The organism is Kitasatospora sp. NPDC058243, from assembly GCF_042882025.1.
In the GTDB taxonomy this organism is placed as follows: Bacteria; Actinomycetota; Actinomycetes; order Streptomycetales; family Streptomycetaceae; genus Kitasatospora.
The window spans coordinates 75,836-120,752 of the sequence record NZ_JBHVWW010000019.1 but is presented as its reverse complement, the minus strand read 5'-3'; the positions used below and the strand labels follow the sequence as shown (position 1 = coordinate 120,752).

Genomic DNA, 44,917 nt, shown 5'->3' with positions numbered 1-44,917 from the left:
GGCCAGGCTGGTGAGCACCGCCGGGTCGTACGGGACGGTCCGGGCGAGGTTTCCGCGCAGCGCCTTGGCGGCCCAGTCCGGGTTGGCGAGCAGGGTGCGGCCGACGGCGACGAGGTCGAACTCGTCGCGCTTGAGGCGGGCCAGCAGTTCGTCGATGCCGGTCACGCCGGCCTGGCTGGTGTAGCCCTGGGCGAACTCGCCCTCGCCGTACTGCTGGTCCAGGCCGACCGAGCCGACCGTCACGGCGGCCTTGCCGGTGAGCTTGCGCGCCCAGCCGGCCAGGTTGAGGTCGCTGCCGTCGAACTCGGGCTGCCAGTAGCGCCGGGTGGAGCCGTGGAATGCGTCGACCCCGGCGTCGGCCAGCGGGGTCAGCAGCTGCTCCAGCTCGGCCGGGCTCTGCGCGATGCGGGCCCCGTAGTTGCCGACCTTCCACTGGGAGAACCGGAAGAAGACCGGGAAGCCCGGGCTGACGACCGCGCGGACGGCCTGCACGATCTCGGCGCCGAAGCGGGCGCGGGAGGCCGGGTCGCCGCCGTAGCGGTCGGTGCGCCGGTTGGTGCCGCTCCACAGGAAGTCGTCGATCAGGTAGCCGTGCGCGCCGTGCAGTTCGATGCCGTCGAACCCGAGCCGCTCGGCGGTCGCCGCGGCCTCGGCGAAGGCGGCGACGGTGTCGTCGACGTCCCGCTGGGTCATGGCCCGCCCGGCCGGGGCGCCGTCCAGGCCGATCCCGGACGGGCCTTCGGCGGGCGGCTCCGTCCCGGTGCGCACGACCCCGGTGTGCCACAGCTGCGGGATGATCCGGCCGCCGGCCTCGTGCACCCGCTGCACCACGCGGGCCCAGCCGGCCAGCGCCTGTTCGCCGTGGAAGTGGGGCACGTGGTCGTACGCGCGGGCGGCGGCGCGGTCGACGTAGGTGCCCTCGGTGATGATCAGTCCGACCTGGTGGGCGGCCCGGCGGGCGTAGTACTCGGCCACCTCCTCGCCCGGCACGCCGCCGGGGGACTGCATCCTGGTCATCGGGGCCATCACGATGCGGTTGGGGACCGTCAGATCACCCACGACGAACGGCTCGTCCAAGCTGGACATGCTTTTCTCCCGAGTTCTCGGCACTCATGGTGTGAACATTCCGTGTGCGCCCTCTCCGTTGCTCCGGCGAATCGCCGCCGGGTCGCGCGGAAAATGCTGTGGCCGGATGCACATGGGTAACGCACGATTATCGACCCTGTTGATCGCGGCGTCCAGCGGGTGCCGTCATCCGTCCTGCATTGCCTCAGGCGATGCAGGGCATCGACACAATCATGTTGACCGTGTCCGGGAGATCACGGATAGTGGTGCAGGTGGTTCCGCGTCGCCTTCTGGGTCGCAACTGGAGAATTGATTCCCTTGCCGACCAGTGTCGCGGAAAGGAATTTCCCAGGAACGAAAGGTGGCGGAACCCAGGGTGAGCGAGAGTCGCCTTACCGCGCAGATTTCCCACGACTTGGACGGCAAACGGGCCGTGGTCACCGGCGGCAGCCGGGGCATCGGCGCCGCGATCGTGCAGCACCTGCTGGACGCCGGCGCCACCGTCGTCACCTCCGCCCGCAACCCCACCGAACACACCCCGTCCGCGGCCAAGTTCATCCAGGCCGACCTCAGCTCGCCGGCCGGGGTGCGGGCGTTCGCCGACGCCGCGCTGGACTCCCTCGGCGGGGTCGACATCGTGGTCAACAACGCGGGCGGCTGCCGGGCCTTCCAGACCGCGCTGGAAATCGAGAACGACTGGCAGTACACGGTCGACATCAATTTCCTGGCCGCCGTCCGGCTCAATGCCGCACTCGTGCCGGCCATGCGCGCGGCCGACGGCGGGGTCATCGTGCACCTCTCCTCCATCGCGACCATTTCCTCCTACCCGATGATCCTGCACTACGCCGCCGCGAAATCCGCGCTGGAGGTGTACAGCAAGGGTCTCGCGGTCGAGTTGGCGCCGGACGGAATCCGGGTCGTCGCGATCTCCCCGGGAAACGTGATGACTCCTGGGGCGGATGAGGCGCGCGAGAAGATCGTCGACTATCTCGGCATGGAATCGGAGGGGGACTGGGCCGACGAGGTCCCGCTCGGGCGGATCGGCCAGACCGAGGACATCGCCGAGGCCGTCGGCTTCCTGGTCTCCCGGCGCGCCTCGTGGATCACCGGCAGCAACCTCGTCATCGACGGCGGCAAGAGCGCGTCCCTGTGACCGCCCGCCAGGACTGGAAGGACTGACACGATGACCGCGACAGAAGAAGGGCCGCGGGCCTATCCGTTCGGTCCGGCCGAACAGCTCGACGTGGACCCGAAGCTGGCCGAGGCCTGCGGCGAGCAGCCGGTGCTGCGGGTGAGCCTGCCCTACGGCGGCGACGCCTGGCTGGTCAGCCGCCACGCCGACGTCAGGACGGTGCTGGCCGACCCCCGGTTCAGCCGGGCCGCCGCCGCCGGCGAGGACGTGCCCCGCATCGTCTCGGCCGGCCTGCCCCGCACCTCGATGCTGAGCATGGACCCGCCGGAGCACAGCCGGCTGCGGCGCAGGGTCGCCAACCCCTTCACCGTGCGCCGGGTCGAGGCGATGCGCCCGCGCGCCCAGCAGATCGTCGACGAACTGCTCGACACCATGATCGCCACGGGCTCGCCCGCCGACCTGACCCAGATGCTGACCTGGCCGCTGCCGATCACGATGATCTGTGAACTGCTCGGCGTGCCCGTCGAGGACCGTGACCGGTTCAACGCCTGGGTGGACGGCCTGCTGATGCTCTCCGACCCGGCCCGCTCCGCACGGGACCGCGGGCACCTCAACGATTACCTCGGCGGCCTGGTCGCCGAGCGCCGCGTCGAGCCCACCAGCGACCTGCTCGGCGAACTGGTCGCCGTGGAGGACGAGGAGAACCGGCTCACCGAGGAGGAGTTGGTCAGCCTCGGGGTCAGCCTGCTGTCCGCCGGCCAGGAGGCCACCGCCAACCAGATCGGCAACTTCGTCTACACGCTGCTGACCAGGCCCGACCTCTGGCACGAGCTCGTCGCCGATCCCGGCCTGATCCCCGACGCGGTCGAGGAGCTCTCCCGGATCATCCCGATCAGCGCCACCGCCGGCTTCACCCGGATCGCCACCGAGGACGTGGAACTGGGCGGGCAGACCGTCCGCGCCGGCGACGCGGTGGTCACCGAGTTCTCCCTGGCCAACCGGGATCCGGAGGTGTTCGACCGCCCCGAGGAGATCGACTTCCACCGGGGGATCGTCCCGCACGTCACCTTCGGGCACGGCATCCACCACTGCCTCGGCGCGGCGCTGGCCAGGATGGAACTGCGCGTCGTCCTGGAATCCCTGGTGCGCCGACTGCCCGGTCTGCACCTCGCCGTGCCGGCCGACCAGGTCACCTGGCGGACGGAACGCCTCATCCGCGGAGCGGACGCGCTGCCGGTCGCCTGGTGAGACGCCCGCCGGCCGGAACGACCGCCCGGGCCCGACGGGCCGGCGGTCGCTCCGGCCGGCCCGCCCCAGGTCACACGTCGACATCAGCCGGCCGCCGGACATCAACCGGATGCCGGACACCAGCCGGACGCTACGGGAGGGCTCAGCATGGCCGAACCACTGGAGGCGATCACCGCGGCCGTGCGTGATCCGGACAAGGGACTCGCCGAGGCCATGGCGGCCATCATGGAGGGCTACGGCGACCGGCCCGCCCTCGGCGAACGCGCCCGGGAGCCCGTGACCGGGCGCCTGCTGCCCCGCTTCGAGACCGTCAGCTACCGCGAACTGTGGGCCCGGGTACGCGCCGTCGCCACCGAGTGGCACCACCACCCGGACCACCCGCTGAGCGCCGGCGACCGGCTCTGCATCCTGGGCTTCACCAGCACCGACTACGCCACGCTCGACCTCGCGTGTCTCCACTCGGGCGTGGTGGTCGTGCCGTTGCAGTCCAGCGCGCCGCTGTCCCAGCTGGCGCCGATCGTCGCGGAGACCGAACCGCGCGCCCTCGCGGCGAGCATGGAGCGGCTGGACACCGCCGTCGAAGCCGTCCTCGGGGCGCCCTCGATCCGGCGCCTGATCGTGTTCGACTACCGCCCCGACGTCGCCGAGCAGCGCGACGCCCTCGCATCCGCCCGGCGGCGCCTGGCCGGGGCCGGCCGCCCGGTGGCCGTCGACCCGCTGGCCGCCGTGATCGACGCCGGAGCCGGCCTGCCGCCCGCGCCCCTGTTCGTCGCCGCCCCGGGTGAAGACCCGTTGGCGCTGCTCATCTACACCTCCGGCAGCACCGGGACCCCGAAGGGGGCGGTGTACCCCCAGCGGCTGGTCCGCACCGCGTGGAACGGCTTCAGCTACGGCGCGGAGGACGCACCCCCGGTCAGCGTCCACTACATGCCGCAGAGCCACCTCGCCGGCCACTGGGCGCTGATGGGCTCGCTCTCCCGGGGCGGCGTCGGCCACTTCACCGCCAGGAGCGACCTGTCCACCCTGCTCGACGACATCGCCCTGGTCCGCCCCACCGAGCTGACCATGGTCCCGCGCATCTGCGACCTGCTCTTCCAGCGGTACCGCAGCGAACTGGACCGGCGCTCCGGCGAACCCGGCGACGTCGACACGGCGGTCAAGACCGACCTGCGGGAGAACGTCCTGGGCGGGCGCGTCACCAAGGCCTTCTGCGGCACCGCCCCGCTCTCCGCCGAAGTGGCCGCCTTCGTCGAGTCCTGCCTGGGCTTCCACCTGTACACCGGCTACGGCTCCACCGAGGCCGGCGGGGTGCTGCTCGACTCGGTGGTGCAGCGCCCGCCGGTCATCGACTACAAGCTGGTCGACGTCCCGGAACTCGGCTACTTCCGGACCGACTCGCCGCACCCGCGCGGGGAACTGCTGCTCAAGACCGCCACCGCCATCCCCGGCTACTACAAGCGGCCCGAACTCACCGCCGAGATCTTCGACGCGGACGGCTACTACCGGACCGGCGACATCATGGCCGAGACCGGGCCTGACCGGCTGGTCTACGTCGGTCGCACCAAGGACGTCCTGAAGCTCTCCCAGGGCGAGTTCGTGGCCGTCTCCCGCCTGGAGACCGCCTTCGTCGCCAGCCCGCTGATCCGGCAGGTCTTCGTGTACGGCAACAGCGAGCGCGCCTACCCGCTCGCCGTGGTGGTCCCCGCCCCGGACGCGCTGGCCAGGGCCGGCGGGGACACCGAGTCGCTCAAACCGCTGCTCATCGAGTCGCTCCAGCGGATCGCCAAGGAGGCCGAGCTCAACTCCTACGAGATCCCGCGCGACATCCTGATCGAGACCGAACCCTTCAGCGCCGCGAACGGCCTGCTCGCCGACAGCCACAAACCGCTGCGCCCCCGGCTCCGGGAGCGCTACGGCGAGGCCCTGGAACGGCTCTACGCCGAACTCGCCGACGGGCAGGAGCGCCGGCTGCGCGAGCTGCGCCGGGCCGGGCCCGACCAGCCGGTGCTGGAGACGGTCGGCCGGGCCGCCCAGGCGCTGCTGGGCTGCGCGGGCGCCGAGTTGAGCGCCGACGCGCACTTCACCGACCTGGGCGGGGACTCGCTGTCCGCGCTGTCCTTCGCCGCCCTCATGACGGAGATCTTCCGGGTCGAGGTCCCGGTCGGGGTGGTGATCAGCCCGGCCAACGACCTGGCACGGGTGGCGGATTACATCGAGGAGCGGCGCCGCTCCGGCGCCGCGCGGCCCACCGCCGCCTCCGTCCACGGCGAGCACGCCGCCGAGGCCCGGGCCGGCGACCTCACCCTGGACAGGTTCCTCGACGCGGCGACGCTCGCCGCCGCCCCGACGCTGCCCCGCCCCGACGGCGCCGTCCGCACCGTCCTGCTCACCGGGGCCACCGGCTACCTCGGCCGCTTCCTGTGCCTGGAGTGGCTGGAACGCCTGGCGCCCGCGGGCGGCCGGCTGGTCTGCGTGGTCCGCGGCGCCGACGCCGCCGTCGCGGCTAAGCGGCTGGAGGCCGCCTTCGACAGCGGTGACGCCGAACTGCTCCGGCGGTACCGGGAGTTGGCCGACGGGACGCTGGAGGTGCTGGCGGGCGACATCGGCGAGCAGCGGCTCGGCCTGGCCGAGGACACCTGGCAGCGGCTGGCCGACACCGTGGACCTGATCGTCCACCCGGCCGCCCTGGTCAACCACGTGCTGCCCTACGACCAGCTGTTCGGGCCCAACGTCGTCGGTACGGCCGAACTGATCCGGCTGGCGCTCACCGCCCGGCTCAAGCCCGTCACCTACGTGTCCACCGTCGCCGTGGTGGCCGGCGCCGCGGCCGCGGCCCTCGACGAGGACGGCGACATCCGCGTCACCAGCCCGGTGCGGCACCTCGCCCGGGGCTCCGGCGGCGGATCCGCGCCCGGATCCGACGGGTACGCGCACGGCTACGCGACCAGCAAATGGGCCGGCGAGGTGCTGCTCCGCGAGGCCCACGACCTGTGCGGACTGCCGGTCGTCACCCTGCGGTCGGACATGATCCTCGCGCACGGCAGGTACCGGGGGCAGCTGAACGTGCCCGACGTGTTCACCCGCCTGCTGCTCAGCCTGCTCGCCACCGGCATCGCCCCGGGCTCCTTCTACCGGGGCGGTGGGCGCGCCCACTACGACGGCCTGCCGGTCGACTTCACCGCCGAGGCCGTCACCGCGCTGGGCGCGCGGGCCACCGAGGGCTACCGGACCTTCAACGCGCTGAACCCGCACGACGACGGCGTCTGCCTGGACACCTTCGTCGACTGGCTCATCGAGGCCGGCCACCCGATCCGGCGGGTCGACGACTACGACGACTGGCTTGCCCGGATCACCACCGCGCTGCGCGCCCTGCCGGAGAAGCAGCGCCAGCACTCGCTGCTGCCCCTGCTGCGCGCCTTCGCGCGGCCCGGGGAGGGCGTCCCCGGGTCGGCGATCCCCGCCGCCGGGTTCCGGGCCGCCGTGCGGGCCGCCAAGGTCGGCGCCGACCAGGACATCCCGCACCTGTCGGCGGCCCTCGTCCGCAAGTACGTCACCGACCTGCGCCACCTCGGCCTGCTTCCCCACTGACCGCAGCACCGCACCACCATCCCCGCATTCGACCCGACGGACACAGGAGTTCGGCATGGCACAGAGCATCGGCGAGACGGTCATCTCGGGTCTGCGGCTGCTGGAGGCGAACGACTTCGCCGGCTTCCGGGCGCTGTGCACCGAGAAGGCCACGGTGTGGCAGAACGACGGCAAGGACGAGCAGGCGATCGACGAGCGGCTCGTGCACTTCAAGGCCTTCGCCGCCGGCGTCGAGTCGCTGCGGTTCGAGGTCCTCCGCCAGTTCGAGAAGCCGGACGAGGTGCTCCAGCAGCACGTCATCCACCTGCTGTCGGCCGACGGGATCGTCCAGGAGGTCCCGACCGTCGTGTACTTCCGGTTCGAGGGCGGCCTGATCGACCGGATCGAGGAGTGCCTCTACACCGTGCCGAAGGGCAGCACGGCCTGACGGACCGACCGCCCGCGCGGACCGGGCGCGCGGGCCCGGCGAGCAGCCGCCAGCCGCCGGGGCGGCCCCCGCTCAGCCGTCGGCACGCCCGGCGGTGAGCAGGACGGGGAGCGACCGGTGGCCGTTGGAGATCAGCGACGCGACCGGGCTCAGCTCGGCGCCCGGGGCGAGCGTGAGGTCCGGGAAGCGCTCGAAGAGCTTGCGCAGCGCCGTCCCGGCCTCCATCCGGGCCAGCGGCGCGCCCAGGCAGAAGTGCGGGCCGTGTCCGAAGGCGAGGTGGTCCTTCACGGGCCGGGTGACGTCGAAGACGTCGCCGGTGGTGCCGTACCGGCAGGGGTGGCGCCCGGCGGCCGCGTACGAGGGGAGGATGACCTCTCCCCGGCGGATCGTCACCTCGTCCGACAGCCGGATGTCCTCGACGGCGAAGCGCAGCGGCAGGTGCGCCAGCGGGGCGTCGCGGCGCAGTGCCTCCTCCACGACGTCGCTCCACCGCGCCCGACCCGCCCGGACCGTGGCGAGCTGCTCGGGGTGGGTGAGCAGCAGCGCGATGCCGTTGTCGATCAGGTTCACCGTCGTCTCGTAGCCGGCCGAGACCACCAGCAACAGGGTGTCGCGGAGCTCCTCCTCGGTCAGCGCGGCGCCGTCGCCCTCGGTGTCGCGGGCGGCGATCAGCAGGGACGTCATGTCGTCGCCCGGGTGCCGGCGCTTCGCGGCGATCAGCCCTTCGAGCATGGCGAAGAACGCCGCCGCGTTGGCCTCGGACTCCTCGGGCGTGAGGGTGGTGGAGAAGACCCGGTCGACGATGTGCCGGAACCCCTCCTGGAGGTCGTCCGGCAGGCCCAGGAGCCGGCTGATCACCTGGATCGGCAGCGGGTAGGCCAGCCGCTCGCGGAGGTCGACCGGCACGCCGGGCGGCGTCGCGGCCAGGTCGTCGAGCAGCGCGTCGGTCAGCTGCTCGATGCGCTCGGCGAGGGCGCCGATCTGACGGGCCGTGAAGGCGGAGCCGACGAGCCGGCGCAGCCGGCGGTGGTCGGCGCCGTGCGCGTTGAACATGTTCCGGACGGTGATCCACAGGGCCAGCGGCCAGGTGGGGACGACCTCGGCGAAGTCCGGCCAGTGCTGGTGGCCGTCCTTGGAGACCCGGGGGTCCTTGAGGAGCTCTTCGAGCAGGACGGGGTCGGCCACGGCCCAGGCCTCGACGCCGAGGATGTCGACGGGTGTCGCCGGGCCGCGGGCGCACAGTTCGGCGGTCTCGGCGTCACGGTCGCGGCCGGTGGGGTCCAGGACGAGGCGGGGGCGGTCCAGCGGGCGGTCCATGGGGCTCCTTCGCTCGGGTCGGGGCGGGCGGGAGGCGCCGGAACAGCGCACCGGATCGAGGATGCGGCCGCAACCCCGCCGCAGTCGAGAGGGCGTCCCGGCCCAGGGTGGCGGACGTACGGCAGCAGCGGTGCCCGACCGTCAGGCGGGCGCTGCGGCGCGGGAGTCCCGGAGGCTGCGGCGGGCGGCGGCGGTGACGAGCAGGACCCAGAGCAGGCTGAGGCCGCCCAGGGCGTAGACGCCGCCGTGCAGGAAGGCGAGGTCCAGGTCCGTGCCGGCCGGCGGGGCCCAGCCGTCGGGGTCGACGAGGACGGTGGTGGTGGTGCCGGCGGAGGAGGACCCGGAGCAGCCCGAGCCCTGGAACTCGGGGTGCGGCAGCGGCTTCCCGTCCGCGCGGCGGATCGCGCAGGACCAGCTGATCCGGCCGCTGCGGTCCTTCGAGCTGTGGGCCTCGGTGACGACGACCTCGGTCCGCTCCCCGCGGTGCGCGAGCACCTCCGCCCGGATGGTGGTGGGTGGCAGGGCCAGCAGCAGGATCCCCAGCAGGACGCCGGGCCAGAGCACCCAGCCGGCGGCCCGGACCACCATCAGCCCGCCCAGCGAGGCGATGAGCACCAGCACGGCGAGGACCGTGAACAGGGCGGAGTAGTCCGGGTCCACGGCGAGCGCCATCAGGCCGACGAGCAGCAGCGGGGCGAGCACCGCGACCAGGACGGCCGCCCGGCGGATGGTGCGGGGCGCGAGCGGCTTGTCCTTCCGGGGCTTCCGCTTGGCGCTCTTCGGCCGCTGGGCGGCGGCGGCCGCCGCGCTCAGTGGTCTCTTCTGCTTCTTCCTGCCCTGTGCCATGTGGCCCCCGTTCGGTGCTGCGTCGGACTGCTCGCGACAGTCTGACCTGCGGCGCGGGGGCGCGGAAGACCGGGGGCCGCAAGCCGTCACGGCCGGCCGGGTCAGGCCGGTCAGACCCGCCCGAGTCCGGCCTGCTCCAGGTCGAGGTCGCGCTGGAGGCGGCGCAGGGTGGTGTCGCTGATGAGGTGTTCCTCGTAGAGGCGGTGCAGCCGGGCGTTCTGCACGGTGATGACCTCGCGCCGGAGTTGACGGTAGGCGGCGTCGGCGGTGGTGCCGTCGGGGGTCTCGGGGGTGCGGTCGAGGCGGGCGGCGAGGCCGCGCCGGACCCGGTCGATCGCGGTGTCGGGCATGACCTCCAGGGCGGCGAGGTGGTCGACGTGGTCGAGGGCGGCGCGGTTGAGGGCGGCGCGGGCGTCGTCCTCCTCGCGGGCGGTGTGCTCGGGCTCCAGGGCGAGCCCGGAGCGGTGGACCACGGCGGCGAGGGTCAGGCCCTGCACGACCAGGGTGAGGACGACCACCGCCGTGGTCAGCACCAGGACGAGCGGGCGCCCGGGGATCCGGTTGCCGTCCGCGGTGAGCAGCGGGATGGACAGGGCCGCCGCCAGCGGCATGACGCCCCGGGTGCCGGCCCAGGTGACGACCCCGGCGACCCGCCAGGACAGCCGGCCGCGGGAGGGCTTGACCCCGCGGGTCAGCGGCAGCGTCCACAGCACGCGGACGGCGATCAGCACGGCCGCCAGCGCGAGCGCCTGGAGCGGCCACCAGCCGGTGCCGGCCGGCAGGTCCCGGACCAGGGCGGGCAGTTGCAGGCCGACGATGCCGAAAACGACGCTCTCCAGTAGGAACACCACCACCGCGGAGACGGCGTGCAGTTGGAGCCGGATGCGGGCGTCGGTGAGGCGGTGGCCGGAGCGGCCGAGCAGGACGCCGGCGACCACGACCGAGGTCACCCCGGAGGTGTGCGCGGACTCCGCGAGCACGTACGCCGCGTACGGGGTGACCAGGGCTATCACCGTCTCCAGGACGGGGTCGGCGGTGCGGCGCCGGATCAGCCACACCAGGCCGGCCACGGCGGCGCCGACCAGGCTGCCGCCCCCGCCGAGCAGCAGGAGCTCGCCGCCCGCCGCCGGCAGGTCCACCGTGCCGCCCACGGCCACGGCGACGCCGACGGCGACCTTGAACAGCACCAGCGAGGTGGCGTCGTTGAACAGGCTCTCGGCCTGCACCAGCACCTGGACGCGCCCCGGCAGCGCCAGCCGGCGGCCGAGCGCGGTGACGGCCACCGGGTCGGTGCTGGACAGGACGGCCCCCAGCACGAACGCCATCGCGGGCGGGAGCCCGGCGACGGCGACGGCGACGAAGCCCACGGCGGCGGCGGAGGCGAAGACCAGGCCGAAGGAGAGGATCGTCACCGGGCGCCACACCGTGCGCAGATCACGCAGCGACAGTTCCTCGGCGGAGGAGTAGAGCAGGGGCGGGAGCACCACCAGGGCGATGGCCTGCGGCGGTACGTGCAGCGCGGGCACGCCCGGGACCATCGCGACCGCGAGGCCGACCAGGACCAGCAGGGAGGGCGCGGGCACCCGCAACCGCTGGGCGAAGGTGGCCACGCTCGTGGCCAGAACCACCAGAACCAGAACGATCCCCACGGCGCGCATCTGCGGAAACGACCCATCACGACGATCGGGGTCGCCGCCGCCCGAGCGCTGCAGTCGTCCCCCGAGCCGACCAGACTTCCCGGCACACCGCCAGTCATCTTATCGGGTCGTTTGCGCGGGACGGCAGGGTGCCCGGCCGGTCGTGCCTCAGCGGCGCCCGAGCAGCCTCGCCAGGAAGCCGCCGCCCTTGCCCTTCGTCCGGTCGCAGGCGCAGCGGCCGGACTTGGGCACCCCGGCGAGCACCTGCTCGACGTGCATGCCGCACCCCGCGTAGCTTGCCTTGCCACACGTCCGGCAGGTGGTTCGTCGACACATCGCGCTACTCCTCACGTCGCACCCCCGGATGGGGCGGCCAGTTCTTTCAGGATACCCCACCCGGTATTTTTGGACGTGTGCCCCGGGGCCGGCGGATCGGCGCCCCGGACCCGCCGTGCCCGGCCGGGGCTGTCCGGCCTGGCACGACAGGCGTTCCTCGTGGTGTGCCGTGCGGTCAGACGGCCTGTAGGTAGAACAGGTCCGGTCGGCTGTCCTGGACGATCTGGTAGCCCAGGCCGTCGCTGTGGTTCTGGGCGGCGACCCACTTGCCGGAGTTCACGTTCTGGAGGGCGAAGCGGTTGCTGCCCGGAACCTTCGCCATCCAGAACGCCTGGTTCTCGGGGACGACGTCGCCGCAGCCGACCGTGATGATCCAGTTGCCGTCGTCCTTTCCCCAGCGGTCGACGACCATGCACCAACCGCGCCAGCTGTCGCGGAAGTACACCAGCTCGCGGCCGTCGGAGGCGTGCTTGCGGCAGACCTGCCACTTCTGGTTCGACTCGTCGCCCCAGAAGTACTGGATGACCGAGCCGTGGTTCCCGGAGGAGAGGGCGACGGTCAGCGGCCGGTCGGCCCCGGCGGTGTTGATGCGGTAGAGGCCGGGGTCGCAGGGGTACTCGCTCTCCGGGTCCGCGGCGAGTGCGGTGGCCGACGTGGGGGCGGCCAGGGCGGCGGGGGAGGCGGTGAACAGCAGGGCGCCGACGGCGGCCGCCGTGCCGAGGACGTTCAGCGGGCGTCGGGCCCGGGAGCGTCGAGGGTGCGGTTCGGGCATGGTGGACTCGCTTTCGCAGCAAATGGGTTGGGTCGTTTCCGCGATCCTGGGCATCAGCAGACGAGTCGCGCCCGGGCGGCCGCGCGCAGGGTGCCGGCCGGCTCCGGGTAGGCGCAGGAGACGGTGCCCTGCTCCGGGACGTCGAAGGTGGTGAAGGTGCCGGGGCCGTTCGGGCTGGCGTTGATCCAGTAGCCGGTGTTCCCGCTGCGGGCGCAGATGTAGCGGACCCACTCGCCGGTGACCTTTCGGGTGCCGCGGTAGAGGCCGTAGTAGCCGGGGCTGTTGAAGTTCACGGTGTCGGTGACGGTGGTGGTGCGGGTGGTCGATTTGGTGTTGGCCACGGAGAAGCCGACCTTGACGCTCACCTTGGCGAAGATCGCCTTGAATTCGGCGCTCACCTCGGTGCTGGTGTTGATCGTGGTGCTCACCGAGTCGACCTCGCTGAGGGTCTTGGTGTAACTGCCGGTGGTGCCGGGGGTGATCGCGACCGCGAGGAAGTCGGTGACGGTCGGTTCGACCCGGGCGGAGGCGATGTCCTCCCACAGGTAGTCGCGGGCGGGGTCACAGGTGGCGGTCGGCGGTGTGGTGTCGGCGTGTGCGGGCGCGGCGCCGAGGCCGAGCCCGGTCACCGCGACCAGCGCGGCGACTCCTGAGGTGAAGGCGGTGCGCCGGGTGCGCGAGCTCATGAGGGTGCTCCTCCGCTGGAAATGGGTGCACTGCGAGCCGTCATGTGCATGACGTGAATCCCCCGTGGGGAAATCTTCACGTTCGCGGCGGGGTCGCGGCCATCCCAGATTCCTGGGGGCGTACGGCGGGGCGCGCGCCTGGGGCGCGGGGCCCCGGGTCAGCAGCGCCCCCCGCCGAGCATGATCCGCGCGATCAGCTCCTGCCGGCTGCCCACCCCGGTCTTGGTGAACACCGACTTCAGGTGGTCCTGCACCGTGTACGGCGTCATCGCGAGCAGCCGGGCCACGTCCCGGGTGTCGCTGCCGCGCACCAGCAGCAGCGCCACCTCCTGCTCGCGGGCGGTCAGCCCGTACGCGGCCAGGTAGAGCGGCATCACCTCGGCCGGCGAGGCGGGCGTGGCCACCACCGTCACCTCGTCGGCCGCCGCGTCACCGCGCAGCGCCGATCCGTGCAGCAGGTACCAGCGCTCGTCCCGGGTGCGGACCCGCACCGGTGTCTGCGGCGCGGCCAGCCCGTGCGCCGCCCGGCGGGCGTGCTCGGCGGCCATCGCCACGGAGGTCGGGACGCTGAGCGAGGTGGGGGTGGGGTCGGCCAGCCGGTCGAGCAGGTCCTCGGCCGGGCCGGACATCGCCCGCAGCCGGTTGCGCCGGTCGAGCAGCAGGACCGCGGGCCCCGCGCCCTCCTGGTCCGGCGCGCCGGCCGGAACGTGGCACGCCCGCAGCGCGTTGCCCAGGTGGCGGGCGGCGGCGCCGGCGAGCTCGCGCTGGCGCCCCAGGTAGGGGCCGCGGTCCGGGGCCCGCATGAACGCCGCGCACCCCCACATCCCGCCCGCCGCGTCGAACACCGCCCGCAGCTCGTCCCCGAACCCGGCCGGCGCCACCTGCTCCCGGAACCGCACGCTCTCCTGCGGGCGCCCCTTGGTCGCCCGGCTCAGCGTCTCCGCCTGAACCCCGCTGCGCCGGATCTTCGGAAAGGTCGCCAGGTCGTCCTCCCAGACCTCCAGCCTGACGGCGTGCTCGTACGCCGTCAGGCTGAGGTCCTCGCTCTGCACCGAGTTCACCAGCCCGGTCGCCGGATCCGCCGTGTGCCAGCACACCGCGTCGAACTCCAGGACCGGGCGCAGCAGTTCGTCCGCCCGCCGGAACACCTCCGGCGCCGTCAACCCCTCCCCGGCGAGCTCCCGCATCCCCTCGATCGCCGACCGCGCCGCCACCCCACGAGCCCCACGTAATCCCATGGCGGGAAGCTAACACGCTGTTCGTACCCCCACCCACGCGCCGATCGGCGGGGGGCGCCTCCTCCTTGGGGTGGTCCGACGGCCCCCGGCGTCATCCTGACGTACCGTCATGTCGGTCGGGGGCGGCGTGCGCCGGGGGCTCAGCCGGGCAGCGAGTCCATGAAGGAGCTGACCGAGAAGACGGCCTTGCCGGGGCCGGCCGGGCCGTAGCCGGGCGGGGAGGAGAGGCCGAACTCCTCCAGGGTGGCGCGGTAGGCCTGGAGCAGGCGGATGTGGTACTCCAGCGGGGCGCCCTGGGGGTTGGCCTTGCCGAGCGGAGTGGTGGGTTCGGGGCACCAGGTGGTGAAGCGGGGCACCACGCCGTGGGACATGAAGAAGCGCAGGCCCTCCCGGGTGGAGGCGATGGCCTCGTCGACGGTGGTGAAGCCGAAGGGCTGCGCCATCTCGACCCCGGCGACGAAGTTGGGGATCACGTTCTCCGGGCCGAACACCTCGGTGGAGTCGAGGATGCGCCGGTGCCACTCGTCGCGGCCGACGTAGCGCTCCTTGCCGGGGCAGTACAGCCCGAACAGGCGCTTGTCCCAGACCTCGAAGTTGGGGTGGTAGATCCGCACGCCGTAGTCGTGGAAGCGCTGGACGTCCTCGCGCGGCAGGGCCTGCGCGACGACCTTGCCGATCCAGCGCCCGGGGAAGCGCTCCTCGATGGCCTTGGCGTACTGGCCGTAGAAGTCGGCCTCGTCCCGGCCGCCGACCTGCGAGGTGATGGCGCCGCCGGTGAGGGTGTACGCCTGGGAGGCGCGGGCGGTGTCGTGGCGGTCGATGAGCTCCAGCGCCTCCAGCACCTCCTCGACCGGCTTGACCCCGGTGTAGGGGCGGCCGGCGGCCTTGTGCTGGCGCCAGTTGTGGTTGATGTCGCAGTACTGGCACTCCTCCTTGGCGCCGAAGTACTGGCAGACCCGGAAGACCGTCAGGTAGATCAGGTAGCCCCACTGGATGGTCGGGGCGACCTCCATCACCGACTTCCCGTTGGCCAGGGCGTGCCGGTAGTAGTCCGGCATCGGGGGCAGGCCCACGTCGGCGATCCGCGCGCCGTCGAGGTACAGGCCGAGCGTGCCGTCCTCCCCGGCGCCGACCCGGTACGGCGAGTCCGGGTTGACGCGCACCGACACCACGGTGCGGCGCAGCCCGTACGGGCCGCCGGTGAGCACGACCTCCTCCGGCGGGCGGTTGAGCGCGGCCGCGCCGAGTTCGGGCAGGGTGCGGTGGTCGAAGGAGAAGATGAAGTACGACTTCGGCTTGACCTCGCCGCTCCCGTCGGCGCCGGTGCTGCCGCTGAGGGCGGACTCGTCGAAGGCCATGCCGCCGCGCAGCAGGTCCTCCTTGATCACGGCCTCCCGGGGCACGTCGGGGAAGCGCTCCATGAGGTCCTCGACCAGTGCGGTGCGGCTGCGGCCCTGGGTCTCCATGTGCTGGTACGTCCTTCCTGGCCCCGTTCCGTCACGGGGTCGTGGCCATTCTTCTCCCCCTTACACCGGCGGGCGCGGCGGACCGATGCATGAGGAGGCGGCGTTTCAAACGCCATACGGGCCCACGTTCACCTGATCGGGTGTAGAAGATCGTCCGGAACGTTTCCGAACCGGCCCCCGCGCCTACGGTTGTGAACCGAGCGAGACGGGGGCGCGTTCGAAGACCGCCCGCGCCGTCGGCCAGGTGACAAGCCGTCATGTCTTGCGATCCTTCATCAGAGTCAGAGGAGGCTCCATGCCCCTGTGCACCAGAGCGGGGACACCCTTCGAGCGCACTGCCGCCGCGGCGGTGGGGTCATGAGCTCCTCGGCGATCGAGCGGATCCTGCGCGGGCCGAGCGGCCTGGGCACCGCGGGCCTGAACCTGGCACCGAGTCTCCCCGTCCCGACCGCGCCCGCACCCAACACCCACGTGCCCGGCGTCCCCGCGTCCGACAGCCCCGCGCCGGGCGGTTCGAAGCCGGGCGGTTCCAAGCCGGGTGGTTCCAAGCCGGGTGGTTCCAAGCCGAAGCCCGGCGACGCCATCCCGGGCCTCTACCACCACCCGGTGGCCGAGCCCGACCCGGTGCGGGTGGAGGAACTGGGCCTCAGGATCAAGGCCTGGGCGCTGGACGAGGTCGAGCTGTACCCGCCGGACTGGGAGAAGCAGTTCGACGGCTTCTCGACCGGCCGCTACATGGTGGCCTGCCACCCCGACGCGCCCAGCGTCGACCACCTGATGCTCGCCGCCCGCCTGATGGTCGCCGAGAACGCGGTCGACGACTGCTACTGCGAGGACCACGGCGGCTCACCGGTCGGCCTCGGCGGGCGCCTGCTACTGGCGCACACCGCGCTCGACCCGCTGCACACCACGCCGGAGTACCACCCGGAGTGGGAGGCCTCGCTGCACGAGGACGCCCCCCGCCGGGCGTACCGCTCCGCGATGGAGTACTTCACCCGGGCCTCCACGCCCTCCCAGGCGGACCGGTTCCGGCACGACATGGCGCGGCTGCACCTCGGGTACCTCGCCGAGGCGTCGTGGGCCGAGACCGAGCACGTCCCGCAGGTGTGGGAGTACCTGGCGATGCGCCAGTTCAACAACTTCCGCCCCTGCCCGACGATCACGGACACCGTCGGCGGCTACGAGCTGCCGGCCGAACTGCACGCGCTACCCGCCATGCAGCGCGTGATCGCCCTGGCCGGCAACGCCACCACCATCGTCAACGATCTGTACTCGTACACCAAGGAGCTGTCCATTCCCGGAGTGCACCTGAACCTGCCCGTGGTGATCGCCGAACGCGAGGACTGCTCGCACCGGGACGGCTACCTCAAGGCGGTCGAGGTCCACAACGACCTGATGCACGCCTTCGAGGCCGAGGCGGCCGCGCTGGCCGCGGCCTGCCCCGTCCCGACCCTCGTACGGTTCCTGCGCGGTGTGTCCGCGTGGGTCGACGGCAACCACTTCTGGCACCGGACCAACTCCTTCCGCTACACCCTGCCCGACTTCTGGTAACCACCGTTTCCGGCAGCCATCCCTCTTCCGTTGATCACCCGCTAGGAGCTGACGCATGTCCCTGACCGACGACATCACCACCCCCGCCGACACCGCCGCCATCCCCGGGCCGGCGACTCCCTACCAGGGCGACATCGCACGCTACTGGGACCACGAGGCACGGCCGGTCAACCTTCGCCTCGGCGACGTGGACGGCCTCTACCACCACCACTACGGCATCGGCGACGTCGACCAGGCCGCCATCGGCGACCCGGCCGACAGCGAGCGCGAGAAGAAGGTGATCACCGAGCTGCACCGCCTGGAGTCCGCGCAGGCCGAGCTGCTCCTCGACCACCTGGGTGCGGTTCCGGCCGACGCCACCCTGGTGGACGCCGGCTGCGGCCGCGGCGGCTCGATGGTGATGGCCCACCAGCGCTTCGGCTGCCGGGTCCAGGGCGTCACGCTCTCCGCCAAGCAGGCCGAGTTCGGCAACAACCGGGCCCGCGAGCTGGGCATCGGCGACTTCGTCCGCTCGCAGGTCTGCAACATGCTCGACATGCCGTTCGAGACCGGCCAGGTGGCGGGCTCGTGGAACAACGAGTCCAGCATGTACGTCGACCTGCACGACCTGTTCGCCGAGCACTCCCGGATCCTCGCCGTCGGCGGCCGGTACGTGACCGTCACTGGCTGCTGGAACCCCGCCTACGGGCAGCCGTCCAAGTGGGTCTCGCAGATCAACGCGCACTTCGAGTGCAACATCCACTCCCGCCGGGAGTACCTGCGGGCCATGGCCGACAACCGGCTGGTGCCGCAGGCCGTCATCGACCTGACCCCCGCCACCCTGCCCTACTGGGAGCTGCGCGCCACCTCCTCGCTGGTCACCGGCATCGAGGAGGCGTTCATCAACTCCTACAGGGACGGCTCGTTCCAGTACGTCCTGATCGCAGCCGACCGGGTCTGACCGGTTCTGGCCGGGCCTGACCGGTCCGACAGGTCTGACGGTCCGAGCGTGACGGTGGCCTCCCCGCGGGTGCGGGGAGGCCACCGCCTTCGGCTGCTGCCCGGCTACCGACCGGTCACCGCCGGGTGAAGGTGAGGTGGGTGACGCCGCTCGGACTGGTCACCGCCTCGGTGCGGAAGCGCTGCTCCAGGCCTTCGAGCCCGTCCCAGAGCCGCTCGCCGCGGCCGAGGACGATCGGCACCACCACCACGTGCAGGTGGTCGATCAGGTCCGCCGCCAGGAAGGCCCGGACGGTGCTCGGGCCGCCGCCGATCCGGACGTCCTTCCCGTCGGCGGCCTCCCGGGCCTGGCGCAGTGCCTCCTCGGGCGTGGCGTCGAGGAAGTGGAAGGTCGTCCCGCCCGCCATCTCCAGCGTGGGGCGCGGGTGGTGGGTGAGGACGAAGACCGGGGTGCGGAACACCGGCTCCGGCCCCCACCAGCCCTGCCACTCGTGGTCCTGCCACGGGCCGCGCTGCGGGCCGAACTTGTTGCGCCCCATGATCTCCGCGCCGATGCCGTCGCTCCAGGTGCGGGCCATCGCGTCGTCGACGCCGGTGTCGCCGCCGGTGTCGCCCTCCCGGCCGTGCATCCGCCGGAAGGTCCGGGTCTGGAAGAACCAGCCGTGCAGTCGGTCGCCGGCGTGGCCGAACGGCGAGTCGAGGCTCTGCCCCTCGCCCGTTCCGTAGCCGTCGAGCGAGATCGAGAAGTTGTGGACGCGGACCAGGGACACGGGAGTTCCTCCGGTGCTCGGTGCTCGGTGCTCCGGCGCGGACCGGGCCGCGCCTGCTGGACGGCCCACGCTAACCCGGGCGGGAGCGGTACAGCCGTCACGCTATTGTCGTGTCTTCTTCACCCGAAGCTCGCCCTGGTGGGCGATGCTTCGTCCGACCGTCCGGGAGGGGCGGCCGGAGGCACATCCGCACTTGGGGGGACAGTACCTGTGACCGTACGCCGCACCGCCGCCGCCATCCTGGCGGCCGGCCTGCTCGCCGCCGCCGCGGCCCTGATACCGGCGACCGCCGACGCGGCGCAGGACGCGGCCGCGAGCGGCCCGGCGGACCTGCCGTTCGGCTCGGCCACCACCGTGGGCCTGCACAACACCTACGACCCGGCCGCCTACCCGTACCTCGCCCAGGGGCTCGACACCGGCACCGGGATGATCGAGCTGGACATCTGGACGGACATCGTCACCAAGGAGTGGAAGGTCAGCCACTCCAACCCGCTCGGCAACTCCAACAACTGCACCGCCGCCAGCACCCCGGCTCAGCTCTACAGCGGCGGCGCCAACAAGAACCTGGAGAACTGCCTCGACGACGTCCGGGTCTGGCTCGGCGCGCACCCGGGCGCCGGCCCGCTGGTCGTCAAGCTGGAGCTGAAGGCGGGCTTCTCCGCCAACCTCGGCATGGGGCCGACGGAACTGGACGCGCTGATCGCCGCCCACCTGGGTTCGGCCGTGCTGCGCCCCGCCGACCTGCTCGTCAAGCCGGGCGGCGGCTCGTACGCCGGCGTCGACGAGGCGGTGCGGGCCGGCAACTGGCCGAGCCGCGCGGCGCTGGCCGGAAAGGTCCTGCTGTACGCGATCCCGGGGACGGTCGAGGAGAGCAACCCCTTCGACACCCTGCACACCGATGTCGAGTACGGCCGCCACCTGCGCGACCTCGCCGCCGCGGGCCGGATCGGCGACGCCCAGCTGTTCCCCGCCGTGCACGGCGCCAAGACCGGCGACCCGCGCGCCGCGTACACGGGCGCGGACGCCGGGATCCGGCCCTGGTTCGTGGTCTTCGACGGCGACGCCGCCACGTACCTCAACGGCGTCGACACCGCGTGGTACGACCGCTCGCACTACCTGCTGGTCATGACGGACGCGCACAACGTGGCGCCCGCCATCAGTGCCACCGACCCGACGGCCGAGCAGGCCCGCGCCCGCACCGAGCAACTGGCCCGGGCGCACGCCAGCATCGTCTCCAGCGACTGGCGCAAGCTGCCGGCCGTCCAGTCCCTGGCCCTGCCCCGGGGCTGACGCCGAGACGCCGGACGCGCCACCGGGGCGGTGAACGCCCCGGTGGCGCAGGCGTGTCCGGCCTCGGCTCGGCTCGGCTCGGCTCGCCTTGGCTCGGCTCGGCGTAGGGCGGGCCCGGACCAGCTGCTTTCCAGGTCAAGTCTGCCGTGAGTACGTCGAGTTGACCCGAGATGAAGAGTTGGATCAGGGCTTTCGGCGGGCCGGGCCGGTCGCCATGCTGGTTGTCATGACCCGAACTCTACGCGCGTGGAAGTCCCGCGCCGCCGCCGTCACCGCCGTCGCCCTGATGACCCTCGCGCCCGTCGCGGTCGCCACCGAGGCGCACGCCGCGGTGAGCGGCTCGGTGTGCCTGTCCGCCCTGCCGTCGCAGGCGCGCACCACGCTCAACCTGATCGCCTCCGGCGGGCCCTTCCCGTACAGCCAGGACGGCGTGGTGTTCCAGAACAAGGAGCGCGTGCTGCCGAGCCAGTCCTACGGCTACTACCACGAGTACACCGTGGTGACGCCCGGCTCGCCGACCCGCGGCACCCGCCGGGTCGTCACCGGCCAGCGCACCCGCGAGGACTACTACACCGGCGACCACTACGTGACCTTCCGCCTGATCAACTTCGGCTGCTGACCACGCTGTTCACGCTCCAGGGCTCCCGGTCCCCCGGCGCAACGGGGGACCGGGAGCGCCGCGCCGTCGCCGTGCCGCACCTCGGTGAGCGCCCTGCCCGAGGGCCGGGCGGCCGCGCGCGGTAGCGTCGCGGCACTGTCCGAGGAGCCCCGTGGGGGCTCCGTCTCCCGGGAGGTCTCCGTGCCGCAGATCCTGGTCGACCACTCCGCCGGCCTCGCCCTCGACCAGGCGGGCTTCGCCGAGGAGGTCCACCGGCTGATCGCCGAGGTGATCGACACCACCGTGGCGGACTGCAAGACGCTGTTCCGCCCGGCCGGGCGCCACGTGGTCGGCGACGGGGCGGACGGGCGCGCGGTGGTGCTGGTGGAGATCAAGATCCTGGCCGGCCGCAGCACCGCGCAGCGTGCCGAGCTGACGGCCCGGGTGCTCGCCGCGCTTCAGGCCCGCCTCGACGTGCCCGCCGCGATCGGCGTGGAGGTCACCGAACTGGACCGCGAGACCTACCGCTTCGTCCACCACCCCGGCCGGTAGCACCACCCCGGCCGGTAGCACCGGCCCGCCGGGGGCGGCGGACCTCGCCGCGTCCGATACCGCGGCACCCCGATCGGTGCCATGCTGAGGCCATGACAGATCGGACCGGAACCACCCCGCCGCCCGAGGAGCCGCAAGCCGGCCGGAGGCGACGGGAGTTGGCCGCCGCCACGGTGGGCTCGGTGGTCGAGTCCTTCGACTGGAACATCTACGCCGTCCTCGCCCCGTACTTCGCGGCGGACCTCTTCGGGCACGGCAAGGGCGGGGTCAGCGGCCTGCTCGGGGCGTACGCGACCTTCGCGGTCGGGTTCGTCGCCCGGCCGGTCGGCTCGTACCTGATCGGGCGGCTCAGCGACACCCGGGGGCGGCGCTTCGCCCTGACCCTCGGCATGTCCGTGATCGCCGTTGCCAGCCTCGGCATCGCCGTGCTGCCGGACCAGCGGACGATCGGCGCCTGGGCGGCGGTCCTGGCCGTCGCCGCACGGGTGGTGCAGGGGCTGGCCTTCGGCGGGGAGGCGCCCAGCGTCGCCGCGTACGTGACCGAGACGGCCCCGCCCCGGCACCGCTTCGCGTTCAGCTCGGTCTCCTACGGCGGGATCATCGTCGGCTCGCTGCTCTCCTACGGGGTGCTCGCGCTGCTGCTGCACACCCTCGGCAAGTCCGGTGTGACCAACGGTGGTTGGCGCTGGGCCTTCGTGGTCGCGGCGCTGCTCGGGCTGGCCGCCGTCTGGGTGCGCCGGGCGGCCCCGGAGAGCGCGGAGTTCCGCCGCGCCCGGGCGGAGGCGACGGGCGCCCGCCCGCCGTTCCTGCGGGTGCTGCGCGAGCACCGCTGGGCGGTGCTCACCGTCTTCCTCAACACCCTGGGCGGGACGGTCGGTTACTACTTCGCCCTGGTCTACCTGCCGCAGTACGCCGCCGCCTACGGGGTGGTCGACCGGGAGGAGGCGACCTCCTTCATGACCGTGGTGCTCGCGGTGGTGCTGGCCACCATGCTGCTCAGCGGCGCCGCCGCCGACCGCTTCGGCCTGCTGCCGGTGGCCCGGGCCGGGTTCGCGCTGCCGGTGCTGCTGGTCCCGGTCCTGCTGATCGGGCTGCGGCAGGGCTGGCTGCCGTTCCAGGTCGTCGCCGTGCTGCTGGGGATGCTGGTGGCGACGGTGCTGGGGACGCTCAACGTCTTCACCGGCCTGCTGTTCCCGACGGAGGTCCGCGCCCTCGGCCTCGGCGTGGTCAACGCGGCCACCATCGCCGCGTTCGGCGGCTCCTTCCCGCTGCTCGCCGAGTGGCTGCACGACCACCACCGCCTCGGCCTGATCCCCGGCTACGTCACCCTCTGCACGCTGGGCCCGGCGCTCGGCCTCGTCACCGCCCTGCGGGTGCCGTCCTTCGTCGCCGCCGTGGGGGCTCCGGCGGTCAAGGCGCGCAGCGGTCGGGTACCGTCCCAAAGCGGCTGACGTTCGATCACCTCCTGTGGTTGAGTGGGACGGGAACGAACGTGCGGAAGGGCAAGACATGGAGAACAGCGGTCCGGACGGCTGGCTGACCGGGGTCCGGTTCGAGGAGGCGCCGCAGGTGGACCTGCGCACCGACCGCGCGCACCCGGCCCGGGTCTACGACTACCTGCTCGGCGGCAAGACCAACTTCCCGGTGGACCGCGAGGTCGGCGACCGCATCCTCGGGGAGTGGCCCGGCTCGCGCGCCGCCACCGTCGAGGCCCGCGCGGTGATGCACCGGATGGTCCGCCGGCTGGTCGAGGTGCACGGCGTCCGCCAGTTCCTGGACGTCGGCACCGGCATCCCCACCACGCCCAACCTGCACGAGGTCGTCCAGGCCGTCGACCCGTCCTGCCGGGTGGTGTACGTCGACAACGACCCGATCGTGCTCGCCCACTCGCGCGCGCTGCTCACCAGCACCCCCGAGGGCCGCACCGCCTACGTCGAGGGCGACCTGCGCGAGCCGGGGAGGTTCCTCGCCGATCCCGCGGTGGCCGCCACCCTGGACCTCGACCGGCCGATCGCGCTGACGCTGATCAACATCGTGCACTTCCTCTCCGACGAGGCCGCGCACCCGCCGGTCCGCACGCTGGTCGACGCCCTGCCCTCCGGCAGCTTCCTCGCGCTGACCGCCGGCACCGCCGACTCGATTCCCGACCTGGTCGCGATCGGCTCCCGCCGCTACTCGGAGGCCGGAATCGAGAACCACCTGCGCCCCCGCGCGGGCGTCGAGCGCTTCTTCGCCGGGCTGGAACTGGACGACCCGGGCGTGGTGCTGATCAACCGCTGGCACCCGGAGCTGGGCGAGGGCCCGGTGCTCGGCGACCACGAGGTGGCGGCCTACGCGGGGCTGGGCCGCAAGCCGTAACGGCTTCTCCGCTCAACTGCCTACGGATCAACGGCTTCACGGCTTCATGGTTTCACGGCGCCATGGTGAGCCCCGCCGCGCCCGCGTCCCGGCTGAGCACCACCGAGCGGATGTGCTCCAGGGCGCGGGCGTAGTCGGCGCGGCCAGGGTTGCGGCGGACGGCCTCGCGCAGGTCGAGCACCCGGTAGGGCGGCCCGAGGTCGGTGATCTGCGGGACGAACTCGGCGCGGCTCACCGTCCAGCGCAGCCCCGGCCGGGCGGGCGGGGTGACGGTGAAACGGGCGAGGGAGCTCCAGTTGCCGCGTGGGTCCTCGGCGCCGTCGTAGGTGAACATGTGTCCGGCGAGCTGGTCGCCGAGGCCGTAGACCGTCCAGGTGTCGCCGATCTTCTCGTAGGCCTGCGGGATGTGGGCGTGGGTGCCGAGGATCAGGTCGATGTCGGGTTGTCCGGGCGCCGGTTCGACGGCCAACTCGCGGGCGAGGGTGAGCTGCTGCTCGTTCGGCGCGTCCTGCCACTCGGTGCCCCAGTGGACGCTGACCACCACGAGGTCCGCGCCGTCCGCCCGGGCAGCGCGCGCGTCGGCGAGGATCCGGTCCCGGTCGATCAGGTTGACCGCCCAGGGCTGGCCCTCGGGCGGCGCGATGTCATTGGTCCCGTAGGTGTAGGCGAGGTGGGCGACGGTGGCGCCGCCGGCCCGGAGCAGGGCGGGCCGGCCGGCCTCGTCGGCCGTCCGGGCGGAGCCGGTGTGGGCGAGGCCGACGGCGTCCATGGCGTCGAGGGTGCGTCTGATCCCGGCGGGGCCGTCGTCGAGGGTGTGGTTGGAGGCGGTGTCGCAGGAGGCGTAGCCCGTGTCCTTGAGGGCCCGGGCGACGTGCGGCGGGGACTTGAAGGTCGGGTAGCCGGTGTACGGTCCGCCGTCGGCGCCGTAGACCGTCTCCATGTGGCAGATGGCCAGGTCGGCGCCGCTGGCCAGTGGTTTGATGCCGGCGAGCATGGCGGTGAAGTCGTATCCGCTCCCGCCGGCGTCCTCCTTGGCCTGCTGGATGATCTCGGTGTGCGGCAGGACGTCCCCGGTGGCGACCAGGGTGAACGGTCGCGGCCCGGTTGCGGTGGGCGTCGCCGTGGCGGCGGGCGGCGGGGCGGTGTCCGGGGCGCCGCAGCCCGGGAGGGCGAGGAACAGGGCGAGGGCCGCGGTGGCGGTCCGGCGGTGGGGCAGCAACATCGTCGGCTCATCTCACGATCGGAAGGTGTGACTGGCCATCCGACTATGCGAGGCCCCGTCGACGGACCGCCGGACCCACGCCCGCAGGTCACCCGGGAGGCGCGTCACCCCCTGTACGCGGACGCCCCGAGTGTGGTGACATAGCCATGTCAACTTCGGGGCCGCGCTCCAATCGTCAAGGCGTTCGGAACGTCAAGGCGCTGCGAACGTGACCGCGCCGGCCCCGGCTCCGTGGACGATCGAAGGGGAAGCCCATGCTGCTCCGTGTACTGGCCACGACCGGAATCGCCGCAACCCTGTTCGCCTCGCCGGCCCTCGGCGCCGGCGCGCTCCCGACGCCGCCGGATCGGATCGTCATCGACGTCGCGACCGTCAACGGCTCCGGCTGCCCGGCGGGGACGGCCGCCGTGGCCGTCTCCCCGGACAACACCGCCTTCACCGTGACCTACAGCAGCTACCTCGCCCAGGTGGGGGTCGGCTCGAAGCCGACCGACTTCCGGAAGAACTGTCAGCTCAACCTGCGGGTGCACGTCCCCCAGGGGTTCACCTACGCGATCGCCTCCGCCGACTACCGCGGCTTCGCCCACCTGGAGAAGGGTGCGAGCGGCACCCAGCAGGCCAGCTACTACTTCCAGGGCGACCCCGCGACCGCCCAGCTGAGCCACCACTTCAACGGCCCCAAGGACGACAACTGGCAGGCGACCGACACCGTCGACGTCGCGGCCCTGGTCTTCGCCCCCTGCGGTGAGGAGCGCAACTTCAACATCAACACCGAACTGCGGGTCGGCGCCGGCAGCTCGGACCCGAACAGCACCACGAGCTTCATGACCATGGACTCGACGGACGGCAGCATCAACACCGTCTACCACCTCGCCTGGAAGCAGTGCCCCTGATCCCCGGCGCCTGATTCTCGGCGCCTGACCCCCGGGCCCTGTGCCCGACCCCTGAGCTCGACCCCCTGCGCCCGGCCCCGGCGGAGCCCCCGACCCCCGCCGGGGCCGACGCATGCCCTCCGTCGTACCGGTGGTGACCGTCCGTCATATCGATCGTTTCTGCATGCACATGTCTGTACAGTGCTCCGGGTCGACACCCCCACTCGGCAGGCGGAGCTCCATGACGATCGCACGCAGGTCCATTCTCAAGGGCACATCCGCGGCCGGCGCCGCGCTGGTCGCGGGCGGTGCGGCCGCCCAACCGGCCGCGGCGGCGGACCCGGAGACAGGCTCGGAGGCAAGCCCGGAGACAGGTCAGGAGGCGGGGCCCGCCGCGAGCCCGCTGCTCCAGTCCACCCCGCACCGGACCGGGGCGCCCAGCGTGAGCGGGCTGCACCTGCAGTTCGGCACCGACCCGTCCGCCGACATGACGGTCTCCTGGATCACCCCGCAGTCCGTGCGCCGCCCGCAGGTCCGGCTCGGCTCACCGGACGGCGGCCTCGGCCGGGTCGTCGAGGCGCAGACCCGCACCTACCGGGACGCCCTCGGCAAGGAGGAGGTGTACGTCCACCACGCCCGCCTCACCGGCCTGCGCCCCGCCACCACGTACCTCTACACCGCCGGCCACGACGGTGCGAGCCCCGAGCCGGGCTCCTTCACCACCGCCCCGCGCGGCCGCGCGCCCTTCACCTTCACCAGCTTCGGGGACCAGGCCACCCCCAACCTCCGCCGCCAGGTGGTCTTCCCCGACGGCATGCCGTCACCGCTCGGCAAGTACCCGGTGTTCACCAGCAGCCAGGTCGGCACCCCGCACTCCGCCGACATCGTCGCCGCCGTCGAACGCGTCGGCCCGCTGTTCAACCTGGTCAACGGCGACCTCTGCTACGCCTCCTACAGCGGCCGGCACGGCCAGAGCCGCACGCTGACCTGGGCCGACTGGTTCATCAACAACAGCCGCTCGGCCCGGCTGCGCCCCTGGATGCCCTGCGCCGGCAACGGCGAGAACGAGGCCGGCAACGGCCCGATCGGCGCCCTCGGCTACCAGACCTACTTCGAACTGCCCGACTCCACGGCCGCCGACGACGCGGAGACCCGGGGCATGTGGTACGCCTTCACGGTCGGCTCGGTGCGCTTCATCAGCCTGGCCAACGACGACGTGGCCATCCAGGACAGCGGCGACCACTATCTGCGCGGCTACTCCGGCGGGGCCCAGCAGCGCTGGCTGGAGCGCGAGTTGCGGTCGGCGCGGAGCAGCCGGGCGATCGACTGGATCGTGGTCTGCATGCACCACCCGATGATCTCCAGCTCACAGCACGGCGCCGGCAGCGACCTCGGCATCCGCGAGGCCTGGGGCCCGCTGTTCGACGCCTACGGGGTCGACCTGGTGGTCAGCGGCCACGAGCACTACTACGAGCGCTCCCACCCCGTCCGCGGGACCCTGCCCAACGACACCCGCACCCCGGTGCCGTCCGGTACCGACCTGCACACGGTCGACACCAGCCGCGGCACCGTCCACATGGTGATCGGCGCCGGCGGCAACGCCGCCACCACCCAGGACGACCTGTTCGGGGAGCCCAAGGGCCGGGTGGTCGTCGCGCTGGAGGACGCGCCGCGCCCGCCGGCCCCGTACCGGCAGTCCGTGTGGCTGACCGAGGACGCCCCGTGGGCCGCCGTCCAGGACCGGCAGCACACCCACGGCTTCGCGGCCTTCGACGTCGACCCCGGCGACCGGCGCGGCGGTCTGACCAGGATGCGGGTGACGTACTACACCTTCGACGGCCCGCACGGGGACCTCACCCCGGTCGACACCTTCACCCTGCAGCGGCCCCGCACCGACCGCCACTAGCGACGGTTCGTCAGCGCCGGAACAGGCCGGTCAACGTCCGCCACCAGCCGCGCCGTTGCGCCGGGATCCGGACGGCGGCCGGTGCCTCCGCCTTCTCCACCGCCTCCGCCTCCTCCACTGCCACCGCCGGCGCGGGTTCGGGTGCGGTGACGGCTGCCGGGTCCGGGGCGTCGACCGGCTTGGAGTCGGGGTGCGGCTCGATCTCGCGCGGGGTGAACTCCACCGGCAGCTCCACCAGGTGCCGGGAGATCCAGGCGGAGGTCCAGGTCAGCTCCTCCTCCGGCACGGCGAGCCGCAGGTCCGGCAGGAGGGTCAGCAGGATGTCGATCCCGGCCTCGGCGACGGAGCGCCCGATGTCCTGGCCGGGGCACTCGTGCGGGCCGGCGCCGAAGGAGAGGTGGGAGCGGTTGCCGTACAGCGGGGTGGCCAGGTCGGGCCGGACGACCGGGTCGACGTTGCCGGCCGCGAGTCCGAGCAGCAGCAGGTCACCGGCCCTGATCTGCTGCCCGCCCAGTTCGGTGTCGACGGTCGCCCAGCGGCCGGCCACCAGCGACATCGGCGGGGAGTCCCACAGCACCTGGTCCAGCGCCTCGCCCAGGGTCATCTGACCGCCGGACAGGTGGGCGCGGAACCGGGGGTCGGTGAGCACCATCTTCAGGGTGTCCGCGATCAGGTTGACGGTGGTCTCGTTCGCGGCGAGCAGCACCACCCGCAGGTGCTCCATCACCTCGTCGTCGGTCAGCCCGGCCGGGTGCTCCAGCAGCCAGGTGACCAGGTCGCCGCCCGGGTCCTCGCGCTTGGCGGCCATCGTCCGGCGCAGGCTCGCCACCACGTACTCGTTGCTGGCGATGGCCGTCTCGGTGCCCTTCATCAGGTCCCGGGCGGCGTTCACCAGCTGCGGTCCGTACTCGTCGGGCATGCCGAGCAGCTGGGTCATGACGAGCATCGGCAGGTGCTCGGCGAACTGGGTGACCAGCTCGGCCCGGCCGGTCTGCCCGACCACCTGCACCAGCTCGGTGGTGAACCGCCGGACGTGGCGGCGCACGCCGCGCCGGTCGAAGCGGTTCAGGCCGTCCAGCACGGCGCCGCGCAGCCGCCGGTGCTCCTCGCCGTCCGCGAACACGCACAGCGGCTGCCAGGCGATCACCGGCATCAGCGGGGAGTCCATCGGGACGTCGCCGTCGCGGAACGCCGACCAGAGGCGGGAGTCGCGGGAGAACAGGGACGGCGAGCGCATCGCGGTGATGTTCGCGCCGTGGCCGAGGATCAGCCAGGCCGGGAGGTCCCCGTGCAGCAGGACCGGGGCCACCTCGCCGTGCTCGGCGCGCAGCTTCTCGTACAGGCCCGCCGGGTCGGCCTCGGCCTCCGGCCCGTACAGGCGCCGGACGCCGCCGGGGCCGAACGGTTCGAGGGCGTGCCCGTGGGCCGGGCAGCCGGGCGGCGGGGTGGGGGCGGCATCGTCGGGGAACGGGGTGCTCACGGGCTCTCCGGGGTCGGGTGGGGTCGGCGGGGCGGACGGGGGGTTCGGCCGGCGGGGCGCGCGGGCGCGCATGGCCGGCCCGGTCAGCGGGCGGTCGTCAGCGGGCGGTCGGAGCCGCGAGCTCGTACAGGTACCGCATCAGGGTCATCAGGGTGTCCCGGCTGGACTCGCGGCTGCGCGCGTCGCAGGCCACGATCGGCACCTCGGGCGGCAGGTCGAGGGCGGCCCGCAACTCGTCGACCGGGTGCGCCGGCGCCTCCGGGAAGTCGTTGACGGCCACCACGAAGGGCACGCCGCGGTCCTCCAGCCGCCCGATCACCTCGAAGCTGACCTCCAGCCGGCGGGTGTCCACCAGCACCACCGCGCCCAGGGCGCCCTCGAACAGGCCGTTCCAGAGGAACCAGAACCGCTCCTGCCCGGGGGTGCCGAACACGTACAGCACGAGCTGGTCGCTGATGCTGATCCGGCCGAAGTCCATCGCCACCGTGGTGGAGGTCTTGCGCTCGACCCCGGTCGGGTCGTCCACGCCGACCCCGGCCTGGGTCATGGTCTCCTCGGTGGTCAGCGGGCGGATCTCGCTGACCGAGCCGACCAGCGTCGTCTTGCCGACGCCGAAGCCGCCCACGATCACCACCTTGACCGCCATCGCGACGGAGTCCGGCAGCAGGTCCGAGGCGGCCGGCCCGACCACCGTGTCAGAGCCTTTGAAGTCCATGGATCACCGCCTCCAACAGGGCACGGTCGGGAAGTTCCGCCTTGGGGACGGCGGCGCGGGCCTCGATCCGCCCGTCGTCGAGCAGGTCCGCCAGCAGCACGGTGACGACGCTGGTGGGCAGTTCGAGGTAGGCGGAGACCTCCGCCACCGAGAGCGGCGAGCGGCACAGCCGCAGGATGGCCGCGTGCTCGGGCTGCATGGTGGGCGTCGGCTCCGCGCGGGAGACGATCAGGGTGACCAGGTCGAAGACGCCCGGTCCGGCCGGGCCGCTGCGGCCGCGGGTGATCACGTACAGGCGGGCGGGGTCGGGGCCGTCCCACCCGTCCTGGTCGGCCGTCGTCATGTGCCCGCCTCGCTGTGCTCGTTCATGTGCCCGCTCCGCGATGCCGGGTCAGACGGTCGCGGTCCCTGTCGCGGTCCCGCTCCCGGTCGCGACCGGGACGGCGCACCGCCCGCCGCTCCGGCCGGTTCACGCGACCACCTCGGGGTTGCGCGGGGGAGTGGCCAGGTGCTCGCCGATCCGGGCGACCAGGTCGCGCATCTGCTGGCCCACCAGTCCGGCGTCGACCCCCTCGTCGGCGAGCACCGCGAGGTACGCGCGGGAGGCGGCCGCCATCAGGTAGAAGAAGCCGCCGTCCACCTCGATCACCACCAGCCGCATCGAGCCGTCGCCGTGCGGGAACTCCTGCCCCACCGCCGCGGCCAGGCTCTGCAGCCCGGCGCAGGCGGCGGCGAGCCGGTCGGCGGTGTCCGGATCGGTGCCGTGCTGGGCGATCCGGAGGCCGTCGCCGGAGAGTACGACGATGTGGCGGATGTACGGCACGCTGTCCGCGAGGTCCTTGAGGATCCAGTCCATGTTGCTGCGGTGCGGAATCACTGCTCGCCTTTCCCTGCCGTCTCTTCACTGGTCTGACCGGCCGAACTCGCAGCCGGCCCATGGCCGTTGATCCCCTCGGTGAACGCCTCCAGCCAGAGGCCGGGCTGTACCGGCTCCTTGGCGTGGCGCCCTCCCGTCCCCGGGGCGGGGCCTGCGGCCGGGTTGCCGTACTGTCCGGCGGTCCGGGCCGAGCCGGGGTAGCCCGCCGGAGGGGTCGGCGGGCGCCGCCGCCGCTGCGGCAGGCCGTTCGCGGTGCGCTCGGTCACCACCACCTCGTCGTCCCCCGGGCCCGGCCCGCTCGGCGCCCACGGACCGGACGCCCCGAAGGACGGTCCGGCGGACGGCCCCGTCATGCCGGTCGTCGCCGCCCGCGCCCCCCACGGCCGCGACGGGGCCGCCGACTTGGGCGGGTTCGCCGGGAGCGGCCGGGGGCCGGAGAACGCGCCGATCCCGTGCGCCCGCCCGGTCGGGGGCGCGGTCGTGACCAATTCCTGCGGCACCACCAGCACGACCCGGACGCCGCCGTAGGCGGAGCGGCGCAGCGAGATCTGGAAGCCGTACGCCTGGCACAGCCGGCCGACCACCGCGAAGCCCAGCCGGGGCGACTCGGTGAGGTCGTCCAGGTCCTTGGAGACCTGGGCCTCGCGCAGACTGCGCTCGGCACGGATCCGGGCCTCGTCGGTCAGGCCGAGGCCGCCGTCCTCGATCTCGATCGCTATGCCGCTCTGCACCTCGGCGGCGCTCAGGTGCACATGGGTGTGCGGCGGCGAGTAGCGGGTGGCGTTGTCGAGCAGTTCGGACACGGCGTGGATCAGCGGCTCGACGGCCGGTCCGATCACCGACACCTGGGCCACCGGGTGCAGGTCAACCCGCTGGTACTCCAGGATGCGCGACATGCCGCCGCGCAGCACGCTGTAGAGCGCCACCGGCCTGGTCCACTGGCGGCCGGGGCGGGCGCCGGACAGGACGGCGATGCTGTCGGCGAGGCGGCCGGTCAGCGCGTTGCCGTGGTCCAGGCGCAGCAGGTCGTCGAAGACCGCCGGGTCGTTGCCGTGCCGGTCCTCCATCTCGCGCAGGTCCTTGGCCTGCCGGTGGATGATCGCCTGCACCCGGCGGGCGATGTTGACGAAGGCCCGCTCGGCGGAGTCGCGCCGGTTCACCTCGTCGTCGACGGCGACGATGATCCCGCGCACCACCGACTCCAGAGCGCCCCGGAACTTCGGCGCGGCCAGCGGATCGCGCACCTGGTACGACCGGGCCAGGCTGTCCATCGACGCGCCGTACCGGGCCCGGGCCACCAACCTCGGCAGCTCCTCCTTCGCCAGCCGCACCGCCTCGGCTTCCTGGCCGGCCAGCCGCCGCTGCAACTCGCCCACCTGCCGGGCGTGCTGCTCCCGCAACGCGGCCAGCGCACGCCCCCGGCGGGCCGACTCGGCGGCCACCACGGCCACCAGCACCGTGCCCGTCGCCCCGCACCAGAGCACCTCCGCACGGACCCCGGCGGACACCACCGCCGCGGCGGCCGCCACGGCCGCCGCCATCACGGCGGTGGGCAGCAGCCACCCGAGCAGGGGCGCGGACGGCCGTCTGGCGGGTGATGATCCAGCTCGAAGCATTCTCGGCATCCTCAAACGATCGGAACAGTACGGGGACGGGCGACGGCCGGCGCCGGAGGCATGGTGATGCAGCATAGCCAAGTTCAGGACAATCCTGACGGAAACTCAAGAATCCAGCTGTACAGCCGACTTGTCCCGAAGTGCCGGACATGCCGGACATCTCGCACACCAGTCTCAGCCCCGGCCGGCCGCCGTCCCGCCACCAGGCTTCTCGCCCCGCCCCGCCCGCACCGCCAACCCGCCCCGGATTCGCTCATGCGAAGGGTTTCTTCGCCAATTCCCCGCCCCATCAGTCCAGTTCGTGCTAAGACGCACCCTCTGCGCCAACCCCGACCGGACCGACCCCCCTCCCGGGGGCCGCCACCACCGGGGCGCCCAAGGGAAATTCCGGCGGGAGACCGCATCCGTCTGCGCACCCGTCGCGGCGGCTCCTAAGGTCGTCGCATGAACGATCACGGCCAAACGGCGGACCCCCTGGGCCAGACCCTGTGCCGACTCATGGGTGAAGCGACCTGGAAGAGCATGCTGGCGGAGGCCTTCGAGCGCCGGCATCCGATCGGCGCCACCCTGCTGCGCCAGGCGGAGCCCGGAACGCACGTGCTCGCCCTGCTGAGCGGGGTGGCGAAGGTGACCCGACGGGAGCGCACCGGAGACGTCAGGCTGCTGGCGTTCCGCGGCCCCGGTGAACTGCTCGGCGAGGTGGCCGTGCTGGACGACGGGGTCCGTTCGGCGAGCGTCCAGGCGATCTCGGACTGCACGGTCGCGGTCCTCACCAAGGCCGCGTTCCTGCGGTTCGTCACGGACCGGGACCTGTTCCCGGTGATGGTCCGCTACGCCATCGGCAGGCTGCGGGAGTCGGACCTCGCCCGCAGCGGCGGCGATATCGTGGCCCGGCTGGCGGCCGCTCTGGCCACCCTGGCCGACGTCTCCGCGGACCAGGCGGGGCCGCCGGGGCGGCGCACGGAACTCGCCCTGACCCGCGACGAACTGGCCCAGCACCTCGGGGTGTCCCGGAACACCGTCACCGCGGGCCTGGCCGAACTCGGCTCCCACCAGGTCCACGCCGGACGGAAGTCCATCGTCATCGGCGACCTGTTCGCCCTGCGGCGGGTGGCCGGTGGGGCGCGTGACTGACGCGGCGCCGGTTCGTTCGGAGGGCCCGCACGGCTGATGCCACGTCAGTTCGTGTGACGGGCGTCACCAGGTTTCCGCACTGAGCGAGCACACCGCACGGCGCGCGCTCGCGAAGCTTGGGGCACACGGTCCGCACGGGAACCACAAGGAGCACAGATGTCGCAGTCCGACCAGCCGATGCCCGAGGCCAGCGCCCTGCCCTACAGTCGGAGCCGCCAGCTGCCGCCGTACCGGGGCATCGTGGCCGTCGACGCCAAGGACTTCACCGGCTACCCGGCCATCGAGCACGGCATGATCAGCCAGGCCGTCCCGAAGGTCCTCCAGTGGTCCTTCGAGCGCGCCGGACTCGCCGAGGTCTGGCAGGGCCGCCGGTTCCCCGCCTCCACCGGCGACGGCTACGTATTCGGTTTCGACCCGGCGTGGATGCCGTTCCTGATCCACCCGTGGCTGCACACCCTCCAGGAGGTGCTGACCGAGTTCAACGTGCACTCGGTCGGGACGGTGCGGATCCGGCTGCGGGTCAGCCTCCACATCGGGCCGCTGCCCGACTCCGGCGGCGAGTTCGACGGCAACGGCACGCCCCGCAACGACACCCACCGCCTGCTCGACTCCCGCCCGGTGAAGGCCATGCTGGCCGCCTCCAACGAGAGCATCACCCAGGTCGCCGCCATCCTGTCCGACCGCTGCTACCAGGACGCGGTGGCGGGCGGATTCACCGGCCGCCACCCCGACCACTTCATCGAGGTGCCGGCCACCGTAGAGGGCAAGCCGTTCGACCAGCGGGCCTGGCTGTACGTGCCCGCTCCCTCAGGGAACCTCTACGACCGCCGCATCCTGGGCGACGCCGTGGTCGGGGAGCACGAGCGGGCGCAGGCCGCGGCGGCGGAGCCCTCGGCCGGGCAGGCGGATGGAGGCCGCGCGGGGAGCGGGCCGGTGAGCTACCGGGCCGACCGTGGAAACGTGAACGGCGGCGGCACGGTGCACGGCGGCCAGCACGTCACCAACGTGGAGGGCGGCCAACAGGTCACCAAGGTGGAGGGCGACCAGCGGGTCACCAAGGTGCGCGGCGACTCCTTCGGGGGCGACTACGTGGCGGGCCACAAGGCCGGTACGGTCCACGGCAACCAGGGCGACACCTTCCACGGTGACAAGAAGGAGCGCCGCCGGTGAGCGCCGAGGAGCGGCCGTCCGGCGCCGGCCAGTCCGGCGACCGCCCCGACGGCCCGGCGTCCAACGGCCCGGCGCCCGGCCAGGACGGGACCGAGCCCGGATACCCGGACCCGGACGACGCCGACGACTTTGCCGACCCCGACCGGGAGTTCCTCAGCCGGCTCGGCCGCTGGGCGGCCCCCGGTGGGCCCCATCTGATCTACGCCCCGAACGGCAACATCAACACCGGCGCCGTGCACGGGGACCAGCGCGTCGAGAACGCCGGCGCGACGTCCGCCCCGGGCGGCCCGCACGTGGAGGCGCACGAAGGCCCGATTTCCGCACTGGAGATCCTGGATGCGCGGGCCGGCTTCGCCCAGCCCGAGTGGTTCCCCTCGGCGCTGGGGCAGTTGGACACCGGCCTGCTGTTCCTGGCGGGCGAGCCCGGCACCGGGCGCCGCACCGCGGCCCTCAACCTGCTGTCCCAGCACAGCGGGCACAGCATGAAGCTGCGCGCGCTCGACAGCGACGAGGACCTGTCCACCTGGCGCCCCCGCGACGCGGAGGCCCGCGGGTACCTGGTGCACGGCCTGCTGCCCACCCTCCGGCTCGGCCCGGCGGTGGTCGCCAACCTCCGCCGTCTGCTGGCGGACGCGAAGGCGCGCATGGTGGTCATGCTGCCGCACGACCCGGACCTGCTCCGCAGCCTCGCCCGCGACCTGGACCTCACCCCGGTGCGCTGCGTGCCCCCGCCGCCCGGCGTGGTCTTCGAGGCCCGTCTGAAGGCCGCCGTCCCCGACCCCGACCGGCGTCGGCACCTGCTGGAGCGGCTGCGGCCGGGACTGGATGACCTCCTGGCGTCGGAACTGGTCCCCGCCCAGGTCGCCGAACTGGTCGCCGAGGTGGCCAGGGCCGGCGACGAGGGCCCCGACCTCGCCGATCTCCGCAGGCGGCTCAGCTTCCTCGCCGAGAAGGAGGTCCCCGACCTGCTGAAGAAGCTGCACGACGACCCGGACGGACTCGCGTTCCTGCTGGCGACCAGCGTCTTCGAAGGACTCGACCACCGGATCGTCCGGGACGAGGCCGTCCGGCTGCTCAAGCTGGCCGACGGCCGTCTCGACTCCGTCCTGCCGACGGGTGGTGACGACGGCCAGAGCGGCGTGGTGAGCCGGGAGGCCCCCCGCCCGAACCCGCGCTTCGTCTTCCGGCGGTCGCTGGACGAACTCCTGGCGACCGTCCGGGCCGAGTGCGCGCCCGGTGAGATCCGGGCGACCTCCCGCTACACGTACACGGTGGAACCGGTGCGCTTCACCCGGCACCGCCAGGCCGAGACGGTGCTGCGGCACGTCTGGCGGCAGTACGGCGAACTGTCCGGGCTGCTGACCGAGTGGATGAAGGACGCCCCCAGCGGGGAGCCCGAACTCGCTGAGTCCGTCGGCCGCGTGGTGGGTATGGCTGCCAGTTGGGGTGGCAGCAGGCGAGCCTTGGACCACATCTCTGAGCTGGCGGGGTCGGACCGCAGGCGGAGCCGCAGCACCGCCGCCTTCGCGCTGAGTATGGCGGGGCAGGACCCGGTACTGGCCGGAGAGGTCAAGTACCGACTCAGGTATTGGAGCCGCGCGAGCAGCTGGCGGCTGCGCGCCACGGTCGCGGACGCCTGTGGAAGGGAGTACGGAGTGTCCCGTCCGGAGCTCGCGCTGTCGCTGCTGCGGGGCTGCTACCGGGGGCAGGAGGGGGACGAGAGGGCGGTCGCCACAGCCGTCGACGATGCGCTGTGGGAGCTCTTCGCCTCAGGCAACCAGCCGGTCGTCCTGCGCGAGCTGGTGGACTGGGCGGACCGCCCGGGGCACGGGGCCGAACTCGCGCTCCGGACCTTCCCCCGACTGCTGTGGGACCGCGCCTGGTTCCAGGGCCAGTTGCTCACCGTCGGCGAGTTCACCGACACCGTGATCACCTTCATCCGGCGATCGCTCGACGACGACGGTCTCTTCGACGAGACCTGCACCGCGTTGCTCTCCTGGTGCGCCTCGGCGGTCTGGAACGAACAGCTGCGCGCCGTCGTGGAGACGCTGCTGACCGCGCTCGCCCAGGAGATGAGTCGCGGTGAGCTGCGCCTGTTCGTCGAGATCGATGCCGCCGACAACCCCGACCTGGCCGGACGGCGCATCGCCCAGCACGCCCTGGACGCCTGGCGCCGGGGCGAACCGCAGCCGTACCGGCCCGCCCCCGCCGATGGAGGAGCCCGATGACCGCCGACAGCGACTCGCCCGTCTACGCCCGCGCCACCCAGGCGCCGTGGCGGGAGATCCTGCGCCACCGCTGGTCCGGGCGGCGCGACCGTGCGCTCGTCCTGCTGGACCGGGACGGGCTCTACCACCAGGTGGGGCACCGCCGCCGCGCCCGCGCCGACGAGGACCCGGACCTGGAGGGCCCGGTGGCCGTCCGGGCGGGCCTGCGCGGATTCGACGAGGCGTACCTGGTCGAGTTGGACGAGCGGTCCGGGATCCGGGCGGTCGGCCTGTCGACCCCGTACGGCACGAAGTCGGTGGACGTCCACGTCCTGTGGTGGGTGCACGACGCCGTGAACGTCGTGCGGGCGCGGACCGTGCGGGGCTGGCTGCCGGTCCGCAAGGATCTCGAACAGCGTCTGCGCCAGCTCAAGGAGCAGTTCGCCACCGCCGGGCACGGGCTGACCGAGGCCGAGCTGATGCACTACCTCGCGACGCCCCACCTCCTGCCGCACTGCGGCCTCGGCTACCGAGTCACGGACGTGTCCGCCCGGGAGCACGACGCCGAACTGCGGCTCGGGGAGCCGGACGGGGCGGACGTGCCCTACAACTGGATGGACAAGAGCGAGGACGAGTACGCGTTCTGCCGCCGGGCCGTTCAGGAGGGCCCGGTGTCGCTCGCGGCGCTCTGGCTGGCCAGACACCCGGACCAGGTCCGGGAGGTCCTGGACTGGGCGGTCGGCCACGCCGAACTGCTCCGGGGTGAGACCACCTGGCAGGACCAACTGGCGCTGATGCTCGGCAAGTTGAGCGAACAGGAGAGGCAGGAGCTGTCCCGGATGCTGCGCGACCGCCTCATCGCGCTCGGACGGCGGGTGCCGGGACCCGGGCCGCAGGGCGCCGGGCCGGAGTTCGTCAAGATCCGCTCGCAGGCCAACGGTTGGGCGGGCGGCGTGGCGAACGGGAGCCCGGTGTGACCGCCGCCGGCATACCCGGCGGCCGGGTGCCGACCGCACCGACCACCGCCCCGGACGTTGCCCCGGACGTTGCCCCGGACGTTGCCCCGGACGCCGCCCCGAGCCCGTCGGCGGTGGCGGCGATCGAGCGCCTGGTGGCCGCCAACAGCATGGAGCTCACCCGGGCCGACGCCAAGGCCGCCGTGTTCCTGGCGTTCACCGGCGCGGTTCTCGGGGTGTTCATCCCGCTGGGCGGGGGCGGGGGCGGGGGCGGGGGCGGGGGCGGGGGCGGGGGCGGATCCGGGCCCCGTGCCTGGGCGGTGCCGTTCCTGTGGTGGAGCGCGGTGGTGAGCGCGCTGCTGGCCGTCGCCTGCTTCGTGGCCGCCCTCGTCCCCCGGTACCGGAAGGGCGAGCGGCAGGCCCCGACCAGCCCGGCCTACTTCGGGCACATCGCGCCGGGTGCGGGGGTGGAGCGGCTGCGCCGCGCCTTCGAGTGCGGGGGTCGTGATCCGGTGGGGGCGCTGTTGTCCTCGCTGGCCGGGACCAGTGCGATCATCCGGGCGAAGTACCGCTGGATCGAGGTCGGAACCGCCGTGCTGCTCCTCGCGCTGCCCCAGTTCGCGCTGACCCTGCGGCTGGCCTGAGGCCGGTCTGAGGAGATGTCCCGTCCACGGTCCGCCCCAGGGCTCCTGGGGCGGGCGGCCGTCAGGACTCGACGAGGGTTGCGCGGTAGGCGGTGATCACCAGGTGCACGCGGTCCCGGGCGGCGAGCTTGGCCAGCAGGTGGCCGACGTGCGTTTTGACCGTGCCGGTGCTGACGGACAGCTGCTCGGCGATCTCGGCGTTGGTCAACCCGCGGCCGATCAGTGTCAGCACCTCCAACTCCCGCCCGGTGACGGCGCGCAGGACCCGCTCCCGCTCGTCGCCGCCGGGCGTGGCGGTCGCCGGCTCGGCGGCCGGCCGGGCGGCGAACTCGCGGATCAGCCGGCGGGTGACGCTCGGGGCCAGCAGCGCCTCCCCGGCGGCGACCACCCGGATCGCGGCCAGCAGTTCCTCGGGCGGGGTCGACTTCAGCAGGAAGCCGGACGCCCCCGCGCGCAGCGCGCCGTAGATGTACTCGTCGAGGTCGAAGGTGGTGAGGATCAGGATCCGCACGGCGCTCTCGGCGGTGATCTGCCGGGTGGCCGCCAGGCCGTCCGTGCCCGGCATCCGGATGTCCATCAGCACCACGTCCGGCTGCCCGGCGCGGGCCAGCCGGACGGCCTGCGCCCCGTCGGCGGCCTCGCCCACCACCTCGAAGCCGTCGGCGGCGGCCACGATCCCGGCCAGGCCCGCCCGTACCAGGGTCTGGTCGTCGGCCACCACGACCCGGATCGGTGGGCCGGCGGGTGCCCCGTTCGCGGCGTCTCCCGTCACGACGTTTCCTGCCCGCCCGCGTCGGCCAGCGGCAGCACGGCGCGCACCCGGAACCCGCCGCCCGGCAGCGGCCCGGCCTCCAACCGGCCCTCGTACAGCCCGACCCGCTCGGCCATTCCCGCCAATCCGTGCCCGCCGACCCCGACCGGCCCGCCGCGACCGGCGTCGCTCACCTCCAGCACCAGCGCCTCCTCCTCGAACTCCACGGCGACCCGCGCCTCGGCCGCGTGCGCGTGCTTCACCACGTTGGTCAGCGCCTCCTGGACGATCCGGAACGCGGACAGCTCGACCCCGTCGGACAGCTCCCGGACCACGCCGCCCACCCGCAGCTCCACCCGCACCCCGGCCTCGGCGCTGCTCGCCACCAGCCGGTCCAGATCGGCCAGCCGGGGCGCGGGCGCGAGCCCGGCCCCGTCGGCGCCGCGCAGGACGGTCAGCAGGCCGCGCATCTCGACCATCGCGTCCCGGCTCACCGCCTGGATCGCGGCCAGCGCCTGCTCGGCCTGCGCCGGATTCCGCCCGATCACGAAACGGCCGTACCCGGCCTGGACGTTGACCACGCTCATGCTGTGCGCGATCACGTCGTGCAGCTCCCGGGCCAGCCGGATCCGCTCCTCGGCCAGCTCCGCCGTGGCCAGGTCGACCTGGTGCCGGCGCAACTCGGCGCCGTACGCCCGGTAGCGGGCCACCGCGCAGCCGAGCGCCCACGCGGTGACGACCTCCAGCGCGGACAGCACGAGGTTGTTCCACAGCTCCCGCGACCCGAACCGGCTCAGCCCGGCCCCGACCAGGCCGAACGCCAGGACGGTGAGGCCCAGCCGCATCGGCCCGGCAGTCGCGACCAGGTAGACGACCATCGCCGCCGCGACCACCACCAGGAACCCGGCCAGGTTGGCGATCGTCAGCTGCCCGGCCACCGCGACCACCACCGCCCAGGCGGCGAACACCACCCCGGCCGCGGCCACCGGCGCGAGCCGGCGCAGCCCGGCGGCCGCGCCCACCGCCACCACGCACACCAGCACCGTCACCAGCTCCGCCGACGTCGGCTTCGGGTAGCCGCGGTGGTGCGGGTCGAACACCCGGTAGGCGTCCAGCACCCGGAACCAGGTGAGCACGGTCAGGGCCAGCGAGACCGCCAGGTCGACCGCGACCCAGTGGCCCGGGCGCAGCCTCCTGGTCACCGGCGGATGCGGAGCACGGGGCATTTCCCCAGGCTAGCGGCGGCCCCCGCGCCCGGCATCGCCCTGTGGGCCTACGACCACGGGCAGAGGCCGGCCCCGCCGAACGCCGTGATCTCCCCCCACGGCGGGACGCCCCGCACCGGGCCCGGGCGGGAGCGTGGAGCCCGCGTCGGCCCCCTCGGCCGACCAGGAAACCCGGAAAGGCACCACGATGATCGAGGTACGCGACCTCACCAAGCGCTACGGCGGCGCCGTCGCCGTGGACGGGCTGACCTTCACGGTCCGGCCGGGACAGGTCACCGGCTTCCTCGGGCCGAACGGCTCGGGCAAGTCCACCACGCTGCGGATGATCCTCGGCCTGGACGCCCCGACCAGCGGGCGGGCGACCGTCAACGGCCGGCCGTACGCGGCCCTGCGCCGCCCGCTGCGGGAAGTCGGGGCGCTGCTCGACGCGGGCGCCGTCCACCCCGCCCGCTCCGCCTACCACCACCTGCTCGGCATCGCCGTCACCAACGGCATCGGGCCGTCCCGGGTCCGCGAGGTGCTGGCCCGCACCGGCCTGGAACAGGCGGCCCGCCGCAAGGCCGGGCGGTTCTCCCTCGGCATGAAGCAGCGCCTCGGCATCGCCGCCGCCCTGCTCGGCGACCCGCCCGTCCTACTGCTCGACGAACCGGTCAACGGGCTCGACCCGGAGGGCGTGCACTGGATCCGCACCCTGCTGCGCGACCTGGCCGCCGAGGGCCGGACGGTCCTGCTCTCCTCGCACCTGATGAGCGAGACGGCCGTCACCGCCGACCACCTGGTGATCATCGGGCGCGGCCGGCTCGTCGCGGACCGCCCCACCGCCGACTTCCTCGCCGAGAACGCGCGCACGGACGTCCTGGTCCGCTGCGCCCGGCCGGCCGAACTGGCCCGGCTGCTGCGCGCCGCCGGGGCCGCCCCGGTCACCGAGGAGCCCGGCGGGGCACTGGCCGTCGGCGGCCTGGAACCGGCGGCGATCGGCGAGCTGGCCGCGGCGCACGGCCTCGGCGTCCACGAACTCACCGTCCGGCAGGCCTCGTTGGAGCAGGCGTTCCTGGACGCCACCGGCGAGACCGTCGACTACCGCGCCACCACCGGTACGTCCGGAAGGCGGACCGCATGACGGTCACCACCACTACGTCCGGAAAGAGGACCACATGACCGCCCCCACCACCCGAGGCGCACTGGCCGGCGAGTGGGTCAAGCTGCGCAGCGTCCGCGCGACCCCGCTCACCGCCGTCGTCGCGCTCGCCGCCGCCCTGTTCATCGGCCTGATCGACTACGGCAGCGCCGCCGACAACTGGGACGTCTGGACGGCCGTCCAGCGCGAGCGCTTCGACCCCGTCCGCTACGGCTTCTCCGGCGGCTTCTACGTCGCTGTCCTGGCGATCGGCACGCTGGGGACCCTGGCCGCCTCCAGCGAGTACACCACCGGCCAGATCCGCAGCACCCTGGCCGCCGTGCCCCGGCGGGGCCAGGTGTTCGCGGCCAAGGCGCTGGTGGTCGGCGGGGTGTCGGCGCTGCTCGGGCAGCTGCTGGCGTTCCTGACCTTCCTGCTCGGCCAACGGGCCCTGGCCGGGAAGCACCTGGCCGTGTCGCTCGGCGACCCGGGCGTGGCGCGCGCGGTCGTCGGCTGCGGCATGTTCCTCTCCGTCTTCGCCCTGCTCGGCCTGGCGCTCGGCTTCCTGGTGCGCCACACCGCGGGCGCCGTCGCCGTGCTGTTCGGCCTGTTCTTCCTCTCGCCGATGCTGCTGGCGCCGCTCGGTGACGGCGCCACCCGGTTCGGCCTGCAGAGCGTCTTCGAGGGCCTGGGCAGCACCGTCGCCTCCGCGGGCGGCACCGACCGGCTCGGCGCGGCCGGCTGCCTGGCCACCCTCGCCGGCTACCTCGCCGTCGCCCTCACCCTGGCCGCCCTCGGCCTGACCCGCCGGGATGCCTGACCCTCCCGCCGGGACGCCTGACCCGCCGGGAGGCCTGAGCACTACGGGACGCCCGAGTACTGTCGGTGGCGGCTGCGATGATCCGCCCATGGACCTCGCCCACGCCCTCGACGGACTCGACGCCCACCCCTGGGCGGCCGTCTCGCACGCCTACGGACCCGCCGAAAACCTGCCCGGCCTGCTGCGCGCGCTCGCCGCCGGCGGCGAGCAGGCCGACGAGGCGCTCGCCGAGCTCTACTCGTGCATCCTCCACCAGGGCTCGGTGTACACGGCCAGCGCGGACGCCGTCCCCTATCTGGCCCGGATCGCGGCGGCCGGCTGCGGGACGGTCGAAGTCCTGGGCCTGCTCGGCGGGTTGGCCGAGAGCGAGGGTGAGTGGGACGGAGCGCGGGACGGGGATCGGGACGGGGAGCGGGAGGGCGGCGGGGAGGTCCCGCCCGCTCCCGTCCGGGCCGCCGTCGTCGGCCAACTCCCGTTGCTGCTGCCGCTGCTGGCGGACGGCAGCGCCGCCGTCCGGCAGGCCGCCGCCTGGGCCGTCGGCCAGACCAGGGCCGTCGAGGCCGCCCTGCCCGCGCTGCGTCGCCGCTGGGCGAGCGAGACCGACCCCGTCGTCCGCGGTGAACTGCTCACCGCTCTCGGCCGGTTGGACCGGTCCGGGGCCGCGGCCGAGGTCGGGCCGCTGCTGGGCGAGGGCACGCCGGCGCCGCTGCGCCTGGCCGCGGTCCTCGCCGGGCTGGACGCGGGCGAGCCGTGGACGGGCGCCCACCACGCCGCCGTCCTCGCCCTGCTGCCCGCCGACCGGTACGACCTGGACCGCCGGGAGCCGTTGCGCGTGATCACCGAGGAGCTGCTGCTGCGCGAGACGCCCGCCGACCGCGACGCCGCCTACGCCCTGCTCGACCGGGCCCTGCGCGACGAGCGCCCCGAGGTACGGGCCGAGGCCGTCTGGGCGGCCGACCACGCCTGCCAGCTGTCGCGCAGCGCGCCCCGGCGGCTGCTTCCGGCGCTCGCCCAGCTCGTCGCCGACCCCGACGTGGCGCACCTGCTCGGCAACCTCGGCCCGGCCGCCGCCGAGGCCGCCCCGGGGCTGGCCGCCCGGGCCGCGCAGGCCGAGGACGGGCCCGCCGACGAGGCCCTGGCCGCGCTCGTCCTGGTCGCACCCCGGACGGCGGCCCCGCTGCTCGCCCGTGCCCTGGGCCGGCGCCCGCGCGCGCTGGAGGCCGCGGCCGGCCAGCGGGCCCCCGCCGACGCGCCGTTCCCCTTCGACCCCGAGCTGCTCGCGGCCGTCCGCGCCCGGTTGACGGCCGGGCAGCTCGGCGGCAACGAGCACCACCAGCTGTTCCGCCTGGTGCGCCAGTGGGGCCGCGCGGCCGCCTCGGCCCTGCCCGAGCTGTGCGCGGTGCTGCCGCACCGCCCGGAGGCGGCGGCCGCCGTCGCGGCCGTCGCGGTGGACGGCCCGGCGGCGGAGCGTGACCGCGCTGCCGCCGCGCTGCGGGAGGTGCCCGGTTCCGTCGCGGCGGCCCGGGCGCTGTACGACCTCACCGGCGATCCCGAGGCGCTGCTCGGGGCACTCGCCGACCGGCTCGCGGCCGGCCCGTACGCGGTCGCCGAGGCCGCCCGGGCCGCCGCCGGCCTGGGCCCCGAGGCACTCCCGCTGGCCCCTGCCCTGCGCGCCGCGCTGAGCGCCGGAGGCGTGCCCGACACCTCCCCGATGCCCGACACCTCCCCGATGCCCGACACTTCCCCAGTGCCCGATACCTCGCCGGTGCTGGAGGCCGACCTGGCGGTGGCCGACGCGCTGTGGCGGATCACCGGGGCCGCGGCCGAGGTCGTCCCGATCCTGGACGGCGTCCTGCGGCGCGCCGATGACGGGGCGTGGTTCGACCGGACGGCCGTCCGCGCGGCCCGCGTCGCCGCCCTCCTGGGGCCGGCCGCCCGCCCGCTCACCGCCAGGCTCGACGGGCTGCTCGCCGACCGGGTGAAGGCCCCGGCCGCCGTGCTGGCCCTCCTCGCGGTGGCCGACGGCGCCGCTCTCGACCGAGGGCGCCTGGTCGAGGCCGCCCTGCGCGCGGCCGAGACCGGGTCGGACCTCCGGGGCGCGGGCGAGGCCCTGGCGGCCCTGGGCACCACCGCCCTGGACGACGGTCAGCGCCGCCGCCTGGCCGACCTCGCCGGGCGCGACCGCCGGATCGTCGGGGGCTGCTTCGCGGGCGCCGGCATCCGCGACGACGAGGCCCTGCGCGCCCTGCTGGCCGCCGTGGCCGGAGGCTGAACGGCGAACGCGGTGCCGGCCTCCCCACCAAGGGGGAGGGAGGCAACGCACCCGTGTCGTTCGTTCGGGCCGCGGGATCCCCCCGCCCTTCGGGTTGTTGTTTCCCCCCTCGGTGC

The 44,917-nt window shown here is 73.6% G+C and carries 37 protein-coding genes and 1 pseudogene; 21 read left to right on the top strand and 17 right to left on the bottom strand.

What is annotated here, in order from left to right:
• On the bottom strand, window positions 1-1,086 hold a 1,086-nt coding region (locus tag ACFVX9_RS15730), incomplete at its 3' end, for an NADH:flavin oxidoreductase (RefSeq protein ID WP_380376062.1).
• 355 nt (window positions 1,087-1,441) lie between these two features.
• Here ACFVX9_RS15730 and ACFVX9_RS15725 point away from each other — a divergent pair.
• From ACFVX9_RS15725 to ACFVX9_RS15710, 4 genes are all read left to right on the top strand, one after another.
• Window positions 1,442-2,218: an SDR family oxidoreductase gene (locus tag ACFVX9_RS15725; protein ID WP_387982047.1), complete on the top strand. Its 777-nt coding sequence runs from the start codon at window positions 1,442-1,444 to the stop codon at window positions 2,216-2,218.
• A 30-nt stretch (window positions 2,219-2,248) separates the two neighbouring features.
• A complete protein-coding gene (locus ACFVX9_RS15720) occupies window positions 2,249-3,445 on the top strand; it encodes a cytochrome P450 (protein ID WP_387982045.1) in 1,197 nt (398 codons plus the stop codon).
• A 147-nt stretch (window positions 3,446-3,592) separates the two neighbouring features.
• Complete coding sequence (gene car, locus ACFVX9_RS15715; protein WP_387982043.1) at window positions 3,593-7,033, top strand: carboxylic acid reductase; 3,441 nt, start codon at window positions 3,593-3,595, stop codon at window positions 7,031-7,033.
• Window positions 7,034-7,088: 55 nt separating this feature from the next.
• Window positions 7,089-7,460 (top strand): nuclear transport factor 2 family protein, encoded by a 372-nt coding sequence (locus ACFVX9_RS15710; RefSeq protein WP_387817424.1) that lies wholly within the window; start codon window positions 7,089-7,091, stop codon window positions 7,458-7,460.
• A 72-nt stretch (window positions 7,461-7,532) separates the two neighbouring features.
• On the opposite strand, the gene ACFVX9_RS15705 is transcribed toward ACFVX9_RS15710, so the two are convergent.
• The 7 genes from ACFVX9_RS15705 to ACFVX9_RS15675 form a co-directional block, all read right to left on the bottom strand.
• Entirely contained in the window at window positions 7,533-8,777 is a 1,245-nt protein-coding gene (locus ACFVX9_RS15705; protein WP_387982042.1) for a cytochrome P450, read from the bottom strand.
• A gap of 141 nt (window positions 8,778-8,918) precedes the next feature.
• Window positions 8,919-9,623, bottom strand: a complete 705-nt coding sequence (locus tag ACFVX9_RS15700) for a hypothetical protein (RefSeq protein WP_387982040.1) — start codon at window positions 9,621-9,623, stop codon at window positions 8,919-8,921.
• A gap of 110 nt (window positions 9,624-9,733) precedes the next feature.
• Window positions 9,734-11,281: a Na+/H+ antiporter gene (locus ACFVX9_RS15695; protein WP_387982038.1), complete on the bottom strand. Its 1,548-nt coding sequence runs from the start codon at window positions 11,279-11,281 to the stop codon at window positions 9,734-9,736.
• A 490-nt stretch (window positions 11,282-11,771) separates the two neighbouring features.
• On the bottom strand, window positions 11,772-12,368 hold the full coding sequence (locus ACFVX9_RS15690; protein WP_063345942.1) for an RICIN domain-containing protein: 597 nt from the start codon (window positions 12,366-12,368) through the stop codon (window positions 11,772-11,774).
• A gap of 53 nt (window positions 12,369-12,421) precedes the next feature.
• The gene (locus ACFVX9_RS15685; RefSeq protein ID WP_387982036.1) at window positions 12,422-13,054 is read right to left on the bottom strand and encodes a hypothetical protein; all 633 of its coding nucleotides are present in this window, start codon (window positions 13,052-13,054) and stop codon (window positions 12,422-12,424) included.
• A gap of 158 nt (window positions 13,055-13,212) precedes the next feature.
• Window positions 13,213-14,292: a helix-turn-helix transcriptional regulator gene (locus tag ACFVX9_RS15680; RefSeq protein WP_387982034.1), complete on the bottom strand. Its 1,080-nt coding sequence runs from the start codon at window positions 14,290-14,292 to the stop codon at window positions 13,213-13,215.
• Between the two features lie 140 nt (window positions 14,293-14,432).
• Window positions 14,433-15,758, bottom strand: a complete 1,326-nt coding sequence (locus tag ACFVX9_RS15675) for a radical SAM protein (protein WP_387982033.1) — start codon at window positions 15,756-15,758, stop codon at window positions 14,433-14,435.
• A gap of 381 nt (window positions 15,759-16,139) precedes the next feature.
• On the opposite strand from ACFVX9_RS15675, the pseudogene ACFVX9_RS15670 reads away from it, so the two are divergent.
• Window positions 16,140-17,309 (top strand): annotated as a pseudogene (locus ACFVX9_RS15670) (family 2 encapsulin nanocompartment cargo protein terpene cyclase); the annotation flags it as partial.
• Between the two features lie 55 nt (window positions 17,310-17,364).
• A complete protein-coding gene (locus tag ACFVX9_RS15665; protein WP_380486253.1) occupies window positions 17,365-18,249 on the top strand; it encodes a geranyl diphosphate 2-C-methyltransferase in 885 nt (294 codons plus the stop codon).
• A 115-nt stretch (window positions 18,250-18,364) separates the two neighbouring features.
• On the opposite strand, the gene ACFVX9_RS15660 is transcribed toward ACFVX9_RS15665, so the two are convergent.
• Window positions 18,365-19,018: a dihydrofolate reductase family protein gene (locus ACFVX9_RS15660; RefSeq protein WP_063345937.1), complete on the bottom strand. Its 654-nt coding sequence runs from the start codon at window positions 19,016-19,018 to the stop codon at window positions 18,365-18,367.
• A 210-nt stretch (window positions 19,019-19,228) separates the two neighbouring features.
• On the opposite strand from ACFVX9_RS15660, the gene ACFVX9_RS15655 reads away from it, so the two are divergent.
• The 5 genes from ACFVX9_RS15655 to ACFVX9_RS15635 all read left to right on the top strand — a co-directional run bounded on the left by ACFVX9_RS15655 (window position 19,229) and on the right by ACFVX9_RS15635 (window position 23,816).
• The gene (locus ACFVX9_RS15655) at window positions 19,229-20,308 is read left to right on the top strand and encodes a phosphatidylinositol-specific phospholipase C domain-containing protein (protein WP_387982031.1); all 1,080 of its coding nucleotides are present in this window, start codon (window positions 19,229-19,231) and stop codon (window positions 20,306-20,308) included.
• A 286-nt stretch (window positions 20,309-20,594) separates the two neighbouring features.
• Complete coding sequence (locus ACFVX9_RS15650; RefSeq protein WP_244293569.1) at window positions 20,595-20,927, top strand: ribonuclease domain-containing protein; 333 nt, start codon at window positions 20,595-20,597, stop codon at window positions 20,925-20,927.
• Between the two features lie 84 nt (window positions 20,928-21,011).
• Entirely contained in the window at window positions 21,012-21,458 is a 447-nt protein-coding gene (locus ACFVX9_RS15645; RefSeq protein ID WP_387982029.1) for a 5-carboxymethyl-2-hydroxymuconate Delta-isomerase, read from the top strand.
• Window positions 21,459-21,550: 92 nt separating this feature from the next.
• Window positions 21,551-22,909, top strand: a complete 1,359-nt coding sequence (locus ACFVX9_RS15640; RefSeq protein WP_387982028.1) for an MFS transporter — start codon at window positions 21,551-21,553, stop codon at window positions 22,907-22,909.
• Between the two features lie 58 nt (window positions 22,910-22,967).
• Window positions 22,968-23,816, top strand: coding sequence for an SAM-dependent methyltransferase (locus tag ACFVX9_RS15635; RefSeq protein ID WP_063345934.1), 849 nt, complete (start codon window positions 22,968-22,970; stop codon window positions 23,814-23,816).
• A gap of 52 nt (window positions 23,817-23,868) precedes the next feature.
• On the opposite strand, the gene ACFVX9_RS15630 is transcribed toward ACFVX9_RS15635, so the two are convergent.
• Window positions 23,869-25,038, bottom strand: a complete 1,170-nt coding sequence (locus tag ACFVX9_RS15630) for a CapA family protein (protein WP_063345933.1) — start codon at window positions 25,036-25,038, stop codon at window positions 23,869-23,871.
• A 254-nt stretch (window positions 25,039-25,292) separates the two neighbouring features.
• On the opposite strand from ACFVX9_RS15630, the gene ACFVX9_RS15625 reads away from it, so the two are divergent.
• Both ACFVX9_RS15625 and ACFVX9_RS15620 read left to right on the top strand, forming a co-directional pair.
• Window positions 25,293-25,931, top strand: coding sequence for a DUF4360 domain-containing protein (locus ACFVX9_RS15625; RefSeq protein WP_063345932.1), 639 nt, complete (start codon window positions 25,293-25,295; stop codon window positions 25,929-25,931).
• A gap of 220 nt (window positions 25,932-26,151) precedes the next feature.
• Window positions 26,152-27,816, top strand: a complete 1,665-nt coding sequence (locus ACFVX9_RS15620; RefSeq protein WP_387982026.1) for a purple acid phosphatase family protein — start codon at window positions 26,152-26,154, stop codon at window positions 27,814-27,816.
• 10 nt (window positions 27,817-27,826) lie between these two features.
• Here ACFVX9_RS15620 and ACFVX9_RS15615 read toward each other — a convergent pair whose 3' ends face one another.
• The 5 genes from ACFVX9_RS15615 to ACFVX9_RS15595 all read right to left on the bottom strand — a co-directional run bounded on the left by ACFVX9_RS15615 (window position 27,827) and on the right by ACFVX9_RS15595 (window position 32,504).
• A complete protein-coding gene (locus tag ACFVX9_RS15615; RefSeq protein WP_387982024.1) occupies window positions 27,827-29,296 on the bottom strand; it encodes a cytochrome P450 in 1,470 nt (489 codons plus the stop codon).
• A 97-nt stretch (window positions 29,297-29,393) separates the two neighbouring features.
• Entirely contained in the window at window positions 29,394-30,011 is a 618-nt protein-coding gene (locus ACFVX9_RS15610) for an ATP/GTP-binding protein (RefSeq protein ID WP_063345929.1), read from the bottom strand.
• Window positions 29,992-30,354, bottom strand: a complete 363-nt coding sequence (locus tag ACFVX9_RS15605; RefSeq protein ID WP_063345928.1) for a DUF742 domain-containing protein — start codon at window positions 30,352-30,354, stop codon at window positions 29,992-29,994. Before ACFVX9_RS15605 ends, ACFVX9_RS15610 begins: the two co-directional genes overlap by 20 nt.
• Window positions 30,355-30,480: 126 nt before the next feature.
• Window positions 30,481-30,867 (bottom strand): roadblock/LC7 domain-containing protein, encoded by a 387-nt coding sequence (locus ACFVX9_RS15600; protein ID WP_208869028.1) that lies wholly within the window; start codon window positions 30,865-30,867, stop codon window positions 30,481-30,483.
• A 17-nt stretch (window positions 30,868-30,884) separates the two neighbouring features.
• Window positions 30,885-32,504 carry a sensor histidine kinase gene (locus ACFVX9_RS15595; protein ID WP_387982022.1) on the bottom strand — a complete coding sequence of 540 codons (1,620 nt, stop codon included), beginning with the start codon at window positions 32,502-32,504 and terminating at the stop codon, window positions 30,885-30,887.
• Window positions 32,505-33,002: 498 nt separating this feature from the next.
• Between ACFVX9_RS15595 and ACFVX9_RS15590 the strand changes: the two genes are divergently transcribed.
• From ACFVX9_RS15590 to ACFVX9_RS15570, 5 genes are all read left to right on the top strand, one after another.
• Window positions 33,003-33,638, top strand: a complete 636-nt coding sequence (locus tag ACFVX9_RS15590) for a Crp/Fnr family transcriptional regulator (protein WP_387982021.1) — start codon at window positions 33,003-33,005, stop codon at window positions 33,636-33,638.
• A 156-nt stretch (window positions 33,639-33,794) separates the two neighbouring features.
• Window positions 33,795-34,808, top strand: coding sequence for a hypothetical protein (locus tag ACFVX9_RS15585; RefSeq protein ID WP_387982019.1), 1,014 nt, complete (start codon window positions 33,795-33,797; stop codon window positions 34,806-34,808).
• Window positions 34,805-37,036, top strand: coding sequence for a hypothetical protein (locus ACFVX9_RS15580; RefSeq protein ID WP_387982018.1), 2,232 nt, complete (start codon window positions 34,805-34,807; stop codon window positions 37,034-37,036). Before ACFVX9_RS15585 ends, ACFVX9_RS15580 begins: the two co-directional genes overlap by 4 nt.
• Window positions 37,033-37,992, top strand: a complete 960-nt coding sequence (locus tag ACFVX9_RS15575) for a hypothetical protein (RefSeq protein WP_380376025.1) — start codon at window positions 37,033-37,035, stop codon at window positions 37,990-37,992. The genes ACFVX9_RS15580 and ACFVX9_RS15575 overlap by 4 nt, the downstream gene beginning before the upstream one ends.
• Entirely contained in the window at window positions 37,989-38,615 is a 627-nt protein-coding gene (locus ACFVX9_RS15570) for a Pycsar system effector family protein (protein WP_387982017.1), read from the top strand. The genes ACFVX9_RS15575 and ACFVX9_RS15570 overlap by 4 nt, the downstream gene beginning before the upstream one ends.
• A 61-nt stretch (window positions 38,616-38,676) precedes the next feature.
• On the opposite strand, the gene ACFVX9_RS15565 is transcribed toward ACFVX9_RS15570, so the two are convergent.
• Window positions 38,677-39,387: a response regulator transcription factor gene (locus ACFVX9_RS15565; RefSeq protein ID WP_079135315.1), complete on the bottom strand. Its 711-nt coding sequence runs from the start codon at window positions 39,385-39,387 to the stop codon at window positions 38,677-38,679.
• Window positions 39,384-40,568 carry a sensor histidine kinase gene (locus ACFVX9_RS15560; RefSeq protein ID WP_387982016.1) on the bottom strand — a complete coding sequence of 395 codons (1,185 nt, stop codon included), beginning with the start codon at window positions 40,566-40,568 and terminating at the stop codon, window positions 39,384-39,386. Before ACFVX9_RS15560 ends, ACFVX9_RS15565 begins: the two co-directional genes overlap by 4 nt.
• 211 nt (window positions 40,569-40,779) lie before the next feature.
• Between ACFVX9_RS15560 and ACFVX9_RS15555 the strand changes: the two genes are divergently transcribed.
• From ACFVX9_RS15555 to ACFVX9_RS15545, 3 genes are all read left to right on the top strand, one after another.
• Window positions 40,780-41,712, top strand: coding sequence for an ABC transporter ATP-binding protein (locus ACFVX9_RS15555; RefSeq protein WP_387982014.1), 933 nt, complete (start codon window positions 40,780-40,782; stop codon window positions 41,710-41,712).
• 34 nt (window positions 41,713-41,746) lie between these two features.
• A complete protein-coding gene (locus ACFVX9_RS15550) occupies window positions 41,747-42,529 on the top strand; it encodes a hypothetical protein (RefSeq protein WP_387982013.1) in 783 nt (260 codons plus the stop codon).
• A gap of 88 nt (window positions 42,530-42,617) precedes the next feature.
• Entirely contained in the window at window positions 42,618-44,801 is a 2,184-nt protein-coding gene (locus tag ACFVX9_RS15545; RefSeq protein ID WP_387982012.1) for a HEAT repeat domain-containing protein, read from the top strand.
• Window positions 44,802-44,917 lie beyond the last annotated feature (116 nt).

Excerpts from the sequence above, each read along its gene's own strand:
- ACFVX9_RS15720 (WP_387982045.1), top strand. The coding sequence starts at position 2,249 with ATGACCGCGACAGAAGAAGGGCCGCGGGCCTATCCGTTCGGTCCGGCC.
- car (WP_387982043.1), top strand. The coding sequence starts at position 3,593 with ATGGCCGAACCACTGGAGGCGATCACCGCGGCCGTGCGTGATCCGGAC.
- ACFVX9_RS15710 (WP_387817424.1), top strand. The coding sequence starts at position 7,089 with ATGGCACAGAGCATCGGCGAGACGGTCATCTCGGGTCTGCGGCTGCTG.
- ACFVX9_RS15705 (WP_387982042.1), bottom strand. The coding sequence starts at position 8,777 with ATGGACCGCCCGCTGGACCGCCCCCGCCTCGTCCTGGACCCCACCGGC.
- ACFVX9_RS15700 (WP_387982040.1), bottom strand. The coding sequence starts at position 9,623 with ATGGCACAGGGCAGGAAGAAGCAGAAGAGACCACTGAGCGCGGCGGCC.
- ACFVX9_RS15695 (WP_387982038.1), bottom strand. The coding sequence starts at position 11,281 with ATGCGCGCCGTGGGGATCGTTCTGGTTCTGGTGGTTCTGGCCACGAGC.
- ACFVX9_RS15690 (WP_063345942.1), bottom strand. The coding sequence starts at position 12,368 with ATGCCCGAACCGCACCCTCGACGCTCCCGGGCCCGACGCCCGCTGAAC.
- ACFVX9_RS15685 (WP_387982036.1), bottom strand. The coding sequence starts at position 13,054 with ATGAGCTCGCGCACCCGGCGCACCGCCTTCACCTCAGGAGTCGCCGCG.
- ACFVX9_RS15680 (WP_387982034.1), bottom strand. The coding sequence starts at position 14,292 with ATGGGATTACGTGGGGCTCGTGGGGTGGCGGCGCGGTCGGCGATCGAG.
- ACFVX9_RS15675 (WP_387982033.1), bottom strand. The coding sequence starts at position 15,758 with ATGGAGACCCAGGGCCGCAGCCGCACCGCACTGGTCGAGGACCTCATG.
- ACFVX9_RS15665 (WP_380486253.1), top strand. The coding sequence starts at position 17,365 with ATGTCCCTGACCGACGACATCACCACCCCCGCCGACACCGCCGCCATC.
- ACFVX9_RS15650 (WP_244293569.1), top strand. The coding sequence starts at position 20,595 with ATGACCCTCGCGCCCGTCGCGGTCGCCACCGAGGCGCACGCCGCGGTG.
- ACFVX9_RS15640 (WP_387982028.1), top strand. The coding sequence starts at position 21,551 with ATGACAGATCGGACCGGAACCACCCCGCCGCCCGAGGAGCCGCAAGCC.
- ACFVX9_RS15635 (WP_063345934.1), top strand. The coding sequence starts at position 22,968 with ATGGAGAACAGCGGTCCGGACGGCTGGCTGACCGGGGTCCGGTTCGAG.
- ACFVX9_RS15630 (WP_063345933.1), bottom strand. The coding sequence starts at position 25,038 with ATGTTGCTGCCCCACCGCCGGACCGCCACCGCGGCCCTCGCCCTGTTC.
- ACFVX9_RS15625 (WP_063345932.1), top strand. The coding sequence starts at position 25,293 with ATGCTGCTCCGTGTACTGGCCACGACCGGAATCGCCGCAACCCTGTTC.
- ACFVX9_RS15620 (WP_387982026.1), top strand. The coding sequence starts at position 26,152 with ATGACGATCGCACGCAGGTCCATTCTCAAGGGCACATCCGCGGCCGGC.
- ACFVX9_RS15610 (WP_063345929.1), bottom strand. The coding sequence starts at position 30,011 with ATGGACTTCAAAGGCTCTGACACGGTGGTCGGGCCGGCCGCCTCGGAC.
- ACFVX9_RS15605 (WP_063345928.1), bottom strand. The coding sequence starts at position 30,354 with ATGACGACGGCCGACCAGGACGGGTGGGACGGCCCCGACCCCGCCCGC.
- ACFVX9_RS15600 (WP_208869028.1), bottom strand. The coding sequence starts at position 30,867 with ATGGACTGGATCCTCAAGGACCTCGCGGACAGCGTGCCGTACATCCGC.
- ACFVX9_RS15595 (WP_387982022.1), bottom strand. The coding sequence starts at position 32,504 with ATGCTTCGAGCTGGATCATCACCCGCCAGACGGCCGTCCGCGCCCCTG.
- ACFVX9_RS15590 (WP_387982021.1), top strand. The coding sequence starts at position 33,003 with ATGGGTGAAGCGACCTGGAAGAGCATGCTGGCGGAGGCCTTCGAGCGC.
- ACFVX9_RS15585 (WP_387982019.1), top strand. The coding sequence starts at position 33,795 with ATGTCGCAGTCCGACCAGCCGATGCCCGAGGCCAGCGCCCTGCCCTAC.
- ACFVX9_RS15575 (WP_380376025.1), top strand. The coding sequence starts at position 37,033 with ATGACCGCCGACAGCGACTCGCCCGTCTACGCCCGCGCCACCCAGGCG.
- ACFVX9_RS15555 (WP_387982014.1), top strand. The coding sequence starts at position 40,780 with ATGATCGAGGTACGCGACCTCACCAAGCGCTACGGCGGCGCCGTCGCC.
- ACFVX9_RS15550 (WP_387982013.1), top strand. The coding sequence starts at position 41,747 with ATGACCGCCCCCACCACCCGAGGCGCACTGGCCGGCGAGTGGGTCAAG.
- ACFVX9_RS15545 (WP_387982012.1), top strand. The coding sequence starts at position 42,618 with ATGGACCTCGCCCACGCCCTCGACGGACTCGACGCCCACCCCTGGGCG.